The organism is Paractinoplanes durhamensis (assembly GCF_016862175.1).
GTDB lineage: Bacteria > Actinomycetota > Actinomycetes > Mycobacteriales > Micromonosporaceae > Actinoplanes > Actinoplanes durhamensis.
This window is the reverse complement of sequence record NZ_BOML01000032.1, coordinates 1-57,022: the sequence shown is the minus strand read 5'-3', so window position 1 is coordinate 57,022 and position 57,022 is coordinate 1. Positions and strand designations below refer to the sequence as shown.

The window sequence follows — 57,022 nt, the reverse complement described above, 5'->3', positions numbered from 1 at the left end:
CCCGGACCGGAATAGCGAACGGGGCGACAGGCCTAGACCCGCCGCCCCGTTCATCCCCCCGGTTTGGTACCGCGCGCGTCCGTGGGACCCCCCGATCACCAATGACGCTGCGTGGTTATAGATTCACACTCCGCAGTCGCCCATGTCAAGCAAATCGGGAAATTTCGTATCTAGACGGGCGGGTCGCGTCACTCTACGCACACGTGCAACGGTCCCAGCCCAGCCGAACTTCACACGCGAGAGGCGCGGCACGCGCCGGTGTGGCAAATCGGTCGCGCCGAGAGGCGGGCCGGGCGCCGGTGCGGTTGTGGACCGGCCGCCGCGTACCCGTGAAGTGGTCTTGATCTGGTTATGCCGGGACCGTGGCGATGAACGCCTGGCCGGCGCCGGCGATCTTCAGCTTGCCCGCGTCGGCGGGCGCATAGGCAGCGTTTCCGCAGGTCAGCTCGATGGGCGTGCCGTCGATGGACTCGCCGACGAACATGTCGCCGGCGGTGGCCAGAATGATCCGCGGGCCGTCGGCCGGAACCTCGACCGGCGCGCCGGTGCCGTCCACCTCGACGCGGTAGAGCACGAAGTCGGGGATCGGAACCGGCCAGGTCAGGATGCCGGGCGCCACCTCGGTCGCACGCAGGATCGGGTCGTCGAGGACCTCGAAGCGCAGCACCTTCAGGAGCTCGGGGACGTCGACCCGCTTCGGGGTGAGGCCGCCGCGCAGCACGTTGTCGCTGGCCGCCATGAGCTCGACGCCGGCGCCCTTGAGGTAGGCGTGCAGGTTGCCGGCGGGCATCCAGATGGCCTCGCCGGGCTGCAGGCGGACGTGGTTGAGCAGCAGCGCCACCAGGACGCCGGGATCGCCGGGGTAGAAGCCGGCCAGGCTGGTGGCCAGCTCGCTGGTGCCGGCCGCCACCACCGCGTCGATCAGCTCCCGGCGGTCGCCCTCGGGCCAGCTGAGCAGGGTCTGCACCGCCCCCGCGAGGTCGCCGGCGCGCAGCGCCGCCACCACCGGGCCCAGCGCGTCGATCCCGAAGGCCTCGATGTCGTCGGCGGCCGCTCCGGGCGCCCGGAAACCGCACAGCGCCTCGAACGGGGTGATCGCCACCAGCATCTCGGGCTTGTGGTTGGCGTCGGTGTAATTCTTGGGCAGGCTCGGGTCGGCTTCCTGGCGGGCGTAGGCCGCGCGCGCGTACTCCAGCGAGGGGTGCGCCTGCAGCGACAGCGGCGCCCCGGCCGCGAGGACCTTGAGCAGGAAGGGCAGGCGGGGGCCGAAAACGGCCGCCACCTGCTCCCCCAGCTGCGCTTTCGGGTTGTCGGCGATGAGCCCGGGCAGGCTGACCTGCGCGCCCTCGACCGTGACCGTGGACGGATCGCCGGGGTGGGCGCCCAGCCACAACTCGGCCTCGGGGGCCTCGGTCGGGCTGGGCCGGCCCTGCAGGTCGGCGATCACACTGTGCGAGCCCCAGGCGTAGGGGCGGATGACACCGGTGAGTGCGTACACGCTCATGGGATGGCTCTGCCTTTAATCCGTTTCAGGGTGGCGGGCGGGGCGCTGGGACGGCAGCTGCTACGCCGTGGCCGGGGCACCCTCGGCGACCGCGCCGGCCTTGCGCTCGCTGAAGATGTCCGGCTCGATGTAGATCACCCGGGCGATCGGCACCGCCTCGCGGATCCGCACCTCGGTCTCGTCGATGTGCGTCGCCAGATCGTCGGCCCGCTCGGCCCGCGGCACCGCGATCTTCACCGCGACCAGCAGCTCCTCCGGGCCCAGGTGCAGGGTCTTCATGTGGATGATCCGCTCGATGCCGTCGCCGGCCAGGATCGCCTGCTCGATCTTGCGGACCTCTTCCGGGTTGGCGCCCTCACCGATCAGCAGGCTCTTCGTCTCGATCGCCAGCACCACCGCGATCGCCACCAGCAGCACACCGATCGCCGCGGTGCCGATGCCGTCCCACACCCCGTCGCCGGTGATCAGCGTGAGGCTGACCCCGAACAGGGCCAGCACCAGGCCGATCAGGGCACCGGCGTCCTCGAGCAGCACCACCGGCAGCTCCGGCGCCTTGGCCCGGCGGACGAAGTTGACCCAGGTGGTCTTGCCCCGGGTGTGGTTGGACTCCTTGATCGCGGTCATGAACGAGTAGCTCTCCAGGCCGATCGCCACGACCAGGACCGCGATCGGGACCCACTGCCAACCGTGGATCGGCTCCGGGTGCCGGATCTTGTGGTAGCCCTCGTAGAGCGCGAACAGACCACCGACGCTGAACAGCACGATCGACACGATGAACGCGTAGATGTAGCGCTCCCGGCCGTAGCCGAACGGGTGCTCGGGCGTCGCCTTCCGCTTCGCCTGCTTGCCGCCGAGCAGCAACAGGAGTTGGTTGCCCGAGTCGGCCAGCGAGTGGATCGCCTCGGCCAGCATCGACGACGAGTTGGTGAGCAACCACGCGATGAACTTGGTGACGGCGATGCCGAGATTCGCGGTCAGCGCCGCGAGAATCGCTTTGGTGCCACCCTCAGAACTCACTGAATTCCCTCTGGCATCGGGTTCGACAGCTCCTTCATCTCGCTGATGGCGGGGACGGCCATCGGGTCGAGTCCATGTGCCAGAGCAAGATACAGCGAAGCGAAGTCGGGCACCGCGGTGAGCGAGGCCAGCCGTTCCAGCGCCGAGCCGCCCTCGGCGGTCAGCACGTCGCAGCGCACCCCGCGCCGCTCGGCCAGGGTCCGCACGGCGTCGGCGCGGCGTTCCTCGACGGCGACCGGCTCGTCCGCGTCGTCCTCGGGGTTGAGGCCGCCGTCGCGGAACAGCACGAGACGCAGCCGGGTGCCGAGCGCCTCCTCGGCCTCGTCGGGGTCGGCGAAGATGTCCCGGGACGACTCGGCGAGACCGCCGAAGACGCCGTCGAGCAGGCCGACCCGGCCGCGCCCGGCCTCGCCGAGCGCACCGGCCATCACCGGGTAGCGCGCGTTGGCGGCGAGCGTGTCGGCGAAGCGGCGGGCGGCCACGGTGGCCAGCGGGGACGAGCCCCAGACGATCGGGATCGAGCCGGCCAGCCCGAGCGCGAGCGACTTGGCCGGGTTGACGAACGAGTCGGCACCGGGCCGGCAGCGCTCGGCGTCGGCGTCGAGCCGGGTCGCGGTCTCGGCCAGGTCGGCCTCGTTGACCTTGACCAGGCCGATCGCGCGCGCGGCGAGCAGCACCGGCACGGCCAGGCCCCAGAGGCTGGCCCGGGCGGGTGCCCGGCGCGGCACCGGGATGAACGGCGAGCGGGCCCGCTCGGCCATCGCCTGCAGCTCGGTGTCGGGGTTGCCGATCGCGACCAGCCGGGCACCGCGGCGGACCGCGGCCTCGGCGGCGGCGAGCGCCTCGGGGCTGCGGCCGGAGGCGGATACGGCGAAGACCACGTCGGCCGCGCCCACCCAGCCGGGGATGCCGGCGCTGCGGTGCCCGATGATCGGCACCGGGCAGCGCGGACCGGCCACGGTGGCCAGGATGTTGCCGGTCAGACCGGCGGTGCCGATGCCGGCCACGACGACCGCCCGGGGGCGGCCCTCGTCGGCCATCACGCTCAGGTCGGCCTCGGCGGCCAGGGCCGCCGACTCGCGGACCTGGGCGCCGGCCGACGCGGTGGCGCGCAGCATGCCGCCCGGGTCGTTGGCCAGCATCGACTTCTCGTCGTCGAGCAACGACTCGTCGGCGATGCGGTGGCCGTTGACGCCGGACCGGCCCTCCAGCGGGGTGGCCATCAGGCCTCCTTCGCGGAGGGCGTCCGCGCCTCGTCGAGAAGCAGAACGGGGATGTCGTCGCGGATCTCGAAGATCCGGCCGCACTCCGTGCAGGTGAGCGTTTGCGCCTCCGCGTCGTGGGTCAACGGCGCATGATGCGTGTCCGGGCAGGCCAGGATGTCCAGCAACTGCGGATCGAGGGCCACCGAACGACTCCTTTACGGATGGGGATAACGAGCCTCCCGATCCTACCGGCGGACGATCGCCAGCACTTCGTCCCTCAGCGATGCCATCCGATCCGGCTTCGGCGCCTCCACGTTGAGCCGCAGCAACGGCTCGGTGTTGGACGCGCGCAGGTTGAACCAGGCGCCGTCGGCGAGCGTCACGGTCATGCCGTCCAGCTCGTCGAACGTGGCGTCCGGGAACGCCGCCCGGACGTCGGCGACCCGTGCCGGGGCGTCGCCCACCGTGGAGTTGATCTCGCCGGACGCGGTGTACCGCTCGAACTCGGCGGCGAACTCGGACAGCGGCCGGGCCTGCCCGCCGAGCGCGGCCAGCACGTGCATCGCGGCCAGCATGCCGGTGTCGGCGAACCAGAAGTCGCGGAAGTAGTAGTGCGCCGAGTGCTCGCCGCCGAAGACCGCGTTGGTGCGGGCCATCTCGGCCTTGATGAACGAGTGGCCGACCCGGCTGCGAACCGGCTTGCCGCCGTTCTCAGTGATGATCTCCGGCACCGCGGCCGAGGTGATCAGGTTGTGGATGATCGTGCTGCCCGGGAACTTGGCCAGCTCGCGCTTGGCGACCAGCGCGGTGACCGCCGAGGGCGAGACCGGGTCGCCGTTCTCGTCGATGATGAAGCAGCGGTCGGCGTCGCCGTCGAACGCGACGCCGATGTCGGCGCCCTGCTCGCGGATGGCCTCCTGCAGGTCGACGAGGTTGGCCGGGTCGAGCGGGTTGGCCTCGTGGTTGGGGAACGAGCCGTCCAGCTCGAAGTACATCGGCACGATGGTCAGCGGCAGGGCCGGCAGCACCTGGTCGCCGAGCACGGCCGGGACGGTGAAACCGCCCATGCCGTTGCCCGCGTCCACGATGACCTTGAGCGGGCGAATGCCGGACAGGTCGACCAGCGAGCGCAGGTGCTCGGCGTAGTCGCGCAGCAGGTCGCGGCTCTCGACCTGGGGCGGCACGTCGGCCTCGGCGTTCAGGTCGTTGAGCAGCATCTCGGCGCGGCGGCGGACCACGGCGAGGCCGCTGTCCTGGCCGACCGGCCTGGCGCCGGCCCGGCAGAGCTTGATCCCGTTGTACTGCGCCGGGTTGTGGCTGGCGGTGAACATCGCGCCGGGCAGACCGAGGGCACCGGAGGCGTAGTAGAGCTGGTCGGTGGAGCCGAGACCGGTGTTGATCACGGCCGCGCCGGCCGCGTTGGCGCCGCGGGCGAAGGCGGCGGCCAGGCCGGGGCCGGACTCGCGCATGTCGTGCGCGATCACGATCTGGTCCGCGTCGTCGCCCGACTCGCGCAGCATCTCGACGAAGGCGGTGCCGAGCGCCCGGGCCACGGCCTCGTTGAACTGGTCAGGCACCGTTCCACGGACGTCGTACGCCTTGACGATCTTGGACAGATCAGACAATTCTCCCCCTCACCCCGTTGATTCCCGCTGAGAGTAGCCGAGGCATGAGAACAAGAAGGTGGCAACGCAAGGCCGCCACTGTTACGGGTTGTCTTGTCGTCCGGGGTGATGCGGGTCACGATGGGGAGGACTGGAGGTGGCCCGTGGCCAATCCCTGGCTCGCCCTCGATCTCGGCACCGATCCGGCCGAACGGATTCGGCAGGTCGGGCGCGCCCACGAGCGCTTTCTTTCCGGCGAAGGCGGGTCTACCCAGATCCGCTCGGTGGTGGCCGACTCGTGGAAACGCTCGGCGTCCGCGCTGCCCGGCGCCGACAGCACGCCGCCGATCGACCTCAGCGACGGCGAGCTCGAGGAATACCGGGCGGCCCACCCGCTGGCCCGGGTGCTGCCGATCTTCCGCGACCTGCTCGGCGGGCTGGCCGAGGACGGCGACCACCTGATGGCGGTCTGCGACGCGTACGGGCGGCTGCTCTGGGTCGAGGGGGCCGGGTCCATGCTGCGCGGGGCCGAGCAGATGAACTTCGTGCCCGGCGCCCGCTGGGACGAGGCGCACGCCGGCACCAACGCCCCGGGCACCGCGCTCGCCATCGACCACTCGCTGCAGATCTTCGCGACCGAGCACTTCAGCCGCTCGGTGCAGCGCTGGACGTGCGCGGCCGCGCCGATCCACGACCCGGCCACCGGCCGGCTGCTCGGCGCGATCGACGTGACCGGCGGCGACCACCTGGCCAACCCGCACAGCCTCGCCCTGGTCCGGGCGACCGCGCTGGCCGCCGAGGCCTACCTGGGCAGCCGGGCCACCCCGCACGCGGCCACCGGCCGGGTCACCGCGCTCGGCCGCAACGAGGCCACGCTGGCCTTCGGCGGCACCCGGCAGCGCCTCGGTCGCCGGCATTCGGAACTGGTCGTCCTGCTCCTGGCGCACCCGGAAGGGCGTACCGGCGAGGAACTTGGTTTTGATCTCTATGGGGAGGATGTCAGCCCGGTGACCGTGCGCGCCGAATTGTCGCGGCTGCGCCGCACGCTCGGCCCGGAGCTGGTCGAGTCGCGGCCCTACCGGCTGCGCGCCGAGCTCGACTCGGATTTCCGCACGCTGGCCCGGCTGCTGGAGCACGGGCGGGTCGCCGATGCCCTGGAGGAGTACGCGGGTCCGCTGCTGCCCGGCTCGGACGCGCCCGGCATCACCCGGCTGCGCAACATCATCGACGGGCAGTTGCGCGCCGCCGTGCTGGCCAGCCGGGACCGCTCGCTGATGCGCACCTGGCTGCACAACCCGTGGGGCGCCGACGACCTGGAGATGTGGGAGGGGTACGCGAAACAGCTCCCGCACGGCTCGCCGGCCCGACCACTCGCGGTCAACCGGGTCCACCAGCTCGCCGCTGAATACGGTCTTGCAACGTCGTTGCAACGTAGCCGTAACTAAGTTTCGCCGTACCTACCCCGCAGGTACGGAGGATGTCATGACCACATATTCCCCGCCCGGCTCCGACGGCTCGATCGTCAGCTACGAGTCCCGCTACGACAATTACATCGGTGGCGAGTATGTACCACCGGCCAAAGGTCAGTACTTCGAGAACCCTTCGCCGGTAACCGGCGAGGCGTTCACCGAGATCGCGCGGGGCACGGCCGACGACGTGGAGAAGGCGCTCGACGCCGCGCACGGCGCTGCCGACGCGTGGGGCCGCACCTCGGTCGCCGAGCGTGCCAACATCCTCAACAAGATCGCCGACCGGATGGAGGCGAACCTCGAGAAGCTCGCGGTCGCCGAGGCCTGGGAGAACGGCAAGCCGGTCCGGGAGACCCTGGCCGCCGACCTCCCGCTCGCCATCGACCACTTCCGCTACTTCGCGGGCGCGATCCGGGCCCAGGAGGGCACCGCCGGCGAGATCGACGACGACACCATCGCCTACCACTTCCACGAGCCGCTGGGCGTGGTCGGCCTGATCATCCCGTGGAACTTCCCGATCCTGATGGCGGTCTGGAAGCTGGCCCCGGCCCTGGCCGCCGGCAACTGCGTCGTGCTCAAGCCGGCCGAGCAGACCCCGGCCTCGATCCACCTGTTGATCTCGATCATCGGCGACCTGCTCCCGCCCGGCGTCCTGAACGTCGTGAACGGCTTCGGCGTCGAGGCCGGCAAGCCGCTGGCCAGCTCGAACCGGATCGCGAAGATCGCGTTCACCGGTGAGACCACGACCGGCCGCCTGATCATGCAGTACGCGTCGGAGAACCTGATCCCGGTCACCCTCGAGCTGGGCGGCAAGAGCCCGAACATCTTCTTCGAGGACGTCAGCCGGCTCGACGACGACTTCTACGACAAGTCGCTCGAGGGCTTCTCGATGTTCGCGCTCAACCAGGGCGAGGTCTGCACCTGCCCGTCCCGCGCGCTCATCCAGCAGAGCATCTACGCCGACTTCCTGGCCGCCGGCGTGAAGCGAGTGGAGAACTTCAAGCAGGGCAACCCGCTGGACACCGACACCCAGGTCGGCGCGCAGGCCTCCAACGACCAGCTGGAGAAGATCCTGTCGTACCTGGACATCGGCCGGCAGGAGGGCGCCCGGGTGCTGACCGGTGGCGGCCGGGCCGACCTCGGCGGCAACCTGTCCGGCGGCTACTACGTGCAGCCGACGATCTTCCAGGGCTCGAACGACATGCGGATCTTCCAGGAGGAGATCTTCGGCCCGGTGGTCTCGGTGACGTCGTTCGCCGACTACGCCGACGCCATCAAGATCGCCAACGACACGCTCTACGGCCTCGGCGCCGGCGTGTGGACCCGGGACATCAACACCGCGTACCGGGCCGGGCGGGCGATCAAGGCCGGCCGGGTGTGGACCAACTCGTACCACCTCTACCCCGCGCACGCCGCGTTCGGTGGCTACAAGCAGTCCGGCATCGGCCGGGAGAACCACAAGATGATGCTGGACCACTACCAGCAGACGAAGAACCTGCTGGTGTCGTACAGCCCGAAGGCCATGGGCTTCTTCTAGGCCCGTCGATATGGCTACCAGGGTTGACGTGACCCCCGCCGCTGCCGCCATGATGCGGCAGCTGCGGGGGCAGCACGGTCCGCTGATGTTCCACCAGTCCGGCGGGTGCTGCGACGGCAGCTCCCCGATGTGCTACCTGGACGGCGAGTTCCGCACCGGGCAGTCCGATGTGCTCCTCGAGTCGCTGAAGATCGACGGGGTGGCCGAGCCGATCACGTTCTGGATGTCCGCCGCGCAGTTCGAGCTGTGGAAGCACACCCACCTGACGGTGGACGTGGTCCCGGGGCGCGGTGCCGGCTTCTCGCTGGAGGCCCCCGAGGGCGTACGTTTCCTGATCCGTTCCCGCCTGCTCACGTCCGATGAGCTGGCCGAATTGTCCTAGTCGCCGAGTTCCGGGTACGGGTCGTCGCGCAGCCGGCTGAACAGCACGCCGTCCTGCCACTTCCCGGCCCGGAACTCGACCGACCGCAGCACGCCTTCCTGCTGGAAACCGGCCTTGAGCAGCGCTTTCCGCTCGGCCACATTGTCCACCTGGGTGCCCGCCTGCACCCGCTGCACCGGCCAGTGCTCGAAGACGTACGCCGTGAGCAGCGCCTGCGCCCGCCAGCCGATGGCGTAGAGCACCTCGAGCTCGTCGGCTCGGATCGGGCGCAGGCGGATGTTCATCCGTCCAGGATGGCCGGTTTGATCCTTGCGCGTGGTCCCTACGTTTCTTGGAGTAGAGCCGTCCGGCGGATGTTGCCGGTAGGCGAAAACGGTTGGATTGTCCGGGATCGGCGGGTGAACTACGTCCCGGAAGTGTGCCGAACGGGGGTCGCGAGTGGCCACGGGCCGGTTTTTGCGGGCACTGTCGTCATTCGAGACACCTGGGGAGGTTTTGATGCGGTTGTCGCGATCCAAGAAGCTGGTTCTGCTCGGCGTGGCCCTCGTGATGGTGGGGCTGGCCGGCCGGGCTTCGGCGGACACGACCCCTTCGGCCCAACCGCCGGCGTCGTCCGCGTCCGCACCTTCGTCGTCCGTACCTTCGTCGTCCGCACCTTCGTCGCCTGCGCCCACCAAGCCGGCCGTGAACCCGAAGCCGAAGCCCTCCGTGGTGAAGGCGAGCGCGAAGAAACCGGTCGGCCCGGCCGGGAGCCGGATGACCACCGGCACCAAGGGGGTGGCGCTCACCTTCGACGACGGCCCCGATCCGGCCCAGACGCCGAGGATCCTCAAGCTGCTCGCGCAGAACCACACCAAGGCGACCTTCTGCCTGGTCGGCAAGAACGTCGAGAAGTTCCCCGAGCTGACCCGCCAGATCGTGGCCGGCGGCCACACCCTGTGCAACCACACGTGGAGCCACGACCTGAAACTCGGCAAGAAGCCGGCCGCGAAGATCCAGGCCGACCTCGCCCGCACCAACGCGGCGATCCACAAGGCCGCGCCGAACGCGAAGATCAAGTATTTCCGGGCGCCCGGCGGCAACTTCACCCCCGGCGTGGTCGCGGTGGCCAAGAAGCTGGGCATGACCTCGCTCTACTGGCGGGTCGACCCGCGCGACTGGGACCACCCGAAGGGTGAGACGCACGCGCAGCACCGGTCGCGGGTGATCAGCCGGGTCGAGCACAACACGCACGCCGGCGCGATCGTGCTGTCGCACGACTACGCCCAGCCCGACACCATCGCCGCCTACCGCACGCTGCTGCCCTGGCTGCGCAAGCGCTACCAGCTGATCGCCCTGCCCACGGCCTAGCCGACCAGCAGGTCAGTGGGTGGGCGGGATGACCCGCAGATGTCCCCGGCGGCCGGTCTGGTGGCCGGGGAGATCCTGCTCGTCGGTGCGCGGCGGGGGCGCCGGCGGCCGGGCCGCCTCGCGCACCGCGTCGGCCAGCGCGACCAGATCGTCGGTGGTGGGCGGCGGGGGCGCGAAATCGCCGTCGTGCCGCACGAGTTCCCAGCCTCGGGGGGCGGTGAGGCTGCGGGCGTGCGGCTCGCACAGGTCGTACGTATGAGGCTCGGCGAACGCCGCCAGGGGGCCGACGACGGCGGTCGAGTCGCTGTAGACGTAGGTCAGAGTGGCGACCGCCTGTCGGGGACAGCCGTTCCGGGAGCAGCGCCGTGGGGACCTCACGGCGGCACGTTATCGCCCCGCGGGCTCGCGCGCGCGCCGAAACCGCCGCGACACGCCGACCCGGCGCGCATCACGATTCGGCCATGCCCGTTTCGACACGCCGCCCCGTTGGGAGGACTTGTCTTTCCGGATTTGCCCGCGCGGACTGTTTACCCCCCGGACACGCGGCAGAAGCACGCTGCCGCCGTGCACCACCGGCGGAGGACTAGAGTTGCGAGGTGACCACCAGCCCCGAGCGCCGACGCAGCGGCGAGTCCCCCCGGGTGACGCGCAAGGACGGGCCGGGGCATCCGGCCCGGCGTGACCGCCACGGCCGCGGCCTGCGTGGCCGGCTGGTGCCGGCCACGGTGCCGCTGGCCCGCACCAAGGCCGAGATCTTCGACGACCTGGTGCTGGACACGGTCGAGGGCCTCGAGCGTCGCTACGCGAAAGAGTTGGCCGGCGTCGAGTTCGCGGTGGAGGACGTTCCTCCCGATCTCAACGTCTACGACTCCGACGTGCTCGAGGACGGCGAGGTGCCGCTGGCCCGGCTGCTGCCCGGTCGCCCCGGCCGGCAGGAGCTTCCCCCTCGAATCGTGCTCTACCGGCGGCCGCTGGAGTTCCGGGCGATGGACCGCGAAGACCTCGCCGACCTCGTCCACGATGTGATCATCGAGCAGGTAGCCAACCTGCTCGGGGTGGATCCCGACGAGCTGACTTAGGCGACCCGGCGCTTCAGCTTGCGGCGCTCACGCTCGGACAGACCACCCCAGATACCGAAACGCTCGTCGTGGCCCAGCGCGTACTCCAGGCACTCGGCCTTGACGTCGCACCGGCCGCAGATCCGCTTCGCTTCCCGGGTCGAACCACCTTTTTCCGGAAAGAAAGCTTCCGGATCAGTCTGCGAGCACAGCGCCCGCTCCTGCCACTCGGGCGCGTCCCCGAGCAGGTCTACCCCTTCAACCTGCGCTTCCATCGGCGTGCCTCCCAATTCCCGCGCCGGCATCACTGCCGACGCTGACCCCCCACGCACGCGGCGTGTTTCTTGCAGCCCGGACACGAAAGTTTCGTAGCGCCCAGCCCACAACCCCACCGAAATTACACGCGTGTAAGACGTGCGTCGTCAAGCCGAACCTGATAAATAGGCCCGTTTCCCCGGCGCGCCTTCGGCGCGTCGTGGTCCCGTTCCTGCCCTATCTCTCAGGAGCCACACAGGGTTACGCCACCCTGGCGCGTCACGTCCAATTTAACCCGATTTGTGACCTTGGAACCAAGGTCCATCCGGTTGAGGTGATCAACCCGACAGGACGGCTACCTGCGGCCGTACACAGTCGTTCGCTCGACGGCGGGGCGACCCGCGGCCGCGGCGAGCTCCTTCAGCTCCGCGACCGTGCGCGCCGAACCGTGCTCCGAGCCGGCCATCCGGGAGATCGTTTCTTCCATCAACGTGCCACCAAGATCATTGCAACCGCCGTCGAGCATTACCCGGGTGCCGTCGTCGCCGAGCTTCACCCAGGAGCACTGGATGTTGTCGATCCGGCCGTGCAGCAGGATGCGGGCCATCGCGTGCACGACCCGGTTCTCCCGCCAGGTCGGGCCGGGCCGGGCGATGCCGGCCAGGTAGATCGGCGCGTTGGTGTGGATGAACGGCAATGCCACGAACTCGGTGAAACCGCCGGTCACGTCCTGGATGCCGGCCAGCACCCGGAAGTGGCCGAGCCACTGTCGCGGGTGGTCGACATGGCCGTACATCATGGTGGAACTTGATCGGATGCCCACCTGGTGGGCGGTGGTGACGACATCGATCCAGGTGCTGGCGGGCAGCTTGCCCTTGGTCAGCACCCAGCGGACGTCGTCGTCGAGGATCTCGGCGGCGGTGCCCGGGATGGTGTCCAGCCCGGCCTCGCGCAGGCCGGTCAGCCACTCCCGGACCGGCACGCCGGCCTTCGACGCGGCCGTGACGATCTCCATCGGCGAGTACGCGTGGACGTGCATGCCCGGCACCCGCTGCTTCACCCCGCGCACCAGATCGGCGTACGCGGTCACCGGCATCTTCGGGTCGATGCCGCCCTGCATGCAGACCTCGGAGGCACCGTCCTGCCAGGCCTGCTCGGCCCGGTCGGCGACCTGCTCGACCGACAGGCGATAGGCGTCGGCGTCCTTCTCGCGCTGGGCGAACGCGCAGAACCGGCAGCCCACGTAGCAGACGTTGGAGAAGTTGATGTTCCGGTTCACCACGTACGTGATGTCGTCGCCGTTGACCTCCTTGCGCAGGTCGTCGGCGATCCGGGCCAGTTCGTCCAGCGCGGAGCCGTCCGCGTTGAACAGCGCCATCGCCTTGTCCTCGTGCTGCTTCTCCAGCAGCGCGGCCGGATTTTCCGCGGCCAGCTTCAGGCCGGCCAGGACGTCGGTCGGGAGGCTCTTGGCGGTGTCGGTGGTGATGTGCGCGGCGACCTCTTTCCAGTCGCCGTAGACGTCGTCGAAGTCGGAGCGGCGGTCGGCGGTGCGGCCGGTGGTGTCGATCGTGGCGAAGAGGTCGGTGCGGCCGGTGCCGAACGCCTCGTCCGGCTCCTGCCAGGGCCGGCCCTCCACGGTTGCGTCTTCCCGCGCGAGGCCGTCGCTGTCCGCCAGCGCGCCCACGTGCGCCGCGAGGCGGGGGTCCAGCCAGCCCTCGGCCGCACGCTTGACGTACTCCGGGTAGATCGTGAGCCGCTCCCGCAGCGCAAAACCGGCATCAGCCGATTTTTCGCGGAGAAGGTCGATCTGCGGCCAGGGCCGCTCCGGGTTGACGTGGTCGGGGGTCACCGGCGAGACGCCGCCCCAGTCGTCGATGCCGGCCTTCAGCAGGAGGCCGAACTCCGTGTCGATCAGGTTGGGCGGGGCCTGGATGCGGGCCCGCGGGCCCATGATGATCCGGGCCACCGCCACCGTCGTGGCCAGCTCACGCAGCTCCGCATCCGGCATCCCGCGCATCGCCGTGTCCGGCTTGGCGCGGAAGTTCTGGATGATGACCTCTTGGATGTGCCCGTACTCGCGGGCGGTGCGCCGCATCGCGAACAGCGCGTCGACCCGCTCGGCCCGGGTCTCGCCGATCCCGATCAGGATGCCGGTGGTGAACGGGACACCCACCCGGCCGGCGTCGTCGAGCACCCGCAGCCGGACCGCGGGCTCCTTGTCCGGCGAGCCGTAGTGCGGGCCGCCCGGCTCCGACCAGAGCCGGGTCGCGGTGGTCTCCAGCATCATGCCCATGCTCGGCGCGACCGGCTTCAGCCGCTGCAACTCGTCCCAGCTCAGCACGCCCGGGTTGAGGTGCGGGAGCAGGCCGGTCTCCTCCAGCACGGCGATCGCGCAGGCGCGCACATAGTCGAGGGTGGAGTCGTAGCCGCGCTCGTCCAGCCACTGCCGGGCCGCCGGCCAGCGCTCCTCCGGCCGGTCGCCCAGCGTGAACAGCGCCTCCTTGCAGCCCTGCGCGGCGCCCTGGCGGGCGATCTCGAGGACCTCGTCGCGCTCCAGGAACGCCGCCGGCAAGCGGTGCGGCACGGTCGCGAACGTGCAGTAGTGGCACCGGTCGCGGCAGAGCCGCGTCAGCGGGATGAAAACCTTGCGGGAGTACGTGACCACACCCTCGCGGCCGGCCAGGCGCAGGCCCGCGTCCCGGATGCTGCCGGCGATCGCCAGCAGGTCGTCAAGTGGATCCCCGGTGGCGGCCAGCAGAGCGGCCGCCTCCTCGGCATCGATGGCCTTGCCGTCGGCGGCGCGGCGCAGGGCGCGGCGGATGCTCGCCTCGGTCGGAACCGGTTCCTCGTTGACCTTTACCACGCAGTGCAGCCTAGGCCGGAAAGTGACCGGTTGCCCCGGTCGTGCCCGGGCGCGCGCAGTGGAATACGACACGGCGGCGCCCGGGGCGTTCCCGGTGGCTGGAGCTTTACTGCCGGGGCGGGTCCTGATCGGCCGGGCCGAAGCCCGGGCGGTCGTCGCTGATCCGCTGGGTGCGGTCCTCGATCGGTGCCTCGGGCGCCCTCTCCACCGGCCGCACCATCTGGGTGGGCTCGCTCGACGGCGCCGCCGAGGCGGGCGCGGTCGGCATCGTCACCGGCGCCTGGTTCCACGTCGGCGGCTGGGGCGGCTGGCCGTACATGCCCGGCGCGGCGTAGCCCGGCTGGCCCGGGGCCGGCGGGTAGCCACCCTGCGGCGCCGGGTTGTACGCCTGCTGACCGGGGTTCTGACCGGGCGGCGGGCCGTACGGCTGCTGGCCGGGGCCCTGCTGGCCGGGCGGCGGGCCGTAGCCGGGCTGGCCCGGGTAGGTGCCCGGCTGGTTGAACTGCGGCTGGCCGTAGACCCCCGGCTGCGGCTTCGGGCGCGGCGTGTAGAACAGGTTGCGCCAGATCAGGAAGGTCGCGTACGCCGCCACGGCGAACACGGCCAGCCAGGCCAGCCGCTCCAGCAGCCCCTCGAACGCGCTCCGGGCACCATTGTGCGCGGCCTCGTTGATCAGGCCGATCAGCACCCCGAACAGCAGGCCGAAGACGGCCATCACCGCGTACTCGACGACGGCCACGGCGACGACCAACTGGGCCTTCGGGTGCTGCGGCGCGACGAACAGCGAGAGCAGCACGGCCGCGATCGGGAACGCGATGGTGGCCAGGTTGATGAAGCCGCCGAAGCTGCCCTGGGTGCGGTAGCCGAACTGGTCGGGACCGTCCGGAACCAGCCGGACGAGCGCCACGAAGAGCAGCACGGCGGTCGCCCCGATCAGGGCGTACGCCGCGAGATCGCGGAGTGGGCGAAGGTACTGGCCGGCCGATCTGCCCTCGCCCGGCGTGGGCTGCGGTTGGCTGGTCACGGTTTCTCCCTGACGGATGATGATTGAAGTCGGCCCAGCGTAGACCGGGCACGCATGCGGCACCCTCTACCCAGCGGCCAGTTCTGTCATACCCGTACGGGAGGATGACGACATGCGGATCGTGGTCCTCACCGGCGGTATCGGCGGTGCGAAATTCCTCGTCGGCGTGCGCGCGCATGCCCGAGCCATCGGCGCCGACGTCACCGCCGTGGTCAACGTCGGCGACGACGTGCGCATGCACGGCCTGCAGATCTGCCCCGATCTGGACAGCGTGATGTACACGCTGGGCGGCGCGCACGACCCCGAGCGGGGCTGGGGCCGGGTCGGCGAGACCTGGGTGGTCAAGGAGGAGCTTGCCGCCTACGGCGTCGAGCCGTCGTGGTTCGGCCTGGGCGACAAGGACACGGCCACCCATTTGGTACGCACCCAGATGCTCAACGCCGGTTATCCGCTGTCCGCGGTGACGGCGGCGTTGTGCGAGCGCTGGAAGCCCGGCGTCACCCTGGTGCCGGCCACCGACGACCGGCTCGAGACCCACGTGGTGGTCGACGTCGACGGCGAGCGCAAGGCCATCCACTTCCAGGAGTGGTGGGTCCGCTACCGCGGCGCCCTGCCCACCCACCGTTTCGTCTTCGTCGGCGCCGACGCGGCCAAGCCGGCCCCCGGCGTGCTCGACACGATCGCCGCCGCCGACGTGGTGCTGCTGGCCCCGAGCAACCCGGTCGTCAGCATCGCCCCGATCCTCGCCGTCGACCCGATCCGCGAGGCCCTGATCGGCGGCTCCGCCCCGATCGTCGGCGTCTCCCCGATCATCGGCGAGTCCCCGGTGCGCGGCATGGCCGACAAGTGCCTGGCCACCCTGGGCGTCGAGGTGAGCGCGGCCGGCGTCGGCGCGCTGTATGGCAGCCGCACCGACAACGGCCTGCTCAACGGCTGGCTGATCGACAGCGTCGACGAGGGCACCGAGGTCCCCGGCGTCCCCACCCGAGCCGTCCCGCTGTGGATGACCTCGGAGGAGACGACGGCCCAGATGGTCCGCGACGCCCTGACCCTGGCCGGCGTCGCATGACCGGCCTGCAGATCCTTCCGGTGCACGGCATCGGCGACGTGACCGCCGGCGACGACCTGGTCGCCCTGATCGCCACCGCCGCCCCGTGGCTGGCCGACGGCGACGTCCTGGTGGTGACCAGCAAGATCGTCTCCAAGGCCGAGGGCAACCTGGTCGAGGTCCCGGCCGACGGCCCCGAGCGCGACGCCGCCCGGGCCGCCGCCCTGGCCGCCGAGACCGCCCGCGTGGTGGCCCGCCGCGGCCCGACCACGATCGTGCAGACCCACCACGGTTTCGTGATGGCCGCGGCCGGCATCGACGCCTCCAACGTCGACAAGACCCACCTGGTCCTGCTTCCCACCGACTCGGACGCCTCGGCCCGCCGGCTGCGCGCCGGCTTCCGGTCCCGCGGCCTCGACGTGGCCGTGATCATCTCCGACACGATGGGCCGGGCCTGGCGAAACGGCCTGACCGACGTCTCCCTGGGCGCCGCCGGTATCCCCCCGTTCCGCGACCACCGGGGCGAGACCGACCCCTACGGCAACGAGCTGCAGATCACCCAGATGGCCGTGATCGACGAGCTCTCCGCGGCCGGCGAGCTGGTCAAGGGCAAAATCGACAACGTCCCGGTCGCCGTGGTCCGCGGCTACCTCAACGCCGGTGGCGATCGCCGCGTGGCCGACGACGGTCCCGGTGCCGCGCCGCTGCTGCGCGACGCGGAGAGCGACATGTTCAGCCTGGGCACGGCCGAGGCCCGCGCGGCCGGCCTGCGTGACGCGGCTCAGCTGGCCGACGGCCTCCGGTCGGAGGTGCCCGGCCGCCCGGTCCACCCCGACGCCGTGCGGCGCGCCCTGGAGACGGTCGCCGGCCACCTGGCCCGGGCCACCACGGTCACCCCCGCCGAGACCTTCGCGGCGAACGGCGCCACCGCCGCCCTGCACCTGCGGACCCGCGACGCCACCCCGGCCGGCCTGATGCGGCTGGGCGCCGACGCCCACCGCCTCCGCGCGGCCCTGGCCGCCGAGTCGGTGGCCAGCGTCGCCCTGCCCCACGACGACGGCATCCGCCTGGACCTCTCCGGAGCCCACGCATGACCGCCCTGCACGCCGACGGCATCCGCCTCGACCTCTCCGGAGCCCACGCATGACCGCCCTGCACGACGACGCCGTCCGGGTGCTGACCACCTGGCAGGCCACCACCGACGAGGGCGACGTGGCCCGCAAGAGCGTCCTGGAGCTGCTGACCGCCGGCCCGGTCGCGATGACCAGGGCCCACCGCCCCGGCCACGTCACGGCCAGCGCCCTGGTGGTCGGGGCCGACGGCCGGTTGCTGCTCTGCCTGCACGGCCGACTGGGCAAGTGGATGCAGCTGGGCGGCCACTGCGAGCCCGGCGACGAGACACTGGCCGGCGCGGCCCTGCGCGAGGCCACCGAGGAGTCCGGCATCCCCGGACTGACCATCGACCCCGATCCGATCGACGTGGACGTCCACGGGGTTCGCTGCGGCGCGGCCGAGGGCACCCCCGCCACGGAGTCGGTGCACTACGACGTGCGCTTCCTGGTCCGCAGTCCGGCCGGTGCCACCGAGCAGATCAGCGCCGAATCCGCCGACCTGGCCTGGTTCACCCCCGACGCCCTGCCGTCCCCGCTGGCCTCAGCAACCGCCCGCCAGATCGAGCCGGCCCTGTCCCGGCTGCCCTGACCTCTATGCGCCGCCGCGGGGCTGCCCCTGACCACATTTCGTCGTCGCGGGCTTCCCCAGCCGCGCTGACCCCTATTCGTCGTCGCCGGGCGTCCGCTGCGCCGGAATGTGCGTGGTGTCCTCGCTGATCTCGTCCGGCGGCCGCTCCGAGTTGAGAATGTTCTTGGCCCGCGGCCCACTCGCCTCGGCGACCCGAAGGTCCGGCGACACGATGCGCCCGGTCGGGTCCTCGGCGAAGTTGGGCGCCTCAGCGTCCGCAATGGACACCGACGACCCGTTCTTGGCCTTGGCGCCCGACCCAGACCCGGCCCCCGGCCCAGCCTCCTCGGCCCCCGGGCCAGTCACGGCACCCTGCCCAGTCTTGGCGCCCTGCCCGGCCGACCCAGTCTCGCCCCGCCCGTCCGCGTCCTGCTCGTTTCCGCCCTGACCGTCTTCGCCCTGACCGCCTTCGCCCTGACCGTCTTCGCCCTGACCGCCTTCGCCCTGCTCGTCCCCATCCGCAATGGACTCGTTGCCATCGGCGACCGGGAAGGTCACCACCTCGGCCCGCGTCCCCGGCGCCGCGACAAGGTGCGGCCGAATGATCTGGGTCCGCTCGTCATCCACGGTCTTCCCGACAAGCCGAATCACCTGGGTCTCGTCACCACCGACGTCCCCCGTGGCCCGATTGCTGAGATCCCGGGTCCGTTCCCCGATCCCGCGCACGTCCCGGGTAGGCCACTCCCCGATCGGCCGGGACGGAAACCGCAGCACCTGAGTCTGCTCGGTAGGGTCCGGCACCGGCTCGATGACCCGAGTCCGCTCCCCCGGATCGCTGATCGGAAACGGCAGCAGCTTCCGCCGCACGACTTCCGTCTCGTCCCCGGGTTCGCCAAGCGGAAGCCGAACGACCTGCGTCCGCTCCCCGTCATCCCGCACCGGAAGCCGAACCACCTGAGTCCGCTCCGAGTCGTCCCCGCGAGCCTCCCCGACGGGAAGCCGAATAACTTGGGTCCGCTCCGCCGGATCCGCCACCGGCAGCCGAACAACCTGCGTCCGCTCGGCGTCATCCCCCACCGGAAACCGAATTACTTGCGTACGGTCCCCCGGCACGACATCAGCAAGACGCACAACTTGCGTCCGCTCAGAGTCGTCCCCCGCCGGCGTCCCCCCGCCCGGCCCCGACCCGCCATCATCATCGCCACCGGCTTCAGCGCCCGACGCAGCCGCACCGCCAGAGCCGTCGTCCTCGCCGACAGCGCCCGGTTCATCAATCGCGGCAGCCACGGCCGCCGATTCATCGGTCACTGCAGCCGGTTCATCGGTCACTGCAGCCGATGCGGCCAGCCCATCAATCGCCCCGGCGGCCGGTTCGGCGGTCACGTCGGCGGCCGGTTCGTCGGCCGGTTCGTCGGACGCCTCGGCCGGTGCGACCTGCCCAACAGTCGCTTCGGCAACTGCAGCCTGGTCGTCGCCTTCGACGGTGGCAGACGGTTCGTCGTGACTGGACGTCGCGGCTACGGCCGCCGTCGACTCCTCATCCGCAGCGACGGTTCCCTCATCGCCCAAGCCCTCGGCTGCGTCCGCATCCGCATCCGCCAGGCCGGCGTCAGCGGACAGTTCCTCATCGACCTCGGGCGCTGCGACCGGCTCGCCATCCCCGGCAGCAACGGTCGGCTCGTCATCATCCGAGGCTCCGACGACAACCGTCGTGGGCTCGTCACCATCCGAGGATTCGACAACAGCCTCATCAGCCCCCGACTCACCGACGTCCGCGGTCCGTTCGTCGTGAGATCCGGTAATCGCGGCCGACTCATCGCCGCCGTTCCTCACCGCGCCGGCCGGTTCTTCGCCGACCCCTGCCGAAGTCAACTCAGCTGCCGGTTCACCGTCCCCTGCCGCTCCGGCAGCAGTCACCGTGGGCGCATCGCCGTCAGCCGCCTCAGCGACAGCCAAGGTCGGCTCATCACCGTCCGCAACAGCCACGGTCGGCTCATCACCGTCCGCGACAGCCACGGTTGGTTCATCACCGTCGCCGGCAACTACCGTCGGCTCATCGGTGGCGGCCGCGACCAGCGATTCGTTATCCGCCACATTCGTTCCGGCAGCGGCCGACTCCTCGTCGCCGGCCTCCGCAACATCGGCCGTCGCCGCAGCAGCGACAACCGGATCAGCGGCTGCCGACTCAGCCTTCTGCGCCGACTCACCCTCAGTCGCGGACTCCTCAGCTGCCAAAACTTCGTCGGACGGGGCAACCGTCTCGGCGTCGGCGTCGGCGACCGCAAGCACGGCCGTGGGCGGCTCGCCCTCAGCGGCCGTCGTCATCACGGAGGTCGACTCACCGTCAGCGGTCACGACCATCACCGTGGTCGAGTCGCCGTCCGTGGTCGGCACGCCCGTCCCGCCCTCCGGCCCGTCGACGTCAACGGCCTCATTCGCTGCCGCTGCCGGCAGTGAATCAGCGGCAGCTTTCACCACAGCCGTGGCCTCGTCGTCGGCAGTCGCCTCGCGGAAAGCCACCGTCGGCTCGTCCGCGGCCGCCTTGATCACCGTCGTCGGCTCATCCGCTGTATCCCCGGCGACATCGGCGACCGGCTCAGCCGCGTCACCGGCGACAGCACCGGCGGATGGTTCACTCGCCGGGTCGCCGGCAACGTCAACCGCAGGCTCAGCGGCCGCGCCCTCGACAACGCCGGCCTTCAACGCATCCGCCGCGCCCCCGGCAACCTCCGTCGCCGACTCGGCCGCCCCGTCTCCGACAACTCGAGCCGCAGGCTCAGCACCATCGGCCACCGCCTCAGCGACTTCAGCTGCGACAACCAAGACCGTCGCCTCGTCGGCGCCATCCCCAACATTCGCCGTCGGCTCATCGGAGTCAGCTGCACCATCAGCCGCTGGCTCGCCCGCGAGCCGGGGGTTGAAGTCGGCCGGGCCCTCAGCCATCCCAGCGACCGCCTCAGCCGCCTCAGCCGCCTCAGCCTCGGCAATCCCAGCCGTCACCTCACCGGCCTCATCCCCGACATCCGCCGCCGACTCATCCGTGTCGGCCCCGGCAACATCAGTCGCCGGCTCGCCCGCGGCCTTCCCGGCGTCATCCGCCGCCGGCTCATCGGCGCCGGCCCCAGCAACATCCGCCGTCGACTCATCGGCGCCGGCCCCTGCGACATCCGCCGTCGGCTCGTCCGCAGCCTTCCCGGCGACATCCGCTGTCGGCTCGTCGGTGCCGGTGACCTCCGCCGTCGGGTCGTTGCTTGTTGCGGCGTTCGGGAGGGTTGGGTCGTCGTTGTCGTTGGCTACGACGACTGTCGTGTTGTTGGACGGGCTGGTCAGTGGCGCTGTGTCGTCGTCGGGGGCCGAGGTGGCCACCGGCAGGCGGAGCACTGTGGTCGGGTCGGGATCGATGCCGGCGAGGGTGAGCACCGTGGTTCGGTCGGCTGCCATCGGGATGCCGGGGGCTCGGGCGGTACCCCAGAAGCGGCTGATGTCGCCGACGATCGGGAGGACCGGTGGCTCGTACTTTGCCCATCGGCGCGCGCTCAACGCCGTACAGATCAAAGGAACCGCAAGCAACGCCGCCAAGCCGTAGCCCGGACGCGAAAGATCGAAGCCGTCCTTGGCCACCGATGGTGGCCAGGCGTCGGCGTAAGCCGACGGGGACAGCAGGGCCCACAGGGTGATGATCAGGTAGATGGCACCGGCGGCCACCGGGCCCGCGGGGGAGATCGGACCGAGGACCAGGATTCCGTATGCGGCGCCGGCCAGCAGCAGGAGCAGCAGGCCGGTGAACGTCTCGACGGCGAAACCGTCGCGGCCCCGGGTGGTGAGGTCGCTGTTGAGGCCCACCCCGGTGAGCACCCAGGCGGCCGGCGCCAGGACCAGCGCATACAAGATCGACCGAAGGTGACGCAACGTTTCTCCCCGGGTGGTTCGCTGACTGGGCACGCTACCGATGCTGGGCAAGTGACCACCGTCATCATCGACTTCACCAGCGCGGGGCCGGGATTTGCTCGGCCGCCCGGACATAGTTGGCGGCCGATCAGCCAGCGCGGGAATGTGGTCGGCGCACGGCGAAGCGGGCCGGGTGTATCGGCCGGCTACATGGACTTACGGTGGGCGGGCGGGAGAGGCTCAATTCTTGATCGAAATGTGAGCCTGAACTGACGTTAAGGTGTGTGCATGACGGGCACAGTGCTGTGGGAACCGCCGGCCAACGTTCGGGACACGACCCGCATCGGCGCTTATCTGCGCTGGTTGGAGCGGGAGCGTGGGCTGAGCTTCGCCGACTATCCGGCGCTGTGGGAGTGGTCCGTCACCGACCTGTCCGGTTTCTGGCAGTCGATCTGGGACTACTTCGAGGTCATCAGCCACACGCCCGCGACGGCGGTGCTGGCCGAGGCGTCGATGCCGGGGGCGACGTGGTTCCCGGGGGCGACCCTCAACTACGCCGAGCATGTGCTGCGGATGCCGGGGCTCGGGGACGACGATCCGGTGGTACTCGCGTACTCGCAAAGCCGCGGGAAGATCGAGCTGACCGCGCGGCAGCTGCGTGACCAGGTGCGGAGCGTGCGTGCCGGGCTGAAGGCCCGGGGTGTCGGCAAGGGTGACCGGGTTGCCGCCTATGCCCCGAACATCCCGGAGACCTACGTCCTGATGCTCGCCGCGACCAGCCTCGGCGCGATCTTCTCGTCGTGCGCACCCGAGTTCGGCACCCGCAGCGTCGTCGACCGGTGGAGCCAGATCGAGCCGAAGGTGCTGGTCGCGGTGGACGGCTACCGCTACGGCGACAAGCCGATCTCGCGTACCGCCGAGGTGCAGCAGATCACCGAGGCGATCCCGTCGATCGAGCACGTGGTGACGATCGGCTACCTGGACCCGAGCGCGGGTGACTGGCAGTCACTGGCCGGCGATGACCCGATGGCGTTCGAGGCGGTGCCGTTCGATCACCCGCTGTACGTGCTCTACAGCTCGGGGACGACCGGCCTGCCGAAGCCGATCGTGCACGGCCACGGCGGCATCCTCATCGAGCATCTCAAGATCCTGGCGCTGCATCACGACCTGGGCCCGGCCGACCGGTTCTTCTGGTTCACCACGACCGGCTGGATGATGTGGAACTTCCTGGTCAGCGCGCCAATGGTGGGGGCCTCGATCGTGCTGTTCGACGGCAATCCCGGCTATCCCGACATGTCGGCGCTGTGGGATCTGATCGACGAGGCCGGCATCACCTACTTCGGCACGTCGGCACCGTTCCTCATGGCCTGCCGCAAGGCCGGTCTCGAACCCCGCAAGCCGGGCCTGAAGGCCATCGGCTCGACCGGGGCGCCGCTGCCGGCCGAGGGCTTCGACTGGGTCTACCAAGCGGTGGGTAGGCAACTGCAGTTGCAGTCGCTGTCCGGAGGTACGGATGTGTGCACCGGATTCGTCGGCGCCTCGCCGCTACACCCGGTGACCGAGGGCGTCATCGCCTGCCGGTGCCTGGGCGCGCGGGTGGAGGCCTACGACCCGGCCGGCAAACCGGTCGTCGACGAGCTCGGCGAGCTGGTGATCACGGCTCCGATGCCGAGCATGCCGGTCGGCTTCTGGAACGACCCGGAGGGCAAGCGGTACCAGGAGGCCTACTTCGACGTCTTCCCCGGCGTCTGGCGGCACGGCGACTGGATCACCATCGGCTCCGACGGCACCTGTGTGATCACCGGCCGCTCGGACGCGACGCTGAACCGGGGCGGCGTGCGGCTGGGCACCGCCGAGTTCTATTCGGTGGTGGAAAGCCTGCCGGAAATCGTCGACTCGGTCGTGGTCCACCTGGAGCAGGACGACAATCCGAACGGCGAGCTGCTGCTGTTCGTGGTCCTGACCGAGGGCCTCGAGCTGGACGATTCCCTGATCAAGAAGATCCGCGGCGAGCTGCGCTCGGCGCTGTCCCCACGGCACATTCCGGACGAGATTCATCAGGTACGGGCGGTGCCACGCACCCTGTCCGCGAAGAAACTGGAAGTGCCGGTCAAACGCATTCTTACCGGTACGCCGGTGGAGTCGGCCGCCGCCAAGGGAGCGCTGGTCAACCCGGAGTCGTTGGTGGCTTTCGAGAAGCTGGCCCGGGAGCGTTCCGCCGTCGCCGAATAACACAAATACGCCAGCGTCGATCATCACCTTGACCTGGCGGTTTGCGCTCGGGAAGCTGCTTTCCGTGGCGATTCGGTGGCGGATTCTTCCGGTGGTTCTGATCGTGGCCGGGTGCGCGCCCGCGCCCGCCCCGGTTACGGCTGCGTCCGCCGTACCCGTCTCCATCGCTCCGGCGGTTTCTTCGTCGCCCTCGCCGTCACCGTCGTTATCGCCGTCGTTGTCCCCGTCGTTGTCGCCGTCACCCTCCCCATCGCCGCCCGCTTCGAAGAAGCCGGTTTCCTTCTGGGGCGACACGTCCACGATCCCGAAGGCGAAGAACGTGCTCACCGTCAAGGTGCTCAATCGCACGAACGGCGCCTATCCGGACAGCAAGGTCTTCTGGACCTTCAACCGGCAGACCCACTCGATCGCCGACCGCCCGTATCTCGACATGCCGGCCAACTCGGCGGGCCGGATGTATTTCCACCTCGGCTCGGCAAGCAGCAAATACAGCGACTTCATCGAGTTCACGGTCGGCCCCGACCAGTTCAACGGCAACACCACCCGGGTCGACGCCTTCGTCCTGAAGATCGCCATGCGCCTGCACGCCGCGGACGGCTTCGACCAGGAGGTAGGCGAGTCCCGCAGGGTGTTCGCCGAGTCCAGGGCAACGACGTTCGCCCGTTTCAAGGCCGCGGTGCCCACCGAGTTCGACCACCTGTCCCAGGCCCAGGACCGGATCCTCTCCCCCGGCGGCGACCCCGAGTTCAAACCGGGCGGCCGCTACGCGAACTACTTCGCCGCCTACACGTCGGTCGCGACCAGCTCGGAGATCCTCGGCTGCGCCGGCCCGCTGTCCGGCAAGCCAGACGAGTGCGCCCAGCTGAACCGACACGTGACCGCAGCCCAGGCGAACAACCGAGCCGCCTATTACCAGGCGGCCCCAGCAAACTTCTACGCAAAGTTCTGGCACGACAACGCCATCGAGGCCCGCGCCTACGGCTTCCCATACGACGACGTAAACGCCCAGTCGACATACGTCTCCCACAAGAACCCGCAGTACCTGTTGGTAGCGGTCGGCTTCTAGGAGTAGTCGGCTTGCTACAACAGGCAACCATGCGGGTCATGAGAGTGACTCATGTAAATGTCCATCGCGGCTGGATCACCGTGGCCCTGTCCGCCGCCCTGATCATCGGGTTCATCTCCATGGTCGTAGCGTCGCCGTGGCTCTTGAGCGCCGTAGTAAGCCGTTCGGCAGACTGGCATGCGCTCTCGGAGGTGGGTCAGGCATACGGCGGGATTTCGGCGATCCTGTCCGGGCTGGCCTTCGGCGCCATCGCCGCCTCACTGCTGCTGCAATGGCGCCAGATCCGCCTGACCCAGACCGTCATGGCACGCGAGCGCCATTTCGAACTGACGAAATTGGCCGTGGACGATCCGAGGCTCATCTTCCCCGCCCTGCCCGGACGATCCGACGAGGAAAAACGACGGTGGATGTACCTCAACCTCTGGGTCGCTCACTGGGCAATGTTGTGGGAGACGGGAGCCATGACCGCGCCGGGGGCACGCGGGAATTTTCGCATTCTCTTCGAGGACGACATGGCGCTGGAATGGTGGGCCGAGCGGGGTTCCGCATGGTCCTCGAACCCCTCCCGGCGCCTCAGCACGTTCTTGACGATTGCCGACGAGGCTTACCGCCAGACGGTCGCCGACAGATCGGCGACCGCCGAACCTCCTGCATGACGCCGCTCAGGTCAGCAGGATTGTTGCTTTTTCGGACTCGGCGCGGGGCTTTGTCTTTGCGGGGTCCAGGTTGGCGCACAGGATCACCGACGCGCCGACGGCCAGGGGGGCGAAGAGCCAGTCCTCCGGCTCCGGGTAGGCGCGGGTGTCGATCAGGATGCGGTCGCCCGCTCCGATGCCCAGCTCGGCCGCCCGGACCGTTGCCGTGCGCATCACCGCCAGGTGGCTCATCTCGACCGGGCCGGCCAGGGCCCGGTCGTCCTGGTCGATCGGCGCGCCGCGGAAGTGGTCGCCGTAGTTGCGCACCTCTGTCACATAGTCGACAAAACCCGGGGGTAGCTCGCGCAGCGGCATGGCGAGCGGCAGCAGGCCGGTGATGAGCCGGTCGCCGGTCGCCCACGCGGCCGACCGCTCGGCCCTCGAAGGGGCCGTGAACAGGGCATCCACCGGCTGCGGGTCGTCGCCCAGGTCGGCCGCCACGCCCGCTGCGGCGGCGCCCAGCACGATCGCGGCGGTCTGCCAGTGCGGCGGCAGGAGGACGGCGATGTTGTCGCCCACCCCCAGACCGAGGCCGTCGATCAGCAGGTTGGCGGTCTTCGAGACCCAGTTGTCCAAGGTCGCCCCGGACAGCTCGGTCCGATCGCCGGTGGCGTCGTCGTACCAGGTCAACAAGGGCGTCGTCGGGTCGCGGCGAACCGCATCGGCGAGGGCCTGCGGGATCGTGGTCTGCACGGCACCAACGATAGGGCCGTCACCGTACGTAACCGATCCTGAGCATGCGATGAAGTCCGGGACACGCTTCGAATCAGGCGGTGTCGCGGTCACATGCCCGATGCATTCCGGGCGTAGGCTTGCCAGTGGTCTGCATAACAACCTCTTTGGGAGTTGCCTCGTGACCGCCGGTCGCCCCCCGCGAGTGCTCGTCGACGCCACCAGCGTCCCCGCTGATCGGGGAGGCGTCGGCCGATACGTCGACGGCCTTCTCGGTGCCCTCGGCCGGTTGGACCCGGAGAGGGTCGATCTGGCCGTCGTGGCCCAGCGTTCGGATGCGGAGCGTTACAGCCGCATGCTCGGCGACGCCGAGGTGATCGCCGGCCCGGCCGCGGTCGCGCACCGGCCCGCCCGGCTCGCCTGGGAGCAGACCGGGCTGCCGCTGCTGGCCCAGCAGGTCGGCGCCAAGGTGCTGCACTCGCCGTTCTACACGTGCCCGCTGCGGGCCGGCTGCCCGGTGACGGTGACCGTGCACGACGCGACGTTCTTCACCGAGCCGGAGCACTACGACAACACCAAGCGGACCTTCTTCCGGAGCGCGATCAAGACGTCGCTGCGCCGGGCGGCCCGGGTGATCGTGCCGAGCAAGGCGACCCGCGACGAGCTGATCCGGCTGCTCGACGCCGACCCGACCCGCATCGACGTGGCCTACCACGGCGTCGACCAGGCCGCGTTCCACGCCCCGACCGACGAGGAGAAGGCGCGGGTCCGCGCCCGCCTCGGCCTCGGCGACTCCGGTTATGTGGCGTTCCTGGGGGCCAAGGAGCCGCGGAAAAACGTGCCCAACCTGATCCGCGGCTGGGCCCGCGCGGTGGCCGACTGGCCGCACCCGCCGGCGCTGGTGCTGGCCGGCGGCCAGGGCCACGACGACGAGATCGACCGCGCGGTGGCCGAGGTCCCGTCGCACCTGCGCCTGCTGCGCCCGGGCTATCTGCGCTATGCCGACCTCCCGGGCTTCCTGGGCGGCGCCTTGGTGGCCTGCTACCCGTCGTTCGGTGAGGGCTTCGGCCTGCCGATCCTGGAGGCGATGGCCTGCGCCACGCCGGTGCTGACCACCCCCCGGCTGTCGCTGCCGGAGGTGGGCGGCGACGCGGTGGCGTATACGACCGAGGATGCCGATCGCATCGCCGCTGACCTGGCCGATCTCCTGCACGACGAGCAGCGCCGGATCACCCTGGCGAAGGCCGGCTTCGACCGCGCCAAAGAGTTCACCTGGGCGTCAAGTGCCGAGGTACATGTCACCACCTGGAAACGTGTGGCCTCGTCATGACCCACTACACTTCGTGCGCATGATTGAGCAACAGGGTGCGTTGTACGGCGTGGTTTTGGCAGGCGGCACCGGCACCCGCTTGTGGCCGCTGTCCCGCGCCGGCCACCCGAAGTTCCTGCACCCGCTGACCGGCACGGACGCGTCGCTGCTGCAGGCCACCGTCGACCGGATGGACCAGCTGTCGTCGTCCGACCGGGTCTTCGTGGTGACCGGGGTGGCGCACGCCGCCGAGGTGGTCCGGCAGCTCACCGAGGTCCCGGCCGACAACGTGCTGATCGAGCCGTCGCCGCGGGACTCCTGTGCCGCGATCGCGCTGGCCGCCGCGGTGATCGCCCGGCGCGAGCCGGAGGCGATCATGGGGGCGTTCGCGTCCGACCACCTGATCGCCGACAAGGCTCAGTTCACCCGGGTCATCCAGCAGGCGATGGGCGGCGCCCGGCAGGGCCTGCTGATGACGCTCGGTATCACCCCGACCCGCCCGGAGACCGGCTACGGCTATCTGGAGTGCGGCAGCGTCGTCGGTGACGGCCCGGTGATGGCCGTGCAGGAATTCAAGGAGAAGCCGACGTACGACGTGGCCGAGAGCTACGTCAAGTCCGGTAACTACCTGTGGAACGCCGGCATGTTCGTCTGGCGGGTCGACGTGTTCCTGGCCGAGCTGTCCCGGCAGCAGCCGCAGCTCGCGGCCGGCATCTCGCGCATCGCCCAGGCCTGGGACTCCCCGGCCCGCGAGGAGGTGCTCGGCGAGGTCTGGCCGACCCTGCCGCGCATCTCGGTCGACTACGCCGTGATGGAGGGTGCCGCCACGGTGGGCCGGGTCGGCACGATCCCGGGCGACTTCGGCTGGAACGACGTCGGCGACTTCCACACGCTCGGCGAGGTGCTGGTCTCCGACCATGCCGGCAACGTCGTGGTCGGCAACGAGGCCGACGGGAGCAAGGCGGGCGTGCTGCTCCGCGAGACGGAAAACCTGGTCGTGGTGCCCACGCCGGGCCGACTGGTGGCCGCCCTGGGCGTGCGCGACCTAGTCATCGTGGACACCCCGGACGCGGTGCTGGTCTGCCCCCGCGACCGCGCCCAGGAGGTAAAGAGCCTGGTCGACGCGTTGAAGGACACGGACCGGCTGCACTACATCTGAGTGGAAGCCGCGAGGCCCCGGCCGTGGGGCCTTCGCGGCGATTCACTCGTCCGCCTGAGCATTAGTACAAATGATCGAGAAATGTAGTATCGTCACCGCATGGCTTCCCCAACGGAGCTCACTCCCCGCCAGCGGCAGATCCTCACCATGCTTCGCGAGTGGTTCGACCAGCACGGTTATCCGCCCACCATGCGCGAGATCGCCGCCGCGGTCGGCCTTGCCTCACCATCCTCGGTGGCCCACCAGCTCGACCGCCTCGAGGAGCTCGGCCACATTCGACGCGACGCCCGCGGTTCCCGCGCGGTCGACATCCGCTCCGAGTCCGACCAGCCCCGATCCGAGAGCGACGTCCGCGTCCCCCTGCTCGGTTCGATCGCGGCCGGCACTCCGATCCTCGCCGACGAGCAGGTCGAGGAGGAGCTGACCCTCCCGCAGACCCTGGTCGGGCACGGCACGCTCTTCGCCCTGCGGGTCAAAGGTGACTCGATGGTCGAGGCCGCGATCTGCGACGGCGACCTGGTCGTGGTCCGCCAGCAGCCGACCGCCGACAACGGCGACATCGTCGCCGCCATGATCGACGGCGAGGCCACGGTCAAGGTCCTGCACACCGAGGGCAGCCGGATCGACCTGGTCCCCCGCAACCCGGCGTATGACGTGATCCCCGGCAACAACGCGGTGATCCTCGGCAAGGTGGTCAGCGTCCTCCGCCGGGTCTGACCCCGCCCAGCCTGAGTGAACGTTCCCTGAACCCTCGGCGCGATCGTCCAATCTCCACCGTCGGCGCGTCGATAATTCGGTCATCGAGTTCTGGTGGAGTGTGGCGCTGGCGACCCTTGGTGTGGTCGTCCCCGGAATCGCGGCGTTGTACGAGTTCGTCGTCAAGGGCCGTAAGCGTCTCGGCTATCGGGTCCAGATGGACACCACCGCCAGCAACGTGGTCAAAACCCAGCACGACGGCCCGTTCGCCCAGCTGGTGGTCGGCACCCGCAAGCTCGAGGACCCGACGATCGTGCTGCTGCGCATCGAGAACAACGGCGCGACGAACATCGACGAGGGCGACTACTCGCGTTCGCACGCCGACGACACCGGCATCACCGTCACGTTCACCGACCGCAACGTCGTCGGCGCCGTGGTCACCGAGGTCAGCGACACGAACATGGGTTCCAGCTTCCAGAACGGCGGTGGCTTCACCGTCACCGAGAACGTTCTGGAGCTGCCGAAGGTCCCGATGAACCGCGGCGAGCACTACAAGGTGCTGCTCGCACTGGAACGCGCCGACGGCGGCAAGGGCCCGCGGCAGTACCCACCGCCCGATGTGGATTGCACCGTCAAGGGCGGGGTCGGCGGCGGCCGCATCCAGGAGACGAAGAGCCGCACCGGCACCCCGAAACGCGTACTCGCCATGATCGGTTTTCTGGTCGCGATCGTCGTCGCCCAGCTGGTCATCTTCGCGTCGAGCGGGGACAGCGCCCCGCTGGACTGCGCCTCCGGCCACCTGCGGCTGACCGGTTCGACCGCATTCGAGCCGGTCGCCCGCGAGGCCGCGAAGTCCTATCACGACCTCTGCCCCCGCGCGAGTTTCACCCTGGAGATGCGCGGCAGCGGCGAGGGCCTGCAGACCGTCGACCAGGCCGGCCGGGACGGCAGCGCCACCGACCGCCTCACCTTCTCGGACGGCGAGAAGCCCACCGGCATGCCCGGGCTGCTGCCGAGACCGATCGCGTTCTTCCTGTTCACGCTGGTGGTCAACGGCGACGCGGGCATCCAGGACCTCACCCTCGACCAGATCAAGCAGATCTACCAGGGCAAGATCACCAACTGGCAGGAGATCGGCGGCAACAACCTGCCGATCCGCCTGATCAGCCGAAACCCGGGCTCCGGCACGAGGGCTGCGTTCCAGCGGCGGGTCCTGGCCGGCGAACGCGAGCCGGGCAGCAACTCCGACGACTGCCAAACCCGCGACCCCGGCTCCCCGGCCGGCGTGGTCCGCTGCGCCCGCGACACCACCGACGCGGTGTTACGCACGGTCGCATCGACCCCCGGAGCCCTGGGTTACAGCGAGCTGAGCGCCGCAACAGGCCGTAACGGCCTGATCTCCACCCGCATCAACGGCCACGCGGCAACGGTCGAGGACGCCGACCACGGCACCTACCCATTCTGGGAAACCGAATTCGGCTACACCTACGGCGAACCACCGGCCAATTCCCTGGCGGCAAGCTTCCTGCGCTACCTGACCAACCAGACCGGCGCCGACATAATCCGCTCACACGGCGACCGCCCCTGCGCAGAGCTGGCCAACCCCCAACTCTGCCACCCAACCTGAAAACCTTCAGAAGAGTACGAGCCCGTGCCAAGTCCCCGGCGCAGGGAAGAGCAAGGTGCAACACCGGCTCCTCACCCGCCTTCGGGCGGGCCCGACCCTCACCCCGGGATCAGCTGATCAGCAGCCGGATAGCTCGACCACCACGTCTCGCGGTGGTGTTTGACGACCTTGCCATCGGCTCGCACCAGGACCAACAGATCGCTGTTCAGAACCAGTGCGGCGTCCTCGTCGCCGGAGTCGAGAAGCCGGCGGACCACGGAGAGCATGTTCGCGACGGCCCATTCCGGATCGGCGGCCTTACCCAGCCGGAAACCGACCGACACGCTGGGAACCGGCTCCCATTCCCACCGCCCCTGGTCGGATGCCGCCTCCACGTAGGCGTCGTCCTCCGCCAGAACGGTGACCTCAAACCCGTAGGGCTCGAAAAGGGCGGCCGACAGAAGCGGCACCACCCCCGTGGGGCGCTCGGCCAGAGCAGGAAATGCACGCGCCGCAACCAGCTCGATCGGCGTGCTGCCGCCAAGAACGAGGTCGTATTCAATCGCCATGAGCCACGCCCTCACTCGCTCTCTCGAGGCAGGTCGATCTGAATGACGCTGCCGTCCGGCAGGATCGCTTTGACCTCCTTGAGATCGGCGATCGGCCAGTCATCGAACTGTTGTCGCAGCTCGGCGATATCGCCGTCCCAATCCCCCAAGTGGACCACCACCCGCTGAGCCTGCCTCTTCCTGACTTTCTTCCGGACACCGGACCAGACGTTACGCACGCTGGTTCCCGCGCCCGGCGCACTGCAGTCGAAGACCCGCCCTTCGACAAGGTAGTCCGGTTCCGATTCCGGCCGGCCGACGTCACCGGTGGCTTGCCGAGCCCGGACGGCCTCGGCCAGCGAAGGGTTCCGGTGGACGCGATAGCCCTGGGCCGCAAGCGTCACTGCGCCCTCGTTCTCCAGCTCCAGCGAACGACGGGTTATGTCGTCCGCCTTCGGGCGAATGTAGGTCGAGTCGCCGGTGGGCCGGCCGTCCGGTTCCCCACTGCGAGCGGTGAACAGATGGCCATTTCCGGCTCGACCCACACGGGCGACCTCGTCGACGATGTCCTCGTTCTGACGGGCGCTTGCGCCGGCCGAGTGCGCTCTTGGGGTTCGGCGCGGCTCAGGAGCCTCGTCGCCGTGGCCTCGGCCTTTCGGCGGCATCCGGCTCAGCCCTCGAGCAGCTGGGTCAGGTTTCGCAGGCTGCTGACCAGCGCCGTGGTGTAGCCGAGGATGCGGCCGGCCCACTTCACGACCGCGGCCACGATCTGGGCGGCCACCAAGGGGATCGTCACGACCAGGAGGGATTCGGCGGCCCAGACGATCACCCGGGCCACCAGGTCGGCGATCAGGTCGCGGACCAGGTCTCTGGTGAACTGCACCAGGTTTCCGGCGGCCTCGGTCGACGCGGACATCGTCGCGGCCAGGGCGCTCAGGCCGTCGATCGCCTCGACGTTGTTGGCCATCAAACCGTGGTAAGTGGTAGCGGCGGCGCCCTGCCAATCCGGCAGGTCCGACAACAGCGCGGACTTCAGATCGGCGGCCATCGACTGCAGCTCCGCCGCCATGTGGTTCCAGGTCTCGGCGTGGGCCATCACCCGGTCGGGAATGCCGGCCAGATGGTCGAGCATTTCGCGGAGCGGCTCGAAATACTCCATTGCCCAGCCGAGGCCGTTCGACAGCAGGGCGCTGATCGGGTCGAGGGCGGTGGCCGCGGCCTCCACCGCGAACGCTCCCCCGGCCAGCGCGCCGTCGACCCAGCCGCCGCCGTTCACCGATTGGTAGACGCCCTGGAAACTGTCGGCCAGTGACGCCCCGGCCCAGGCGGTGCGGGTGGAATGGACGTCGGCGACCAGCGAGACATCCGTCATCGGGTGCCTCCGGCGCGGCGGACGCGATCGGCGGTTTCGTCGTCGGCCCGGTCGTAATCCTGGCCGGTGCGGATCAGGGCTTCCGAGGCGAGGCGCAAGTTTTCCGACACGTACGCCAGTAATTCGTCCTGTCGCATGTGCCGGCGTTCGAGGATCGCCGAGATCCAGCCGCAGAGCCGGCCGTAGGCCGCGTCGTCCTGACCGATGGCCATGCTCGCGCCGCGCACCGCGGCGAAACGGCGTTGCACCTCGTCGACCTTCGCGGCGTGCGCCCGGATCTGGTGCGAGTCGACGGTGAATCCGTCAGTCACGGTCGCCCCCGGCCAACTGCTGCGCCATCCGGTCGGCGATCGCCCGGCCGGCCACCGATTCCTCGCCGACCGTTTCCTCGACGATCTTCCGGGCCTGCACCGCCGCGGCCAGGCGGGCCTTTCGCAGGGCACTCAGCACGGCTCGGGAAACGGCGTCCGGGGCGACGCGGTGAATGCGATCGCCGAATCGGATGTCGAGCAGCGCGCCGGTCGAGTCGATGACGACGTCGACCAGGTCGTTGTCGTCGGTGGCGGTGACCCGCAGAGCGCCGAGCCGATCACTCATGGCCTGCGTGTCGGCCGCCATCCGATCGATGCGGCTTTTCCAATCCCGCAGATAGCCCGCCGCGGCATCCGGGTCGAGGAGCCCACCGGGGTCCGTCACCATCCACGCCCCATTCATGATCGATCACCGTGGATGGCCCGACATTACCAATCCCGGTCCACCCGGAGACGCTCCGTGATGACGTCGGCTGATGCCGGCCGACCGAAGTGGAATCCCTGGCCGTGGTCGCAGTCCAACGCGCGCAGTAACCGCTCCTGATCGCCGGTTTCGATGCCCTCCCCGGTGACCGTCACGCCGAGTGCATGGCACAGGCCGATGGTGTGCCGCAGGACCTCGGTCGAGGCCGCGTCGGCGATGAACTCGGCGGCCAGCTTCACGGTGGCGACCGGCAGCCGGGACAGCGTGGCCAGGTTCGACCATCCGGTGCCGAAGTCGTCGACGGCCAGGCGTACGCCCAGGTCGGTGAGTTTTTGCAGGGTTTCGTTCCCGCCGTTGAGCGCGACGCTCCCGGTGATCTCGAGTTGCAGGTTGCCGGCCGGCAGGCCGGTGCGATGCAGGATGTCCGCCACGTCGGCGGCGAGGGTCGGTTCGCCGAGTTGCAGCGGCGAGAGGTTGACGCTGATCAGCAGGTCGTGGCCGGCCTGCCGCCACTGCGCGCCCTGCCGGCAGGCCTGGTCGAGCAGAAACCGGCCGAGCGGGCGGATCAGGCCGGTGTGCTCGGCGAGGGTGATGAAGTCGGGTGGTCCGAGCACCGGGCGGTCGCCGGGGCGCTGCCAGCGGGCCAGCGCCTCGACGCCGATGATCGCGCGGTCGGTGAGGCGGTAGAGCGGCTGGTAGTAGGCGAGGAACTCGCCGGCATCCAGGGCGGCCGGCATGTCGGCGGCCAGGCGGTGGCGCCGGCGGTCGGTGTCGGCCCGGCCGGTTTCGAAGACGGCGTGGTCGCGGCGGTCGTGCCGGGCCCACGCCAGAGCGAGCCGGGCGTCGCGCAGCCAGTGGTCGTCGACGGCGCGGGCGTCGACGATGCCGGCCGTGACGTCGATGCGCAGCGCGTGGCCGTCGAGCGGCAACGGCGCCTGCAGGGCACGGCGGCACTGGTCGGCCAGCTTGATCATGTCGTCGGCGCCGGTGACGTCGGCGATCAGGGCGAACTGGTCGCCACCGACCCGGGCCAGGAAATGGTCGCCGGCCAGGCGGTGCGCGACGGCGGTCAGCAGCTTGGTGACGTTGTCGGCGCCGAGCGCGTCGGCCAGCTCCGCGTACCGGTCGATGCCGAGCAGGCAGAGGCCGACCCGGCCGGTCCGGGTCGCCAGGTGCCGGCGCAGGTGCTGCTCGTTCGGCAGGCCGGTGGCCGGGTCGTGCAGCAACGCGTCCTGCAGCCGCTGTTGCAGGTCGGTCTGCACCCGCCGCCAGTGGATCTTCTCGGAGCGGTTCATCTGCTCGGCCGCGCTGACCGCCGCGTCGCGCTGGGCGGTGACGAAGCCGATCACCAGGGTCTCCAGCAGGGCCGGTACGCGGGCCGGGTCACCGTCCACGAAGGAAGGCAGCCGTTCGGCGAGCAGGCGCACCGTCATCCCGATCACCGGCGGGGAGGACATTCGCAGGTCGACGAGCTCGGCGCCGATGCGGCGGCCGGCCGCCGGGTCGAACGGCTCGGCCCGCAGCGCCGCCACGATCTCCTCGAGCAGCTCCTGCAGGGCGGCACGAGCGCGGGCCCGCACGCCGGGGACGAAGCCGGAGCGGGTGATCCCGCGCAGCCACTCGCCGACGAGGGCGGCCAGGTCCGGCGATTGCCCCATGTGCTGCCGCCTCCCCAGTGCGCGTCACCATGAACGGCCGCCGAATTATGACCATTGATCGACGCAAGGGCCATTCCTGCCGTGATGGCCGTACTGCGCTAAAGGTCAAGATCGCTACGCTTGGTCGGGTTGAACGTTCACACCCCCACCGAGGGTGACGCAGTTGCACCGATTTACGCGATTGGTGGGAGAAACGGCATAGCGCTCAGCGCTTCCGGGCCACCGCCACCAGCGCGGTCGGCTGCGGCGGGTCGTCAGCCTCGTCCGGGTCCGGGTGCCAGTCGGTGGCGCTCACGACGCCCGGCGCCACGATCTCGAACTCCGCCCCGATCAGGCCGGCGACCTCGTCCGGGCTGCGGATCACCACCGGGGTCGGCGTACGTTCGTAAAGCTGCCGGGCCCGCTCCTGAAGCTCTCGCCCCTCGGGTGTGACATCCGGCCCGAGATGCGAAACCACCAGGTAGCTGCCCGAGACCATGGTGTCCGCGAGTCGCTTCATGATCCCGGCCGGGTCGGCGGAGTCGGGCACGAAATGCAGGACGGCGACGGTCAGCACCGCGACCGGCTCGGCGAAATCCAGCAGTTGCAGCACGTCGGGGTGGTAGAGAATGCGCTCCGGATCGCGCAGGTCCCCCTCGATCACCCGCGCGTAGGGATTGCCGGACAGCAGGCTGCGGCTCTGCTGCACGGCGATCGGGTCGATGTCGACATACATCACCCGGGCCGCCGGATTGGCCTCCTGGGCCACCTCGTGCACGTTGCCGAGGGTCGGAATGCCCGACCCGATGTCCAGGAACTGCCGCACCCCGGCCTCGGCGAGCCAGCGGACCGCCCGCCCGAGAAAGGCCCGGTTGGCCCGCGCGACCAGGCCCGCCGTGGGGAAAGCCGACTCGGCCCGGTGCCAGAACTCCCGGTCGACCGCGAAGTTGTGCACGCCGCCGAGTGCGTAGTCGTACACCCGCGACGCATCCGGAACGGTGATGTCCACACCTTCCGGCACCCACCCGTAAGCCTCGGTCATCCAGCTATTTAAGTCTCCCGATGGGATTCGGCACCAGGCCCAGCACCATCAGGTCGGCGGTCAGGTCGATCAGCCGGTCCTCGGTGATGCCGGGGGCCGGCTGCAGCGCGATCCGCAGGCAGGCGTTGAGTGCCACCCCCATCGCCAGGTGGATGCGAGCCTCCGCCTCGGCCTGGTCCAGGGCCGGGGCGTGCACGGCCACGAAGATCCGGGTCACCTGGGTGAGCTGCCGCTCCACCTCGGGCAGGATGTTGCCGTGCGCCCCCAGCGGTGCCTCGTCGATCATCGCGGCGGTGATCGCCCGGTGCCGCTTCAGCGCCGTGACCAGCACCGCCAGCACGTGCCGGACCCCGTCCCGGGCCGGCATCGCCACCGCCGCGGTCAACGCCCCGGTCAGGTCGGCGAGCACGTCGGCCGAACTCCGCGCCCGCAGCTCCTCGATCAACTCGTTCTTGTCGGCGAAGTAGCGGTACAGCGAGCCGACGCTGACCTCGGCCCGGTCGGCGACCCGGTTGGTGCTCAGCCCGGCGTACCCGCGTTCCTCCAGAACCTGAGCAGCGGCGGCGAGGATGCGGTCGATCATCTCCCGGGAGCGGCGCTGCCGCGGCGCCTTCCTGGTGTTATGTGCCGTCATCTCGTCGCTCCCGAACACGAGTAGAAGCCGAGCATCCGCTCACTTTAGTGTCGAAGCATGACCACCCCGACCAGGTTCGCCGCCGACAAGCGGTGGAGTGAGAAGGCCGCTCGGCCGCTGCGGATCTTCGCGGGCCCGGGCGCCCAGCCGACCGAGGACGAGATCGCCGCCCTCCGGGACGGGCTGGTCCGCCGCGACGAGCCGGCCGCCGCGCTGGTCAAGGCGGTCCGCGACACACCCGGCCTGGCCATCCGCGACCTGCACCGGTTCCTCGCCGCCGGGCCGACAGCCGCTGGGCCGACAGCCGACGGGCCGACCGCCGCCGGGCCGACCGCCGACGGGCCGACCGCCGCCGGGCCGACCGCCGACGCGCCGGAGCCGATCCGCGCCTTCTTCGACGTCGTCACCGCCCGGCCCGCCTGGGTCGACGACCGGCTCCTCGCCCGCGGCGCCGAGGCCTGTCGCGCCTTTGGCATGGACGCCGGCCTGGTCCTCGCCTACGGTTCGCTGCTCGGCGGGTACCGCACCGCGGCCGCCCTCGAACCGCTGGTTCGCACCGGCCGGCTGACCGGCGGCGAGACGCTGCGCCGGATCAAGGAGACATCGGTCTGGTGGCGGGCGGTGACCGCCCCCGGCGGGCTGGCCACCGACGGCGAGGGCTTCCGCCTCTCGGTGCACGTCCGGGTCATGCACGCACTGGTCAACGCCCAGCTTGAGGCCGACCCGACGTGGGACTTCGCCGGGCGGGGCGTGCCGATCAACCAGTACGACCAGGCCAGCACGCTGGGCGTGTTCAGCACCAGCTTCCTGATGCATCTGCGCCTGCTCGGCGTACGCGTATCAAGCAGGGACGCCGCGGCGGTGATGCACCTGTGGTCGTACGTCGGCTGGTTGATGGGCGTCGACGACGCCTGGCTTCCCCGCACCGAGCGGCAAGGGCGCCGCCTGCTGTACCACTTCCTCTCGAACGACCCGCCGCCCGACGCCAACACGCTCGCCCTGGCCAAGGCCTTGATCCAGATGACCGACGAGGAGGTGACCGGGCGCTGGCGCCGGCGCTACGAGCGGGAGCGGGCCCTCTCGGTCAGCACCTGGCTGCTGGGCCGCACCGCGATGCGCGACCTCGGCCTGCCCTACCGCCCACCCTGGTACGGGCTGACCCGGGTGTCGGCGAATCTGCTGGTCAGCCAGGGTCTGGGCCGCCTGCCCGGCGGCCGCAAGCTGCTGCTCGACCGCGGTGAACGGCAGGCCCGGGCGCAGTTCGCCCGCTGGGGCGAGACGCTGCCGACCCCGTAACACTCAAGGCGTCCCCTCGGCGGCCGATGGTTCGGGTCCGATCCGTGGAGGGTAGCGATGGCCAAGGTTGCACTGTCGGCGCTGTTCGCCGCAGCCATCGTCATCGCCGTGATCCTCACGGTGATGGCCTGGCAGCGCCGACGCGACAGCGCCGGTTTCACCGCGATCGCCGCCATCGCCGGCGGTGCCGCCTGGTGGTCGCTGGCCACCACGGTGCCGCTGTTCAGTCGCAACCCCACGGTGGTCCTGGTCGCCGACCTGATCCTCTATCCGGGCGTCTTCCTGGTGGTGTGCGGCTGGTACGGGACCGCGCGCGCCCTGACCAACCGGTTCTGGAAACTCGACCGGCGCACCGCCCTGCTGCTGGCGATCGAACCGGTGCTGTGCACCATCGCGATCGTCACCAACCCGTGGCACCACCTGTTCATCAGCGGCATGAAGACGACGATCATCGACGGCGCCCTGGCCGCCCTGTTCGGTCCGCTGTTCTGGGTGCACACCGTCTACTGCTACGTCATCGTCGTCTACTCGTCGGTGGTCGTCTTCCGGACCTACACCCGGCAGACCAGCCGGTACCGCGGTTATCTCGTCGCGGTGATCGCCATCTTCCCGGCGTCGGTGATCAACATCATCGGCATCCTGGCCGGCGGCCGCCTGATCGACCTCACCGCCTGCGGCTTCGCGCTGAGCGCCCCGACGATGTACTGGGTGGTCCGGCACTCCACGCCCTCGATCGCCCCGGTCGTGCACCGCGAGGTGTTCCAGAACATGAACGACCCGGTCGTCGTGCTCGACCCCGCCCATCGGCTGGTGGAGGCCAACCCGGCGGCCACCGAACTGGTCGCCCGGCTGGGCGTCGACAACCAGGAGGTCGCGCTGCACCTGGCCGCACTGATGGGCCGGCTGCCGGCGAACACCGTCAGCGACTACGCCATCCTCGACGCGTACGGCTCCGGCCTGGACTTCAACGTTCGGGTCAGCCCGCTGCGCGACCGCCGCGGCACACACAGCGGCTCGATCCTGGTCGCCCACGACATCACCGAACAGAACCGGCAGACCGAGCAACTGCGCGCCCAGCTCGCCACGATCGAGGCGCTCCGGGCCAGCCTCGCCGAGCAGGCCGCCCGCGACTACCTGACCGGCCTCTACAACCGCCGGCACCTGATGACCGAACTGGGCGGCGCCCTCGAACGCGGCGCCACCTTCTCGTTCGTGCTGCTCGACATCGACTTCTTCAAGCAGATCAACGACCGGTACGGGCACAACACCGGCGACGACGTCCTGGTGCACCTGGCCGGCCGCCTGGTCGCCGCCCTGCAGCCCGGCGACATGGCCGCCCGCTACGGCGGCGAGGAGTTCGCCCTGATCCTGCACGGCATGTCCGGCCTCGAGGCAGCGGCCTGGGTGGACAACCTGCGGCACGCGGTGGCCTCGGACCCGGTGCCGGTCGACGGCGTCCCGATCGCGGTGACCTTCAGCGCCGGGGTGGCCACGAGCGACGGCCACCGCTACCCGGTAAACCTGATCGACCACGCCGACCAGGCCCTCTACGCCGCCAAGGCCAACGGCCGAAACCGAGTCGAACAGGCCACCCTGGCCGCGGCCCAGTAACTGCCGCCTGATTGCACGCTGCAGATAGTATCGCTTGAGATACTATCGCTAGCGATACTATTGTCGCACCAGGTCAGGGAGCCAATGGTCGCGTTCATCGGCAGAGAGCACCAGCTCGCCGGGCTCGATGCGCTCCTCAGCGAAGTACGCGCTGCCATCGGCGGCGACGACCCTCGCCCGGGAAAGTGCCTGCTCATCCGGGGACGTCGCCGCATCGGCAAGTCCAGTCTCGTCGAGGCATTCGTCGACCGGGCAGCCGTTCCAGCGATGTTCTTCACCGCGGCCGGCGCCTCCACCGAGGTGGAGCTCGAGTCGTTGATCGAGGCCGTCAACTCCTCGACGCTGCCGGATCGGACGGTGTTCGACGACGCGACCCCGGGGAATTGGAGCGCCGCGCTTCGCCAGCTCGCCGGGATCCTGCCCGATGACCGACCGAGCGTCGTCGTGGTCGACGAGGTGCCGTATCTGGTCGATCGGGTGGACGCCTTCGAGGGAATCCTTCAGCGCGCGTGGGATCGCGAACTGAGCCGCAAGCCGGTCCTGTTCATCCTGATCGGTTCCGACCTGTCGATGATGGAAGCGCTCAGCTCCTACGGCCGGCCGTTCCATCAGCGCGGCAAGGAGATGGTTCTCGGGCCGCTCAACCCGGCCGAGGTGGGCGAGATGCTCCAGCTCGCTCCGGCCGAGGCCTTCGACGCGGCCTTGGTGACCGGTGGCCTTCCACTGATCTGCGCTGACTGGCCACGAGGCGCCGATCTCTGGCAGTTCCTCTCCGCCGAGCTGGCAAATCCCGTCGCGCCGCTCCTGGTCTCCGCCGAGCGATCACTCGCCTCGGAGTTCCCGGATTCCGCGATGGCCCGCGCGGTGTTGTCGGCGATCGGTAGCGGAGAGCGGACATTCACCAACGTCGCCCGAGCCGCCGGCGGTATCTCCCACACAACCCTGACGCGGGCCGTCGACGTGCTCGTCAACAAGCGCATGGTCGCCGCCGACCTGCCGATCTCCACCAGCGCCTCGAGGGAACGACGGTATCGAGTCACCGATCCGTACCTGCGCTTCTGGCTGACCTTCGTGGCCCCGTACCTGGCCGAGATCGAACGCCTGCGCGGCGACCTCACCCTGCGCCGGATCGAGGCCGGCTGGACCAGCTGGCGAGGTCGCGCCATCGAGCCGCTTCTCCGGGAATCGCTCGCCCGGCTCCTACCGGATGACGCCCTGCCGGCGGCACCGGCGATCGGCGCCTACTGGACGCGCTCCAACAGCATCGAGATCGACGTCGTGGGTGCCGACCGTGAACCGATCGCCCGGCAACTGCTGTTCCTGGGCTCGATCAAATGGCTGGAGAACTCGGCGTTCGACGGTCATGACCTGCTCGCGCTGCAACGGCATCGCGCGACCATCACCGACGATCCGATCCCGCTGCTCGCGATCAGCCGCAGCGGCGTCGAGACCGTCGGCCTGGACGCTTCCTACGGACCGGCCGAACTGATCCAGGCCTGGCGTCGGCTCGGTTAAGGCAGCTTTGCGACGACGGCGTAGCACATGGCGTCGGTGACGCTGGTCTTTGGCGGGTTCGCCGGGTCGGGGTGCCACTCGACGCTGGAGACCAGGCCTGGCTCCTCGATCTTCAGGCCGTCGACGAACGCCTCGATCTCGGCTCGGGTGCGAGCCCGGTAGACGCCCTGCTTGCCGGTGGCCAGCATCTTGGTGACCGCCGTGCTGGTCTCCTCCGGCAGCGTGTCGAACGTGCCGTGCACGATCACCAAGTAGCTGCCCGGGGCCAGGGCCTCCCGCAACCGGCGGACCGCGGCGTATGCCTGCTCGTCGTCGTCGATCAGGTGCAGCACGCTGGCCAGCAGCACCGCGACCGGGCGGCCCAGGTCCAGCACCCCGGTCACCACGTCGCCGGCCAGCAGCGCGTCGATGTCGCGCAGGTCGCCCGGCTCGAACTCGGCCCGGCCCTGCGCGCTGCTCATCACCGTGCCGCGGTGGTGGACCGCGACCAGCGGGTCGTTGTCGACGTAGACCACCCGGACGGCCGGGTCGACCTTCTGGGCGACCTCGTGGACGTTGGGCGCCAGCGGCTGGCCGGCCCCGATGTCCAGGATCTGGCGCACCCCGCACTCGGCCACCAGGTGCCGGACGGCCCGCAGGACGACGGCGCGGCCCTCGCGGGCGGCGTCGATCATGTTGGGCAGCACGGCCATGACGATCTTGGTGGATTCCCGCTCGACGCCGGTGTGATCTTTCCCGCCGACCCACTGGTTGTAGCGGCGCGAGGTGTTCAGGGCGGTGAGATCAGGCTTCTCCGACATGGGCAAACCCTCACGGATACGGCAACGGGGTCGACGCAGGGGCCACTGTAGTCGCACTCGACGACCCGGGGTGGCCCCCATTTCGATCAAGAAGGGACAGCGAGGTGCGGGGGCCGCGGGTAGCGTTCCCGGTCGTGGAAGGTGAGCAGCGCGGCCCGTGGATGCGGCGGAGCACGACCCAGATCACGCAGGGAAAGCGGTTCGCCGCGTATGCCGATGAGGTGACCGATCCGGGCGGCGGGTCCGGGCGGTACGAGTGGGTCGAGACGCCCGATCTGGTGCGGGTCGCCGCGCTGACCGGCGACGGCCGGATCTGGCTGGCCGAGCAGTACCATTACCTGCCCAAGCGCCGGATGCTGCAGGCCGTCGGCGGCGGTGTCGACCCGGGCGAGGAGCCGCAGGTCGCCGCCGCCCGCGAGCTGGCCGAGGAGACCGGGCTGACCGCGGCACGCTGGCGTTCGCTCGGGGCGGTGTGGCCGCTGCCGGGGCTGTCCCCGGCACGGATTCATCTGTTCGCCGCCGAGGACCTGCGGGCAGGGACGGCCCATCCGGAGGCGGCGGAGGCCGACCTCGAGGTGAAGGCGTGGCCGCTGGCCGAGGCGGTCGCCGCCGCCCTGGACGGCCGGATCGGCTGCGCGGCCTCCGCGCAATTGGTGCTGACCGTGGCCGAGGCTCCCGGACGCCGCTGACCGGCATCCGGGAGCATCGACCGGGCTCAGCTCGGTGCGTTGGTGCCGGTCGGCGCGGCCTCGGCGGTGAGGCGCTCGGCCGAGGCGATCACCGCGGCAGGGGTAGGCCCGGTTCCGGGGGCGTGCAGCTTGCCTTCCAGGTCGTACGCAAGCTCGGCATGCTCGACCACGTCGATGCCCGCCGCCTCCTTCTCCGGGGAGAGCCGGAAGCCGATGGTTTTCTGGATCGCGTAAGCGATCGCCAGGGTGACCACGAAGGAGTAGCCGAGCACCGCGAAGGCCGCCACCGCCTGCTTGCCGAGCAGGCCGAAGCCGCCGCCGTAGAAGAGACCGGCCTGACCGCTGGGCGCGTCGGCGGTGCCGAGGAAGCCGACCAGCAGGGTGCCGAGCAGGCCGCCGACCAGGTGCACGCCGATCACGTCGAGCGAGTCGTCGTAGCCGAGGCGGTACTTCAGCGAGATCGCGAGCGGGCAGATCGCACCGGCGATGGCACCGACGAGGAGCGCACCCATCGGGGTGACCGCGCCGCAGGACGGGGTGATCGCGACCAGGCCGGCGATCGCCCCGGACATCGCGCCGAGGGTGGTGGCGTGCCCGTCCCGGAACCGCTCGACCAGCAGCCAGGCCAGCATCGCGCCGCAGGTGGCGTTGAACGTGGTGAGCATGACGACCGAGGCCGAGTTGCCGGCCGCCAGCGCCGAGCCGCCGTTGAAGCCGAACCAGCCGAACCACAGGATGCCGGCGCCCGCCGCGACCAGCGGAAGGCTGTTCGGCCGGGCCTGCTTGGGCCAGCCGACCCGTTTGCCGACCACCAGGATCACCGCGAGGGCGCCGATACCGGCGTTGATGTGCACGGCCGTTCCGCCGGCGAAGTCGACGGCGCCCAGCCTGTTGGCGATCCAGCCACCGGCCACGCTGCCGTCGGCGGAGTCGAACGCGAAGACCCAGTGCGCCACCGGGAAGTAGACCAGGGTGGCCCAGACGCCGGAGAAGAGCAGCCACGGCCCGAACCGGACCCGGTCGGCGATGGCGCCGGCGATCAGCGCGGTGGTGATCACCGCGAAGAGCGCCTGGAAGATCGCGACCGCGGCGGGCGGCAGGGTCGCGGCGTCGTCGCCGGCCACCAGATCGCCGAGTCCCAGATGTTCGGTGAGGTTGCCGAGCAGACCGAGGCCGCCGTACGAGTCACCGAACGCGGCCGAGAAGCCGTAGAAGGTCCAGAGCACGCCGACCACGGCGACCGCACCGAACACCATCATGATCATATTCAGTACGGATCTGGAGCTGACCATGCCGCCGTAGAAGAGCGCCAGGCCGGGAATCATGAGCGCGACAGCCATGCTGCTCGCCAAGACGAATGCGGTGCTTCCGACGTCCAAGGGGATCCCTCGTCTACTCTGAGTGTCCACCGTTTGATGGCAGTAAACAGAGCGACTGTTGCCCGTAGATGTCAGCGGTGCGGCGCCACCGTGTCCGGGAAGGCGATCACCGACAGGAAGCGGATCGGCAGCTCGATCAGGTCGGCCGGGCCGTGCGCGCCCTCGCCGTCCATCTGCAGCGAGTCCCCCGGGGTGAGCCGGTGCACCGAGCGGCCGTGGGCGTAGTCCATCGTGCCCTCCAGCATGTAGATGAACTCGGTGCCGGGGTGCTGGAAGAGCGGGTAGGTGCTGCTCTTCGCGGTCAGCGTGACGTGCAGGCACTCCAGCCGGCGGTGCTCGCCGCGCAGCGACCCGAGCAGCCGGTACTCGTGGCCGGCCTGCGAGCCGTCCCGGACGATCGCGGTGCCCTCGCCGGCCGGGACGAACGACGACGGCCGCTCCTTCTCGGCGCCCCGGAACAGGCTGGTGACCGGCACGTCCAGGCCGCCGGCCAGGGCGGCGAGGGTGCCCAGGCTGCACGACGTCTGGGCGTTCTCGATCTTCGAGAGCATCGCCTTCGAGATGCCGATCCGGGTGGCCAGCTCGGCCACCGTCAGGCCGTACTGGTTGCGCAGCTCGCGGACGTTGCGGCCGATCGCCACCTCCAGCTCGAGCCCGCCGAGCGGCTCGTCGGCCGCCCGTTCGCGAGCGGTACCGGTGTCGTTGCGCAGCAGCGGGCCCTCGGTCACCTGGTCACCCTAGTCAGCCGAGGGCAGCCGGAACTTGGCGGCGGGCCGGGCCCGGCCGGTCGCGGCGTCGGCGATGATCGCGCCGAGCAGCGGGGCGAACTTGGCGCCATGCCCGGAGCAGGGCGAGGCGACGGTCACCGCACCCACCGTGTCGATCACGAAGTTCTCGTCGGCCGTGCAGGTGAACACGCAGGTGGTCTCGGCGTAGGGCTCGGGAATCAAACCCGGCAGATGGCGTACGACGTAGTCCACCAACCGCTGCCGGTTGCCGGGGTCGACGATCCCGTCGTTGGCCGACGCGGACGCGATCTCGGATCCGCCGAAGTACTCGGCGACCTTCTGCCCCCGATGGTCGGCATCCCGGCCGCCCGGCAGGCTGTACGTCGACATGCCGGCCCGCTTGTGCACGAAGGTCGGCCACCGCTGGGCCTCGGCCGGATCCCGGTACGGGAAGTGGAAGGCCTGCTCCTGGCGGACGCGCACCGGAACCGCGGGCATGAGCTCCGGCAGCCAGCCGCCGGCCGCGAGGACCACGTGGTCGACGGTCAGTTCGTCGCCGTCCGCGGAGCGGACCGAGACCCGGCCGCCGCTCTCCACCACGGCGGTGACCGTCCAGTTCTCGTGCACGGTCGCGCCGGCCGCGCGGGCCAGCTCGGTCATCGCGAGGACCGCGGCCTGGGCGTCGATCACGCCGGCCGCGGGGTGCCACAGGACCGGGCCGTCGACCCGGATGCCCGGCCACCGCTCGGCCGCCTCCTCGGCGGCGAGCAGCTCGTGGTCGACGCCGGCCTCGGTCAGCACCCCGGCCAGCTGGTGCGGGTCGCGGACGGCACCGAAGTCGAGGGCGCCCGTCTTCCGGAAGAACGTCGCGCCGGTCGCATCCTCCAACTCGGACCAGTGCTCGCGGGCCTCGACCACCAGCTTCGCGTAGAACGGGTCCGGGTAGGCGTACCGGAAAATGCGTGCCGATCCGTGCGAGCTGCCCTGCGGATTGGCGGGCGTCGCCCGCTCGAGGAGCGTGACCTGCGCGCCGCGCTGAGCCAGCCGCCAGGCCGTCGCCGAACCGGCCAGCCCGGCCCCGACAACGGCGATCCTCACCGCGCGCTCCCCGGAATCCAGTCGGTGCCGGCCAGCGGCACCCGGGCCATCGCGGCCGCCTCGATGGTGACCGCGACCAGGTCCTCCGGTTCGAGGTGGGTGACGTGCGCCTTGCCGCAGGCGCGCGCGACGGTCTGCGCCTCCATGGTGAGAACCCGCAGGTAGTTGGCGAGACGACGGCCACCCTCGACCGGATCGAGCCGGGCGGCCAGCTCCGGGTCCTGGGTGGTGATGCCGGCCGGATCGCGCCCGTCCTGGAAGTCGTCGTAGAAGCCGGCCGCCGAGCCGAGCGCTTCATACTCGGCCGACCAGCGTGGATCGTTGTCGCCGAGGGCGATCAGCGCGGCGGTGCCGATGGCGACCGCGTCCGCGCCGAGCGCCAGGGCCTTCGCGACGTCGGCGCCGGTGCGGATGCCGCCGGAGACGATCAGCTGCACCCCCTTCGCGCCCTGCCGGTGCACGCCGAGCTCCTGCAACGCCTGCACGGCCTGCGGCAGCGCGGCGAGGGTGGGGATGCCGACGTTCTCGATGAACACGTCCTGGGTGGCGGCGGTGCCGCCCTGCATGCCGTCCACCACGACGACGTCGGCGCCGGCGTGCACGGCCAGCTTGACGTCGTAGTACGTACGGCTGGCACCGATCTTGACGTAGATCGGCTTTTCCCAGTCGGTGATCTCGCGCAGCTCCTGGATCTTGATGGTCAGGTCGTCGGGGCCGGTCCAGTCCGGGTGCCGGCTGGCGCTGCGCTGGTCGATGCCCTGCGGCAGGGTGCGCATCGCGGCCACCCGCGCGTTGATCTTCTGACCGAGGAGCATGCCGCCGCCGCCCGGCTTGGCGCCCTGGCCGAGGACGATCTCGATGGCGTCGGCCCGGCGCAGGTCGTCCGGGTTCATGCCGTAGCGCGACGGCAGATATTGGTAGACGAGGTGCTTGGACTGGCCGCGCTCCTCCGGCGTCATGCCGCCGTCGCCGGTGGTGGTGCTCGTCCCCACCTCCGAGGCGCCGCGGCCCAGGGCCTCCTTGGCCTGGGCGGACAGCGCGCCGAAGCTCATTCCGGCGATGGTGACCGGGATGTCGAGGTGGATCGGGTAGGCGGCGTTGCGACCGCCGAGCACGACGTCGGTGCCGCACGCCTCGCGGTAGCCCTCGAGCGGGTAGCGGGACATGCTCGCGCCGAGGAACAGCAGGTCGTCGAAGTGCGGCAGGGCCCGCTTGGCGCCCCAGCCGCGGATGTCGTAGACGCCGGTCGCGGCCGCACGCTGGATGGCGTGGATGGTGGCCCGGTCGAAGGTGGCGGACTCGCGCAAGCCGTCGCTCATCAGTATTCGTTCCCTGCGTGGAAGTGGTACAGCTGCCGCGCGGAGCCGTAGCGGGTGTAGTCGGCGGTGTCGTCGTCGTAGCCGGCCCGCTCCAGGAGCGCGCGCAACTCGGCGTGGTGCTCGTCGCGCATGTCCTTGGCGATGCAGTCGGCCCCGAGCGAGGCGACCTTGCCGCGCACGTAGAGCCGGGCCTCGTAGATCGAGTCGCCGAGCGCCTCGCCCGCGTCGCCGCGCACCACGAGCCGGCCCGCTTGGGCCATAAAGGCGCTCATATGGCCGATGCCACCGCCGACCACGATGTCGACGCCCTTCATCGAGATGCCGCAGCGGGCGGCTGCGTCCCCGGTTACGACCAGTAGGCCGCCGTGCGCGGTGGCACCGGCCGATTGGGAGGCGTTGCCGGTGATGAAAACGGACCCGCTCATCATGTTCTCGGCGACACCGACGCCGGCGTTGCCGTTGATCACGACGTCGGCCAGCTGGTTCATTCCGGCCGCATAGTATCCACAATGTCCATTTATATATACTTTTATCGCTGTACGCAGGCCGGCGGCCACGCTGTGCTTGCCGTGCGGGTTCTGGATCTGCACGGTGCCGGCTTCCAAGCGGTGCAACGTGCGGTTGACCTCGCGGAGCGGCGTCTTTTCCAGGTCGAAGATCATCGGGTCCATGCGTAGATCCGTTCCGGCTCGGGCTCGAAGATGCGCGCCTTTTCGATGCCCGGCAACCCGACCAGCGCCCGATATTCCGACGCCATCGCCACCCACGCATCGGTCTCGGCGATGACCGCCGGCTTGCAGGCGATCGCGTCGCGGACCACGGCGAAAGAGTCGCGATTGGACACCAGCAGCGTGTAAAAACCGTCGAACTGCGCGCACAGATCCTTCAGCGCGGATTCGACATCACGGCCGTCGGCGATTTGCTGCGCGACGAATCGGGCGCCGACCTCGGTGTCGTTCTCGCTGTCGAAAACCACCCCGCGGGCCTTCAGGTGGCGACGAATGGTCGCGTGATTAGCAAAAGATCCATTGTGTACGAGGCATTGGTCCGGCCCGACCGCATAGGGGTGCGCACCACTCGGGGTGACCGCCGACTCGGTCGCCATCCGGGTATGACCGACGCCCTGCCAGCCCTGCGCATGGTCGAGCCCCCAGCCGGCCGCCAGCGCACGTGGGTGCCCGACGTCCTTGAGCACGGTCAGTTCCTCGCCGAACCCGGCGATCAACGCACCCGGCAACTGGCTGCGGACGGCGGCCAGCAGCGCGTCGACCGGCATCGGCGCGTGCACCACATGGGTCGCCCCGAGGCTGATGATCGTGGCCTCGTCGATGGCAAGATCGTCGACCGGGCCGAGAACGGTGACGGTGGCGTGCCCGGGCGGCGACCACACCGGATCGCCGTAGACGGCAACCCCGGCCGAGTCGGCGCCCCGCTCGGACATCTCGCACAGCATGCCGGTCAGCAGCTGACCGAGGCGCGGATAGAGGCTGGGGTCGCGAAGGTGCAGACCAACAATCCCGCACATATCTCGAACTATCCTTTCAGAACGCCTGCAGGTACTGGTCGATCTCCCAGGGCGACACGGCGCTGTGCCAGGCGAAGAACTCGGCCCGCTTGAGCTCGGCGAAGTAGTCGGCGACCCCGCTCCCGGCCGCGTCGAGAACCCCGGTCAGCAGGTCGTCGGCCGTGAACGCCTGCACGGCGTCGAGCAGCGTCAACGGCAGCGGATCGCCCTTGGCCTCGCCCGCGCCGGGCCGGCCCGGATCCAGCGAACGGGCGATGCCGTCCAGGCCGGCGCCGAGGGCGCCCGCGATGGCCAGGTACGGGTTGGCCGAGCCGTCCCCGCCGCGCAGCTCGACCCGCTGGTCGTCGGGGACCCGGATGTAGTGGGTGCGGTCGTTGCCGCCGTAGGTCGCGTGCTTCGGCGACCAGGACGCGCCGGACGCGGTCGACACCGCCCCGGTCCGCTTGTAGGAGTTGACCGTCGGCGCGAGCAGGGCCTGCAGCGCGCACGCGTGCTCCAGCACCCCGGCCACGAACGCGTACGCGGTGGAGGACAGCCCCAGACCCCGGTCGTCCTCGCTCGCCGGGAAGACCTTGTGGTCGCCGGACGTCAGCGACATGTGCAGGTGCAGCCCCGTGCCGGTGCGATCGGCGAACGGCTTGGGCATGAAGGTCGCGGTCATGCCGCGCTGCTCGGCCAGCATGGTCAGCAGGTACCGCAGGGTGATCACCCGGTCGGCGGTGGTGAGCGCGTCGGCGTACGCGAAATTCTGCTCGAACTGCCCGTTGCCGTCCTCGTGATCGTTGGCGTAATTACCCCAGCCGAGCTCGTTCATCGCCGTCGACACCGCGGTCAGGTGCTCGTACATCCGGGTCACGCCGCGGGCGTCGTAGCAGGGCTGGGCGGCGGTGTCGAGCGCGTCGGCCGGCCGCAGGCGACCGTGTTCGTCCCGCTCGACCAGGAAATACTCGACCTCGGCGCCGACCCAGGGCGAGAAGCCGGCCTCGGCCGCGCGGGCCAGCATCGCCTTGAGGATCACCCGCGGCGCGAACTTCCACGGCACCCCGCCGACGTGCGGGTCACAGTGGACGATCGCCAGGCCGGGCTTGAGGAACGGGACCGGGGTGAACGAGGCCACGTCCGGGATCGCCATCAGGTCCGGGTCCTTGGGCTGCTGGCCGATGGCGCCGACGGCGTACCCGGCAAATCCGACGCCTTCGGTGGCGAGCGTTTCCACGGCTTCGACCGGCACGAGCTTGGCGCACGGCTTGCCGCGCAGGTCGACGAAGAGCGCGAGGATGAAGCGGACGTTCGCGGCTTCGGCGAGCCGCGCAAGTTCGGATGCCGGTGACACGTGACCTCCCCCAACATGATTCTGCACAAGAAACTCTGTTTCACAAGAGTGAACACAGCCTCTGTTACAGGGGGAGGCACCGTTCGTTACAAACTCAGCGGAGCAGATAGGCGCCGTAGCGGACCGCATTCGGCAGACGGACCGCGGTCGCCAAGATCAACGATCGATTGAGGTACGCATACCGACCGGCCGGGCTCTCCAGGCGGACCATGAGGCGGAAGTAATAGTCGGCCGGGTCGACCGTTTCGCCGGCGGTGAGCCGCTCGATCACCTCGGGTGGGCCGTGCCGGTAGCCCTGGGTGCTGACGTAGATCAGGCCGCCGTCGCCGGTCGCGAGCGTGTAGCGGGTGTCGATCACCGCGACCCCGTCCGGGCGGATCAGCTGCCAGTCCGCGCCGCCCGGCAAAATCTCGCCGGCCAGCTCCGGCCCGTCGAAGGTGCCGCCGGTGATCGGGATGATCCGGCGGCAGCCGGCCGGGGTCTCGCCCAGTTCCTGGACCGGGCCGAGGGTGATCTCGGCGTCGGCCAGGAACTCGAGCTCGGGCTTCACACCGCCGGCCTCGTGGGCAGGTCGACCCGGGAACGGTGGCTCGGGTCGTGCCGGATCTCCTGGTGCGCCCGGTGCAGGATGCGGGCGGTGCCGGGCGGCTCGTCGCCGCCGGTGTTGCGGGCGTAGCGCGGGTGCGCGCCGGAGCTGATCTGGATCCGGATGCGATGCCCGGCGCGGAACCGGTGCGCGGTCGGCCACAGCGGCACGGTCACCTCGCCCTCCTCGGCATCGGCATCGACCCGCCGGATGCCGTCGCACACCGTCCACGACTTCCCGTCCGGGTGCACGTCGCAGATCCGTACGAAAAGGTCGGTGTTCGCTCGATCGGAGCGCAGCGCGATGGTGGCGACCGGTTCGCCCAGCACCTCGACCGCCTCGGTCAAGGCGACGGAGGTGAAGGTGAGCACGTCGGCCCGGCGCTCGTGCTCGGTGTTGTCCACCGGCCCGGACTTCGGGTCGAGGGCCGGCCCGCCCAGCGCCGGCGTGGGGTCGGCCGGGTCGTAGACGTAGCGGCTGGGCGCGCACACCGGCGCCGGGCCGAGGCCCAGGCCGCCCTCGGGGTGCAGCAGCCACGACGTGCGCACGCCGGGCGGGGGCCACTCGGCGTACCCGCGCCATTCCTCGGCACCGGTGACGTAGACCCGGACCGGGTCGGGCCGGGTGGCCGGACCGCCCATCAGGCGCCGAGTCAGGAAGTTGTGCACCGCGGCCGGGGTGTCGCGCAGCAGCGGCGGGCTCGCGTGACCCCACGGTCCGACGGTCAGCTCCGGCGGGTTGCCGGCCTCGACCAGTTGCCGGTAGGTGCGCAGCTGCCAGGGCAGGAAGATGTCGTACCAGCCGGCGATCATCGAGACCGGCGCGGTGACCTCGGGCACCGCGGCGGTGTGCGACTGGGCCGTCCAGTAGTCGTCGCCCAGGTCGGCGCGGTTGACCCAGTCCTGATACCAGTCGATGGTCGCGCCGGTGGATACCCGGTCGCCCTCGGCCAGCGGGAGGTGGTCGAAAGCCGCGGCCAGCCGCCGGTCGGGCAGGACCTGCCGCAGCGGGGCGGCGAACCGGTCGCGGCGGGCCATCATCGCGCTCCAGCCGAGTGCGTTGCGCAGCGAGAAAGCGCCGTTGTCCCAGGTGACCGCGCCGAAGTCGGGCATCGTGACCTGTAGGCACATGGCGTCCGGCTGCGTTTTGCCGGCGACCGCCCATTGGGTGTAGCCGAGGTAGCTCATGCCGGTGGTGACGAGCCGCCCGGTGAACCACGGCTGGGCTCGCACCCACTCGTGCGTGTCGATGCCGTCGGACTGCTCGTTCAGCTGCGGGGTGAAGACGCCGCCGCTGCCGGCCGTGCCCCGGCAGCTCTGCGAGAAGACCGGGAAGCCCTGCTCGGCCAGCAGCCGGCAGATCGGTGCGCCGATGCCGGCCCGGCCGTACGGGCTTCTGATAAGGACGGTCGGAGCTTTTTGGGTGTTCGTTAAAAATGGTAGATAGAGGTCGCCCAGCAGCAGCGTTCCGTCGCTCATCGGCACCTCGATGTTGCGGCGGACCTCGTAGCGGTGGGTGGCCGGCGGCATCCCCGGGAACGCCTTGTGCAGCAGCAGGCTGGTGAGTCGCCGGAGCATGTCAGCGCACCCCGCGGATCGGCAGGATGAACAGCGCGCTGACCACCGCGGCGCCCACGCCCGCCACGAACAGCGCGGTGTACGAGCCGAGCGCGAGCAGCGCGGGCGCGGCGGCCGGGACGATCATCACCGGCAGGCTGTTGGCCAGGTTCATCACGCCGAGGTCCTTGCCCGGGTTGGCCGGGTCCGGCAGCACCTCGGTGACCAGGGCGAAGTCGACCGCGAAGTAGACCCCCTGGCCGAGGCCCAGCACGCCGATCGCCAGGAAGAAGGCGGGGATGCTGGTCGCCACGGTGACCATGGCGAGCCCGGCCGCGAAGATCAGCGCCGCGACGATGACGAACGGTTTGCGCCGGCCGATCCGGTCGGAGATCTTGCCGGCGATCGGCGCGAAGATCAGCGAGACGGCGGTGAGGATGAGCGTCGCGAGGAAGATCGTGGTGCCCACCGTGGCCTGGTCGACGTGCTGCACGTCGATCAGATAGAAGGCCTGGTACGCGTTGACCGCGGCCACGCCGAGGAAGATGAACAGCCGGCTGAACCAGGCGAGCCCGAAGCTGGGGAACCGGACCGGGTTGACCCAGAAGGTGCCCAGCCCGATCTTGACCTGGTCTTTTTCCCGGGGCTGCGGGCTGTCCGTCAGCACCAGACTCAGCAAAACCAGGGCCAGCACCGCGACCCCGGCCGGGAGCAGGATCATCGCGGCCAGGTGCGGCTGCACCAGCTGAGCAAGGAAGAGTCCGAGGACCGCACCGATCGGCGCGCCGAGACCGACCATGCTGGACGGTGTGCCGCGGTGCTCCGGCGCGTACTGGTCCGGCACGATCGCCGAGGCCGCCACGGTCGCGGCCACGCAGCCGGTGCCGACGATCACGAACGCGACGGTGAGCAGCGCGGTGTTCGGTGCGACGACCACCAGCACCGAGCCGGCCCCGATCAGCGCGGCCCCGGCGAGCAGGTAGGGCCGGCGCCGGCCGAGCCGGGAGGTGGTCCGGTCACTGAGCCGCCCGATCAGCGGGTAGGCCACCAGCGAGGTCAGGCCGCCGACGGCCACCACGATCGACAGGATCGTGGTCGACCGGTCCGGATCGATCTGCTCGGCCTTCAGGGCCAGGGTCAGGATCGAGTCGGCCAGCAGGGTGCCGGTGGTCGCCGCGATCGCGAAGAGAAAGAAGAAGTAGAAGTGGCCACGGGGGTTGCGCCACTCGACGGAGGCGGCGTCCGGGGGTACGGCGGGGGCAAGGCTCACGGGGGCTCCTGGGTCCGCTCCGGTGTGGTGCGGCTCACGCTAGAAGTTAAAAACCTAAGACACAAGGTTTCCGGCGTGAAAACCTAAGATTGCAGGTTTTCACTCAGCGAGAGCCCGGTATACGGTGAGAGCCGTGCGGGAAGACAGGGAGCGCGGCAGCTACTCGGTCGGCCGCGCGCGCCGCGAGTTGATCATCGATGTGGCGATCGCCAACTTCGCGGAGTTGGGCTACACACAGACGTCGATGGCCAAGATCGCGCAAGACGCGGGCCTGACCGGCCCCGGCTTGACGCACCACTTCCCCACCAAGAAACACCTGCTGGTGGCGGTCGCCGAACGCCGCTTCCACATGCTGCTCCAGCTGGCCCAGCAGGCGCCGGAGGACACCGACGGCACCGGCCCGCTACGGCAGATGATCTGGCTGGCCGGCCTCCTGCACGCCCAGCCCGGCATGATCGAGCTGTTCGTGCAGGTCACCGCCGAGGCCGCCGACCCGACAAGCGCCGCCCACGACCTCTACCTGGCCCGCTACCAACGGGTGGTCGACGAGTTGACCGCCGGCTTCCGCAAGGGCGTAGAGGCCGGCCACCTGCGCGCCGACCTCGACTACGACGGCCTGGCGCGCGAGTGCATCGCGGTCGCCGACGGCCTGCAGTTGCAGTGGGTGCTCACCGGCGGCCGCATCGACCTGCTCGGCCTGATCCGCAACCACCTGGAACGACTGGCCCCCGCCATCCTGATCTCGGGACGCACGGTCGACCTCTCCGCCGAGATCAGCCCAGCCAGGCGGTAAACCGCTCCACTGTACGAATCGCGGCCGCCCCACCGGGCTCGTTCAAATAGCCGTGCGCGGTCCCGCGTTCCCGGACCACGGTGACATCAACACCGGCCAGCGCCAGCTCCGCGGCGAAACCTTCACCGGACTTGCGCAGCCGGTCCGCTTCCGCATTGATGATGTACGCCGGGGGAAGTCCACGCAGGTCATGCCCCGCCGGATAGACATACGGATCGTCGAGCGACCCACCGGCGTAGTTGTCGTTGATGGCCTTCATCGCCGCCGACGGAAACGTCAGGAACGCCGGCATCCCCGCCAGCATCTCCTTCAATTCCGCATCCACAGCCGGAACCTCGTTGTGCAGAACCGGATAGACGAGCAACACCGAAGCCGGCCGTACGCCACCCCGGCCCCGCAGCCGCATGGCCGCACTGGCGGCCAGGTTGCCACCCGCGCTGGCGCCGCCCACCGAGACCCGCCCAGGTTCCGCACCAAGTGCCGCCGCATTGGCCACGGCCCAGTCAAAAGCGGCCGCGACCTGCAACGACGCCACCGGAAACCGAGCCCGCGGCGCGTCGGAGGCAGGCAGCGGCGGCAGCGGCGCATCCGGCCCCACCCCACCCGGCGGCAGCAGAGCCGGAATCGCATCGAGCGGCGCCAGCGTGTAATCCACCGACACCACCGCGACCCCACGCTCGGCCAGCTCACGCCCGACTTGATCGGCCTCAGGCATATCAAGGTCACCAAACATGAACGCACCACCGTGCATCCAGACCAGCACGGCCCCGCCAGGAGCCTCCGGCCGATAGGTCCGAACCCGAAACGCATGCCCGCCGGCGTCGAGCGCAACCTCGTCGATCTTCACCGCATCAGAGTAACCACCAAAACCTTGTACACAAGGTTTTGGTCGACCTCAGTCCGTGCTGAGCCCGCTCAACACAACAAAGGCCACCACGACCAGCGCAGCCGCAGACCACCAGGGCACCGGGGCAAGCCCGGAGTCCTTGGTGACCCAGGCAGCGATGGTCGACCCCAGGGCAACGAGCGGAATGACCGGCAACAGCCAGGCGAGATAGACCCGCCGCGGAAGAGGTTGGGGCACTTGGTCAGTCAGAAGCGCAACGACACCAAGAACAAGCGCGGCAAAGAGCACAACAACGGTGACGGTGGTGCTGAGCCCCAGCCACCCGTCGGCCCCGGCCCAGTGCAGAACAAGCCACACCAGACCGACCGGAACAACCATCAACCCGAGCAGGGCAAACCCACACCCGCTCCCACTCCCCCGCCGATCAGCCACAGCCGAGGATTCTTCACGCGATCGAGCCACGAGTCTGTCGTGAACTAGTCCTTCAGGAGCTGGCGGGCCATCACGATGCGCTGGACCTGGTTTGGTGCCCTCGTAGATCTGGGTGACCTCGGAGTGACAAATCCCAGCCAGCAGCAACCAGCAACGACCGCGGCGAGGATGGCGCGGTCGTGGACCGCTCGTCCGTGGCGGGGCAGGTTGCGGGCTGGAATCGGTGGGCGTCGACGTGTGCCTTTCTCGCCAGCAGAGTGGTACCGCATCCGGTACAAGTCCAGGGGGAATCGTGACGGCGGCTATCAGTGCGAGCGAGGCGCGTAAGTCCCTGTTCCCGCTCATCGAGCGGGTCAACGAGGACCACACGCCGATCGAGATCGTCTCCAGGCGGGGCAAAGCGGTGCTGGTCAGCAAGGAGGACTGGGACGCGATCATGGAGACCAACTATCTGCTCCGCTCGCCCGCCAACGCCAAGCACCTCATGGAGAGCGTCGAGCAGTGGCGGGCCGGCCGCACCACCGAACGCGACCTGGTGGACCCAGAGGCGTGAAACTCAGCTGGACCGATCGAGCCTGGGACGACTACCTGTACTGGCAGACCCAGGACCGTAAGACCCTCAAACGCATCAACGCACTAATCGCCGACATCAAACGCGACCCCGACGGGCCCGGCATCGGCAAACCAGAACTCCTTCGCAACAACCTCGCCGGCCTCCGATCACGTCGCATCGACGATGAACACCACCTGGCCTACGCGGTCGAGCCGAAAGAGATCACGATCATTTCGTGCCGCTACCACTACGAATGAGTACCGAGTGTGGTGGTCCTGTCCGCGAGCGTCAGTCAGTGAGCGATTCTCTGAGATGAAATACTTTCCTATTTTGCTGTTGGCCAACTTGGGTGGCCTGGGCTGTCGGTGTCGGTGCTGGTGTGGACGTCATGTGCGAGAGTGTCAA

Annotated in this window: 55 protein-coding genes; 22 read left to right on the top strand and 33 right to left on the bottom strand. The window is 70.0% G+C overall.

Features of this window, described 5'->3' with window-relative positions; translation table 11 throughout:
* Positions 1–349: 349 nt before the first annotated feature.
* The 5 genes from manA to Adu01nite_RS19295 all read right to left on the bottom strand — a co-directional run bounded on the left by manA (position 350) and on the right by Adu01nite_RS19295 (position 5,351).
* The gene (gene manA, locus Adu01nite_RS19315) at positions 350–1,498 is read right to left on the bottom strand and encodes a mannose-6-phosphate isomerase, class I (RefSeq protein WP_203728339.1); all 1,149 of its coding nucleotides are present in this window, start codon (positions 1,496–1,498) and stop codon (positions 350–352) included.
* A gap of 66 nt (positions 1,499–1,564) precedes the next feature.
* Entirely contained in the window at positions 1,565–2,521 is a 957-nt protein-coding gene (locus Adu01nite_RS19310) for a cation diffusion facilitator family transporter (protein WP_203728292.1), read from the bottom strand.
* The gene (locus Adu01nite_RS19305; protein ID WP_203728291.1) at positions 2,518–3,744 is read right to left on the bottom strand and encodes an SIS domain-containing protein; all 1,227 of its coding nucleotides are present in this window, start codon (positions 3,742–3,744) and stop codon (positions 2,518–2,520) included. Before Adu01nite_RS19305 ends, Adu01nite_RS19310 begins: the two co-directional genes overlap by 4 nt.
* Entirely contained in the window at positions 3,744–3,929 is a 186-nt protein-coding gene (locus Adu01nite_RS19300) for a Trm112 family protein (RefSeq protein ID WP_203728290.1), read from the bottom strand. The genes Adu01nite_RS19305 and Adu01nite_RS19300 overlap by 1 nt, the downstream gene beginning before the upstream one ends.
* Before the next feature lie 42 nt (positions 3,930–3,971).
* A complete protein-coding gene (locus Adu01nite_RS19295) occupies positions 3,972–5,351 on the bottom strand; it encodes a phosphomannomutase/phosphoglucomutase (RefSeq protein ID WP_203728289.1) in 1,380 nt (459 codons plus the stop codon).
* A 143-nt stretch (positions 5,352–5,494) separates the two neighbouring features.
* Here Adu01nite_RS19295 and Adu01nite_RS19290 point away from each other — a divergent pair, with 143 nt between their 5' ends.
* Genes Adu01nite_RS19290 through Adu01nite_RS19280 form a run of 3 tightly spaced genes read left to right on the top strand, consistent with a single transcriptional unit; the run spans position 5,495 to position 8,718 of the window.
* Complete coding sequence (locus tag Adu01nite_RS19290; protein WP_203728288.1) at positions 5,495–6,775, top strand: GAF domain-containing protein; 1,281 nt, start codon at positions 5,495–5,497, stop codon at positions 6,773–6,775.
* Positions 6,776–6,812: 37 nt separating this feature from the next.
* Entirely contained in the window at positions 6,813–8,336 is a 1,524-nt protein-coding gene (gene adh / locus Adu01nite_RS19285) for an aldehyde dehydrogenase (protein ID WP_203728287.1), read from the top strand.
* 10 nt (positions 8,337–8,346) lie between these two features.
* The gene (locus Adu01nite_RS19280) at positions 8,347–8,718 is read left to right on the top strand and encodes a DUF779 domain-containing protein (protein WP_203728286.1); all 372 of its coding nucleotides are present in this window, start codon (positions 8,347–8,349) and stop codon (positions 8,716–8,718) included.
* On the opposite strand, the gene Adu01nite_RS19275 is transcribed toward Adu01nite_RS19280, so the two are convergent.
* A complete protein-coding gene (locus tag Adu01nite_RS19275) occupies positions 8,715–9,002 on the bottom strand; it encodes a GNAT family N-acetyltransferase (protein WP_203728285.1) in 288 nt (95 codons plus the stop codon). The genes Adu01nite_RS19280 and Adu01nite_RS19275 overlap by 4 nt on opposite strands.
* A gap of 214 nt (positions 9,003–9,216) precedes the next feature.
* Here Adu01nite_RS19275 and Adu01nite_RS19270 point away from each other — a divergent pair, with 214 nt between their 5' ends.
* Positions 9,217–10,068, top strand: a complete 852-nt coding sequence (locus tag Adu01nite_RS19270; protein ID WP_203728284.1) for a polysaccharide deacetylase family protein — start codon at positions 9,217–9,219, stop codon at positions 10,066–10,068.
* Between the two features lie 12 nt (positions 10,069–10,080).
* Here Adu01nite_RS19270 and Adu01nite_RS19265 read toward each other — a convergent pair whose 3' ends face one another.
* Complete coding sequence (locus Adu01nite_RS19265; RefSeq protein ID WP_020515641.1) at positions 10,081–10,446, bottom strand: DUF3499 domain-containing protein; 366 nt, start codon at positions 10,444–10,446, stop codon at positions 10,081–10,083.
* 263 nt (positions 10,447–10,709) lie between these two features.
* Here Adu01nite_RS19265 and Adu01nite_RS19260 point away from each other — a divergent pair, with 263 nt between their 5' ends.
* Positions 10,710–11,147 (top strand): metallopeptidase family protein, encoded by a 438-nt coding sequence (locus Adu01nite_RS19260; protein WP_203728338.1) that lies wholly within the window; start codon positions 10,710–10,712, stop codon positions 11,145–11,147.
* On the opposite strand, the gene Adu01nite_RS19255 is transcribed toward Adu01nite_RS19260, so the two are convergent.
* From Adu01nite_RS19255 to Adu01nite_RS19245, 3 genes are all read right to left on the bottom strand, one after another.
* Complete coding sequence (locus tag Adu01nite_RS19255; RefSeq protein WP_015619224.1) at positions 11,144–11,401, bottom strand: WhiB family transcriptional regulator; 258 nt, start codon at positions 11,399–11,401, stop codon at positions 11,144–11,146. The two genes, Adu01nite_RS19260 and Adu01nite_RS19255, sit on opposite strands and share 4 nt — an antisense overlap.
* A 335-nt stretch (positions 11,402–11,736) precedes the next feature.
* Positions 11,737–14,244: a bifunctional FO biosynthesis protein CofGH gene (locus tag Adu01nite_RS19250; protein WP_203728283.1), complete on the bottom strand. Its 2,508-nt coding sequence runs from the start codon at positions 14,242–14,244 to the stop codon at positions 11,737–11,739.
* Between the two features lie 106 nt (positions 14,245–14,350).
* Entirely contained in the window at positions 14,351–15,268 is a 918-nt protein-coding gene (locus tag Adu01nite_RS19245) for a hypothetical protein (protein ID WP_203728282.1), read from the bottom strand.
* A 112-nt stretch (positions 15,269–15,380) separates the two neighbouring features.
* On the opposite strand from Adu01nite_RS19245, the gene cofD reads away from it, so the two are divergent.
* The 3 genes from cofD to Adu01nite_RS19230 are packed head-to-tail and all read left to right on the top strand — an operon-like array spanning position 15,381 to position 18,017.
* Complete coding sequence (gene cofD / locus Adu01nite_RS19240; RefSeq protein WP_203728281.1) at positions 15,381–16,337, top strand: 2-phospho-L-lactate transferase; 957 nt, start codon at positions 15,381–15,383, stop codon at positions 16,335–16,337.
* Positions 16,334–17,410 (top strand): coenzyme F420-0:L-glutamate ligase, encoded by a 1,077-nt coding sequence (locus Adu01nite_RS19235; protein WP_203728280.1) that lies wholly within the window; start codon positions 16,334–16,336, stop codon positions 17,408–17,410. Before cofD ends, Adu01nite_RS19235 begins: the two co-directional genes overlap by 4 nt.
* Positions 17,411–17,459: 49 nt before the next feature.
* Complete coding sequence (locus Adu01nite_RS19230; protein ID WP_203728279.1) at positions 17,460–18,017, top strand: NUDIX hydrolase; 558 nt, start codon at positions 17,460–17,462, stop codon at positions 18,015–18,017.
* Between the two features lie 72 nt (positions 18,018–18,089).
* Here Adu01nite_RS19230 and Adu01nite_RS19225 read toward each other — a convergent pair whose 3' ends face one another.
* Positions 18,090–21,884 (bottom strand): midas domain-containing protein, encoded by a 3,795-nt coding sequence (locus tag Adu01nite_RS19225; protein ID WP_203728278.1) that lies wholly within the window; start codon positions 21,882–21,884, stop codon positions 18,090–18,092.
* A 288-nt stretch (positions 21,885–22,172) separates the two neighbouring features.
* Here Adu01nite_RS19225 and Adu01nite_RS19220 point away from each other — a divergent pair, with 288 nt between their 5' ends.
* The 3 genes from Adu01nite_RS19220 (at position 22,173) to Adu01nite_RS19210 (ending at position 25,838) form a co-directional block, all read left to right on the top strand.
* Positions 22,173–24,116 carry an acetoacetate--CoA ligase gene (locus tag Adu01nite_RS19220; RefSeq protein ID WP_203728277.1) on the top strand — a complete coding sequence of 648 codons (1,944 nt, stop codon included), beginning with the start codon at positions 22,173–22,175 and terminating at the stop codon, positions 24,114–24,116.
* 319 nt (positions 24,117–24,435) lie between these two features.
* Entirely contained in the window at positions 24,436–25,182 is a 747-nt protein-coding gene (locus Adu01nite_RS19215; protein WP_239132530.1) for a glycoside hydrolase family 64 protein, read from the top strand.
* A gap of 38 nt (positions 25,183–25,220) precedes the next feature.
* Positions 25,221–25,838, top strand: a complete 618-nt coding sequence (locus Adu01nite_RS19210) for a DUF6082 family protein (protein WP_203728276.1) — start codon at positions 25,221–25,223, stop codon at positions 25,836–25,838.
* Positions 25,839–25,844: 6 nt separating this feature from the next.
* Here the strand turns inward: Adu01nite_RS19210 and Adu01nite_RS19205 are convergent, their stop codons facing one another.
* Positions 25,845–26,570: a TIGR03089 family protein gene (locus Adu01nite_RS19205; RefSeq protein WP_203728275.1), complete on the bottom strand. Its 726-nt coding sequence runs from the start codon at positions 26,568–26,570 to the stop codon at positions 25,845–25,847.
* 160 nt (positions 26,571–26,730) lie between these two features.
* Here Adu01nite_RS19205 and Adu01nite_RS19200 point away from each other — a divergent pair, with 160 nt between their 5' ends.
* The 4 genes from Adu01nite_RS19200 to Adu01nite_RS19185 all read left to right on the top strand — a co-directional run bounded on the left by Adu01nite_RS19200 (position 26,731) and on the right by Adu01nite_RS19185 (position 31,340).
* Positions 26,731–27,879: a glycosyltransferase family 4 protein gene (locus tag Adu01nite_RS19200; RefSeq protein ID WP_203728274.1), complete on the top strand. Its 1,149-nt coding sequence runs from the start codon at positions 26,731–26,733 to the stop codon at positions 27,877–27,879.
* A gap of 19 nt (positions 27,880–27,898) precedes the next feature.
* The gene (locus tag Adu01nite_RS19195) at positions 27,899–29,017 is read left to right on the top strand and encodes a mannose-1-phosphate guanylyltransferase (protein WP_203728273.1); all 1,119 of its coding nucleotides are present in this window, start codon (positions 27,899–27,901) and stop codon (positions 29,015–29,017) included.
* A gap of 99 nt (positions 29,018–29,116) precedes the next feature.
* Complete coding sequence (gene lexA, locus Adu01nite_RS19190; protein ID WP_203728272.1) at positions 29,117–29,734, top strand: transcriptional repressor LexA; 618 nt, start codon at positions 29,117–29,119, stop codon at positions 29,732–29,734.
* 121 nt (positions 29,735–29,855) lie between these two features.
* Positions 29,856–31,340, top strand: coding sequence for a substrate-binding domain-containing protein (locus tag Adu01nite_RS19185; protein WP_203728271.1), 1,485 nt, complete (start codon positions 29,856–29,858; stop codon positions 31,338–31,340).
* Positions 31,341–31,438: 98 nt separating this feature from the next.
* Here Adu01nite_RS19185 and Adu01nite_RS19180 read toward each other — a convergent pair whose 3' ends face one another.
* From Adu01nite_RS19180 to Adu01nite_RS19145, 8 genes are all read right to left on the bottom strand, one after another.
* Complete coding sequence (locus Adu01nite_RS19180; RefSeq protein ID WP_203728270.1) at positions 31,439–31,888, bottom strand: SitI3 family protein; 450 nt, start codon at positions 31,886–31,888, stop codon at positions 31,439–31,441.
* Positions 31,889–31,899: 11 nt separating this feature from the next.
* Complete coding sequence (locus tag Adu01nite_RS19175; protein ID WP_203728336.1) at positions 31,900–32,310, bottom strand: CdiA C-terminal domain-containing protein; 411 nt, start codon at positions 32,308–32,310, stop codon at positions 31,900–31,902.
* Between the two features lie 227 nt (positions 32,311–32,537).
* Positions 32,538–33,239 carry a WXG100 family type VII secretion target gene (locus Adu01nite_RS19170; RefSeq protein WP_203728269.1) on the bottom strand — a complete coding sequence of 234 codons (702 nt, stop codon included), beginning with the start codon at positions 33,237–33,239 and terminating at the stop codon, positions 32,538–32,540.
* Complete coding sequence (locus Adu01nite_RS19165; protein WP_203728268.1) at positions 33,236–33,550, bottom strand: hypothetical protein; 315 nt, start codon at positions 33,548–33,550, stop codon at positions 33,236–33,238. Before Adu01nite_RS19165 ends, Adu01nite_RS19170 begins: the two co-directional genes overlap by 4 nt.
* Positions 33,543–33,938, bottom strand: a complete 396-nt coding sequence (locus Adu01nite_RS19160; protein WP_203728267.1) for a YbaB/EbfC family nucleoid-associated protein — start codon at positions 33,936–33,938, stop codon at positions 33,543–33,545. Before Adu01nite_RS19160 ends, Adu01nite_RS19165 begins: the two co-directional genes overlap by 8 nt.
* A 41-nt stretch (positions 33,939–33,979) precedes the next feature.
* Positions 33,980–35,632 carry a putative bifunctional diguanylate cyclase/phosphodiesterase gene (locus Adu01nite_RS19155; protein ID WP_203728266.1) on the bottom strand — a complete coding sequence of 551 codons (1,653 nt, stop codon included), beginning with the start codon at positions 35,630–35,632 and terminating at the stop codon, positions 33,980–33,982.
* Positions 35,633–35,837: 205 nt separating this feature from the next.
* The gene (locus Adu01nite_RS19150; protein WP_203728265.1) at positions 35,838–36,653 is read right to left on the bottom strand and encodes an SAM-dependent methyltransferase; all 816 of its coding nucleotides are present in this window, start codon (positions 36,651–36,653) and stop codon (positions 35,838–35,840) included.
* A gap of 4 nt (positions 36,654–36,657) precedes the next feature.
* Entirely contained in the window at positions 36,658–37,287 is a 630-nt protein-coding gene (locus Adu01nite_RS19145) for a TetR/AcrR family transcriptional regulator (RefSeq protein WP_203728264.1), read from the bottom strand.
* A gap of 57 nt (positions 37,288–37,344) precedes the next feature.
* On the opposite strand from Adu01nite_RS19145, the gene Adu01nite_RS19140 reads away from it, so the two are divergent.
* From Adu01nite_RS19140 to Adu01nite_RS19130, 3 genes are all read left to right on the top strand, one after another.
* Positions 37,345–38,583: an oxygenase MpaB family protein gene (locus Adu01nite_RS19140; protein WP_203728263.1), complete on the top strand. Its 1,239-nt coding sequence runs from the start codon at positions 37,345–37,347 to the stop codon at positions 38,581–38,583.
* A gap of 57 nt (positions 38,584–38,640) precedes the next feature.
* A complete protein-coding gene (locus Adu01nite_RS19135; protein WP_203728262.1) occupies positions 38,641–40,194 on the top strand; it encodes a histidine kinase N-terminal 7TM domain-containing diguanylate cyclase in 1,554 nt (517 codons plus the stop codon).
* Between the two features lie 84 nt (positions 40,195–40,278).
* Positions 40,279–41,709 (top strand): ATP-binding protein, encoded by a 1,431-nt coding sequence (locus tag Adu01nite_RS19130; protein WP_203728261.1) that lies wholly within the window; start codon positions 40,279–40,281, stop codon positions 41,707–41,709.
* Here the strand turns inward: Adu01nite_RS19130 and Adu01nite_RS19125 are convergent.
* Positions 41,706–42,509 carry an SAM-dependent methyltransferase gene (locus tag Adu01nite_RS19125; RefSeq protein WP_203728260.1) on the bottom strand — a complete coding sequence of 268 codons (804 nt, stop codon included), beginning with the start codon at positions 42,507–42,509 and terminating at the stop codon, positions 41,706–41,708. The genes Adu01nite_RS19130 and Adu01nite_RS19125 overlap by 4 nt on opposite strands.
* A 134-nt stretch (positions 42,510–42,643) precedes the next feature.
* On the opposite strand from Adu01nite_RS19125, the gene Adu01nite_RS47860 reads away from it, so the two are divergent.
* Positions 42,644–43,198, top strand: coding sequence for an NUDIX domain-containing protein (locus Adu01nite_RS47860; protein WP_239132529.1), 555 nt, complete (start codon positions 42,644–42,646; stop codon positions 43,196–43,198).
* Between the two features lie 26 nt (positions 43,199–43,224).
* On the opposite strand, the gene Adu01nite_RS19115 is transcribed toward Adu01nite_RS47860, so the two are convergent.
* The 10 genes from Adu01nite_RS19115 to Adu01nite_RS19070 form a co-directional block, all read right to left on the bottom strand.
* Positions 43,225–44,538, bottom strand: a complete 1,314-nt coding sequence (locus Adu01nite_RS19115) for an ammonium transporter (protein ID WP_203728259.1) — start codon at positions 44,536–44,538, stop codon at positions 43,225–43,227.
* A 110-nt stretch (positions 44,539–44,648) separates the two neighbouring features.
* Complete coding sequence (locus Adu01nite_RS19110; protein ID WP_203728258.1) at positions 44,649–45,305, bottom strand: helix-turn-helix domain-containing protein; 657 nt, start codon at positions 45,303–45,305, stop codon at positions 44,649–44,651.
* A 9-nt stretch (positions 45,306–45,314) separates the two neighbouring features.
* Complete coding sequence (locus tag Adu01nite_RS19105; protein WP_203728257.1) at positions 45,315–46,403, bottom strand: FAD-dependent oxidoreductase; 1,089 nt, start codon at positions 46,401–46,403, stop codon at positions 45,315–45,317.
* Positions 46,400–47,722: an FMN-binding glutamate synthase family protein gene (locus Adu01nite_RS19100; RefSeq protein WP_203728256.1), complete on the bottom strand. Its 1,323-nt coding sequence runs from the start codon at positions 47,720–47,722 to the stop codon at positions 46,400–46,402. Before Adu01nite_RS19100 ends, Adu01nite_RS19105 begins: the two co-directional genes overlap by 4 nt.
* On the bottom strand, positions 47,722–48,393 hold the full coding sequence (locus tag Adu01nite_RS19095; protein WP_203728255.1) for a protein glxC: 672 nt from the start codon (positions 48,391–48,393) through the stop codon (positions 47,722–47,724). The genes Adu01nite_RS19100 and Adu01nite_RS19095 overlap by 1 nt, the downstream gene beginning before the upstream one ends.
* Complete coding sequence (locus tag Adu01nite_RS19090; protein ID WP_203728254.1) at positions 48,381–49,112, bottom strand: class II glutamine amidotransferase domain-containing protein; 732 nt, start codon at positions 49,110–49,112, stop codon at positions 48,381–48,383. The genes Adu01nite_RS19095 and Adu01nite_RS19090 overlap by 13 nt, the downstream gene beginning before the upstream one ends.
* 151 nt (positions 49,113–49,263) lie before the next feature.
* On the bottom strand, positions 49,264–50,580 hold the full coding sequence (gene glnT, locus Adu01nite_RS19085) for a type III glutamate--ammonia ligase (protein ID WP_239132528.1): 1,317 nt from the start codon (positions 50,578–50,580) through the stop codon (positions 49,264–49,266).
* 94 nt (positions 50,581–50,674) lie between these two features.
* The gene (locus tag Adu01nite_RS19080; protein ID WP_203728252.1) at positions 50,675–51,130 is read right to left on the bottom strand and encodes a DUF3237 domain-containing protein; all 456 of its coding nucleotides are present in this window, start codon (positions 51,128–51,130) and stop codon (positions 50,675–50,677) included.
* Positions 51,127–52,743: a CocE/NonD family hydrolase gene (locus Adu01nite_RS19075; protein ID WP_203728251.1), complete on the bottom strand. Its 1,617-nt coding sequence runs from the start codon at positions 52,741–52,743 to the stop codon at positions 51,127–51,129. The genes Adu01nite_RS19080 and Adu01nite_RS19075 overlap by 4 nt, the downstream gene beginning before the upstream one ends.
* A 1-nt stretch (position 52,744) precedes the next feature.
* Entirely contained in the window at positions 52,745–53,992 is a 1,248-nt protein-coding gene (locus Adu01nite_RS19070) for an MFS transporter (RefSeq protein WP_203728250.1), read from the bottom strand.
* A 133-nt stretch (positions 53,993–54,125) separates the two neighbouring features.
* Between Adu01nite_RS19070 and Adu01nite_RS19065 the strand changes: the two genes are divergently transcribed.
* Entirely contained in the window at positions 54,126–54,785 is a 660-nt protein-coding gene (locus Adu01nite_RS19065) for a TetR/AcrR family transcriptional regulator (protein WP_203728249.1), read from the top strand.
* On the opposite strand, the gene Adu01nite_RS19060 is transcribed toward Adu01nite_RS19065, so the two are convergent.
* Together Adu01nite_RS19060 and Adu01nite_RS19055 are read right to left on the bottom strand one after the other, a co-directional pair.
* A complete protein-coding gene (locus Adu01nite_RS19060; RefSeq protein WP_203728248.1) occupies positions 54,766–55,632 on the bottom strand; it encodes an alpha/beta hydrolase fold domain-containing protein in 867 nt (288 codons plus the stop codon). The genes Adu01nite_RS19065 and Adu01nite_RS19060 overlap by 20 nt on opposite strands.
* Positions 55,633–55,680: 48 nt before the next feature.
* Complete coding sequence (locus tag Adu01nite_RS19055) at positions 55,681–56,010, bottom strand: hypothetical protein (protein WP_203728247.1); 330 nt, start codon at positions 56,008–56,010, stop codon at positions 55,681–55,683.
* 346 nt (positions 56,011–56,356) lie between these two features.
* Between Adu01nite_RS19055 and Adu01nite_RS19050 the strand changes: the two genes are divergently transcribed.
* Together Adu01nite_RS19050 and Adu01nite_RS19045 are read left to right on the top strand one after the other, a co-directional pair.
* Positions 56,357–56,617 carry a type II toxin-antitoxin system Phd/YefM family antitoxin gene (locus tag Adu01nite_RS19050; RefSeq protein ID WP_203728246.1) on the top strand — a complete coding sequence of 87 codons (261 nt, stop codon included), beginning with the start codon at positions 56,357–56,359 and terminating at the stop codon, positions 56,615–56,617.
* Positions 56,614–56,874: a Txe/YoeB family addiction module toxin gene (locus Adu01nite_RS19045; protein ID WP_203728245.1), complete on the top strand. Its 261-nt coding sequence runs from the start codon at positions 56,614–56,616 to the stop codon at positions 56,872–56,874. Before Adu01nite_RS19050 ends, Adu01nite_RS19045 begins: the two co-directional genes overlap by 4 nt.
* Positions 56,875–57,022: the final 148 nt, after the last annotated feature.

Coding starts and splice junctions, on each gene's coding strand:
- Adu01nite_RS19305 (WP_203728291.1), bottom strand. CDS start 3,744: ATGGCCACCCCGCTGGAGGGCCGGTCCGGCGTCAACGGCCACCGCATC.
- adh (WP_203728287.1), top strand. CDS start 6,813: ATGACCACATATTCCCCGCCCGGCTCCGACGGCTCGATCGTCAGCTAC.
- Adu01nite_RS19280 (WP_203728286.1), top strand. CDS start 8,347: ATGGCTACCAGGGTTGACGTGACCCCCGCCGCTGCCGCCATGATGCGG.
- Adu01nite_RS19275 (WP_203728285.1), bottom strand. CDS start 9,002: ATGAACATCCGCCTGCGCCCGATCCGAGCCGACGAGCTCGAGGTGCTC.
- Adu01nite_RS19270 (WP_203728284.1), top strand. CDS start 9,217: ATGCGGTTGTCGCGATCCAAGAAGCTGGTTCTGCTCGGCGTGGCCCTC.
- Adu01nite_RS19255 (WP_015619224.1), bottom strand. CDS start 11,401: ATGGAAGCGCAGGTTGAAGGGGTAGACCTGCTCGGGGACGCGCCCGAG.
- cofD (WP_203728281.1), top strand. CDS start 15,381: ATGCGGATCGTGGTCCTCACCGGCGGTATCGGCGGTGCGAAATTCCTC.
- Adu01nite_RS19235 (WP_203728280.1), top strand. CDS start 16,334: ATGACCGGCCTGCAGATCCTTCCGGTGCACGGCATCGGCGACGTGACC.
- Adu01nite_RS19230 (WP_203728279.1), top strand. CDS start 17,460: ATGACCGCCCTGCACGACGACGCCGTCCGGGTGCTGACCACCTGGCAG.
- Adu01nite_RS19220 (WP_203728277.1), top strand. CDS start 22,173: ATGACGGGCACAGTGCTGTGGGAACCGCCGGCCAACGTTCGGGACACG.
- Adu01nite_RS19210 (WP_203728276.1), top strand. CDS start 25,221: ATGAGAGTGACTCATGTAAATGTCCATCGCGGCTGGATCACCGTGGCC.
- Adu01nite_RS19195 (WP_203728273.1), top strand. CDS start 27,899: ATGATTGAGCAACAGGGTGCGTTGTACGGCGTGGTTTTGGCAGGCGGC.
- lexA (WP_203728272.1), top strand. CDS start 29,117: ATGGCTTCCCCAACGGAGCTCACTCCCCGCCAGCGGCAGATCCTCACC.
- Adu01nite_RS19180 (WP_203728270.1), bottom strand. CDS start 31,888: ATGGCGATTGAATACGACCTCGTTCTTGGCGGCAGCACGCCGATCGAG.
- Adu01nite_RS19170 (WP_203728269.1), bottom strand. CDS start 33,239: ATGACGGATGTCTCGCTGGTCGCCGACGTCCATTCCACCCGCACCGCC.
- Adu01nite_RS19160 (WP_203728267.1), bottom strand. CDS start 33,938: ATGGTGACGGACCCCGGTGGGCTCCTCGACCCGGATGCCGCGGCGGGC.
- Adu01nite_RS19155 (WP_203728266.1), bottom strand. CDS start 35,632: ATGGGGCAATCGCCGGACCTGGCCGCCCTCGTCGGCGAGTGGCTGCGC.
- Adu01nite_RS19150 (WP_203728265.1), bottom strand. CDS start 36,653: ATGACCGAGGCTTACGGGTGGGTGCCGGAAGGTGTGGACATCACCGTT.
- Adu01nite_RS19145 (WP_203728264.1), bottom strand. CDS start 37,287: ATGACGGCACATAACACCAGGAAGGCGCCGCGGCAGCGCCGCTCCCGG.
- Adu01nite_RS19140 (WP_203728263.1), top strand. CDS start 37,345: ATGACCACCCCGACCAGGTTCGCCGCCGACAAGCGGTGGAGTGAGAAG.
- Adu01nite_RS19135 (WP_203728262.1), top strand. CDS start 38,641: ATGGCCAAGGTTGCACTGTCGGCGCTGTTCGCCGCAGCCATCGTCATC.
- Adu01nite_RS19130 (WP_203728261.1), top strand. CDS start 40,279: ATGGTCGCGTTCATCGGCAGAGAGCACCAGCTCGCCGGGCTCGATGCG.
- Adu01nite_RS19125 (WP_203728260.1), bottom strand. CDS start 42,509: ATGTCGGAGAAGCCTGATCTCACCGCCCTGAACACCTCGCGCCGCTAC.
- Adu01nite_RS19115 (WP_203728259.1), bottom strand. CDS start 44,538: ATGGCTGTCGCGCTCATGATTCCCGGCCTGGCGCTCTTCTACGGCGGC.
- Adu01nite_RS19100 (WP_203728256.1), bottom strand. CDS start 47,722: ATGAGCGACGGCTTGCGCGAGTCCGCCACCTTCGACCGGGCCACCATC.
- Adu01nite_RS19095 (WP_203728255.1), bottom strand. CDS start 48,393: ATGGACCCGATGATCTTCGACCTGGAAAAGACGCCGCTCCGCGAGGTC.
- Adu01nite_RS19075 (WP_203728251.1), bottom strand. CDS start 52,743: ATGCTCCGGCGACTCACCAGCCTGCTGCTGCACAAGGCGTTCCCGGGG.
- Adu01nite_RS19055 (WP_203728247.1), bottom strand. CDS start 56,010: ATGGTTGTTCCGGTCGGTCTGGTGTGGCTTGTTCTGCACTGGGCCGGG.